54 protein-coding genes and 1 tRNA gene (1 of these 55 running past the window's edge) are annotated in these 56126 nt (G+C 71.2%); 40 read left to right on the forward strand and 15 right to left on the reverse strand.

Features of this window, described 5'->3' with window-relative positions:
- The 5 genes from ACFWPQ_RS07000 to ACFWPQ_RS07020 all read left to right on the forward strand — a co-directional run.
- The coding region (locus ACFWPQ_RS07000) for a hypothetical protein (protein ID WP_384030768.1) at positions 1-951 on the forward strand (951 nt) is incomplete at its 5' end.
- Between the two features lie 40 nt (positions 952-991).
- A complete protein-coding gene (locus ACFWPQ_RS07005) occupies positions 992-1642 on the forward strand; it encodes a hypothetical protein (protein WP_384030771.1) in 651 nt (216 codons plus the stop codon).
- A 65-nt stretch (positions 1643-1707) separates the two neighbouring features.
- Complete coding sequence (locus tag ACFWPQ_RS07010; protein ID WP_384030774.1) at positions 1708-2367, forward strand: hypothetical protein; 660 nt, start codon at positions 1708-1710, stop codon at positions 2365-2367.
- Positions 2355-3020 (forward strand): hypothetical protein, encoded by a 666-nt coding sequence (locus ACFWPQ_RS07015; protein WP_384030777.1) that lies wholly within the window; start codon positions 2355-2357, stop codon positions 3018-3020. Before ACFWPQ_RS07010 ends, ACFWPQ_RS07015 begins: the two co-directional genes overlap by 13 nt.
- Positions 3021-3163: 143 nt before the next feature.
- Complete coding sequence (locus ACFWPQ_RS07020) at positions 3164-3652, forward strand: hypothetical protein (protein WP_384030780.1); 489 nt, start codon at positions 3164-3166, stop codon at positions 3650-3652.
- A gap of 173 nt (positions 3653-3825) precedes the next feature.
- On the opposite strand, the gene ACFWPQ_RS07025 is transcribed toward ACFWPQ_RS07020, so the two are convergent.
- Both ACFWPQ_RS07025 and ACFWPQ_RS07030 read right to left on the reverse strand, forming a co-directional pair.
- The gene (locus ACFWPQ_RS07025) at positions 3826-4011 is read right to left on the reverse strand and encodes a DUF397 domain-containing protein (protein ID WP_384030782.1); all 186 of its coding nucleotides are present in this window, start codon (positions 4009-4011) and stop codon (positions 3826-3828) included.
- An 11-nt stretch (positions 4012-4022) separates the two neighbouring features.
- The gene (locus ACFWPQ_RS07030) at positions 4023-4874 is read right to left on the reverse strand and encodes a helix-turn-helix domain-containing protein (RefSeq protein ID WP_384030784.1); all 852 of its coding nucleotides are present in this window, start codon (positions 4872-4874) and stop codon (positions 4023-4025) included.
- A gap of 221 nt (positions 4875-5095) precedes the next feature.
- On the opposite strand from ACFWPQ_RS07030, the gene ACFWPQ_RS07035 reads away from it, so the two are divergent.
- The 6 genes from ACFWPQ_RS07035 to ACFWPQ_RS07060 all read left to right on the forward strand — a co-directional run bounded on the left by ACFWPQ_RS07035 (position 5096) and on the right by ACFWPQ_RS07060 (position 10714).
- Positions 5096-5545 carry an ATP-binding protein gene (locus ACFWPQ_RS07035; RefSeq protein WP_384030786.1) on the forward strand — a complete coding sequence of 150 codons (450 nt, stop codon included), beginning with the start codon at positions 5096-5098 and terminating at the stop codon, positions 5543-5545.
- A gap of 118 nt (positions 5546-5663) precedes the next feature.
- Entirely contained in the window at positions 5664-6623 is a 960-nt protein-coding gene (locus ACFWPQ_RS07040; RefSeq protein WP_384030788.1) for a hypothetical protein, read from the forward strand.
- 169 nt (positions 6624-6792) lie between these two features.
- Positions 6793-8160: a nitrate/nitrite transporter gene (locus ACFWPQ_RS07045; protein WP_384030790.1), complete on the forward strand. Its 1368-nt coding sequence runs from the start codon at positions 6793-6795 to the stop codon at positions 8158-8160.
- A gap of 94 nt (positions 8161-8254) precedes the next feature.
- Positions 8255-9415 (forward strand): uroporphyrinogen-III synthase, encoded by a 1161-nt coding sequence (locus ACFWPQ_RS07050; protein WP_384031357.1) that lies wholly within the window; start codon positions 8255-8257, stop codon positions 9413-9415.
- Positions 9416-9640: 225 nt separating this feature from the next.
- A complete protein-coding gene (locus ACFWPQ_RS07055; RefSeq protein ID WP_384030791.1) occupies positions 9641-9808 on the forward strand; it encodes a hypothetical protein in 168 nt (55 codons plus the stop codon).
- A gap of 342 nt (positions 9809-10150) precedes the next feature.
- Positions 10151-10714, forward strand: a complete 564-nt coding sequence (locus ACFWPQ_RS07060) for a helix-turn-helix domain-containing protein (RefSeq protein ID WP_384030793.1) — start codon at positions 10151-10153, stop codon at positions 10712-10714.
- On the opposite strand, the gene ACFWPQ_RS07065 is transcribed toward ACFWPQ_RS07060, so the two are convergent.
- Positions 10665-11201, reverse strand: coding sequence for a peptidoglycan-binding protein (locus tag ACFWPQ_RS07065; protein ID WP_384030795.1), 537 nt, complete (start codon positions 11199-11201; stop codon positions 10665-10667). The two genes, ACFWPQ_RS07060 and ACFWPQ_RS07065, sit on opposite strands and share 50 nt — an antisense overlap.
- A 376-nt stretch (positions 11202-11577) precedes the next feature.
- Between ACFWPQ_RS07065 and ACFWPQ_RS07070 the strand changes: the two genes are divergently transcribed.
- The 6 genes from ACFWPQ_RS07070 (at position 11578) to ACFWPQ_RS07095 (ending at position 18758) form a co-directional block, all read left to right on the forward strand.
- A complete protein-coding gene (locus ACFWPQ_RS07070; protein WP_384030797.1) occupies positions 11578-12174 on the forward strand; it encodes a CGNR zinc finger domain-containing protein in 597 nt (198 codons plus the stop codon).
- 405 nt (positions 12175-12579) lie between these two features.
- Positions 12580-13101: a sigma-70 family RNA polymerase sigma factor gene (locus ACFWPQ_RS07075; protein ID WP_010039908.1), complete on the forward strand. Its 522-nt coding sequence runs from the start codon at positions 12580-12582 to the stop codon at positions 13099-13101.
- Positions 13101-13922 (forward strand): anti-sigma factor family protein, encoded by an 822-nt coding sequence (locus ACFWPQ_RS07080; protein ID WP_384030798.1) that lies wholly within the window; start codon positions 13101-13103, stop codon positions 13920-13922. Before ACFWPQ_RS07075 ends, ACFWPQ_RS07080 begins: the two co-directional genes overlap by 1 nt.
- Before the next feature lie 60 nt (positions 13923-13982).
- Entirely contained in the window at positions 13983-16334 is a 2352-nt protein-coding gene (locus ACFWPQ_RS07085) for a HelD family protein (protein ID WP_384030800.1), read from the forward strand.
- Positions 16335-16752: 418 nt separating this feature from the next.
- Positions 16753-18156, forward strand: a complete 1404-nt coding sequence (locus ACFWPQ_RS07090; RefSeq protein ID WP_384030802.1) for an NAD-dependent malic enzyme — start codon at positions 16753-16755, stop codon at positions 18154-18156.
- Between the two features lie 320 nt (positions 18157-18476).
- Positions 18477-18758: an HU family DNA-binding protein gene (locus ACFWPQ_RS07095; RefSeq protein WP_121893988.1), complete on the forward strand. Its 282-nt coding sequence runs from the start codon at positions 18477-18479 to the stop codon at positions 18756-18758.
- A 97-nt stretch (positions 18759-18855) separates the two neighbouring features.
- Here the strand turns inward: ACFWPQ_RS07095 and murA are convergent, their stop codons facing one another.
- The gene (murA, locus tag ACFWPQ_RS07100; RefSeq protein WP_089106630.1) at positions 18856-20196 is read right to left on the reverse strand and encodes a UDP-N-acetylglucosamine 1-carboxyvinyltransferase; all 1341 of its coding nucleotides are present in this window, start codon (positions 20194-20196) and stop codon (positions 18856-18858) included.
- A gap of 307 nt (positions 20197-20503) precedes the next feature.
- Here murA and ACFWPQ_RS07105 point away from each other — a divergent pair, with 307 nt between their 5' ends.
- The 11 genes from ACFWPQ_RS07105 (at position 20504) to ACFWPQ_RS07155 (ending at position 33549) form a co-directional block, all read left to right on the forward strand.
- Positions 20504-21076, forward strand: a complete 573-nt coding sequence (locus tag ACFWPQ_RS07105; protein WP_217545775.1) for a YqgE/AlgH family protein — start codon at positions 20504-20506, stop codon at positions 21074-21076.
- A 52-nt stretch (positions 21077-21128) separates the two neighbouring features.
- Positions 21129-21407 carry a DUF3039 domain-containing protein gene (locus tag ACFWPQ_RS07110; RefSeq protein WP_351718250.1) on the forward strand — a complete coding sequence of 93 codons (279 nt, stop codon included), beginning with the start codon at positions 21129-21131 and terminating at the stop codon, positions 21405-21407.
- A 235-nt stretch (positions 21408-21642) separates the two neighbouring features.
- Entirely contained in the window at positions 21643-22935 is a 1293-nt protein-coding gene (locus ACFWPQ_RS07115; RefSeq protein WP_384030805.1) for an extracellular solute-binding protein, read from the forward strand.
- A complete protein-coding gene (locus tag ACFWPQ_RS07120) occupies positions 22932-23891 on the forward strand; it encodes a carbohydrate ABC transporter permease (protein WP_384030807.1) in 960 nt (319 codons plus the stop codon). The genes ACFWPQ_RS07115 and ACFWPQ_RS07120 overlap by 4 nt, the downstream gene beginning before the upstream one ends.
- A 5-nt stretch (positions 23892-23896) precedes the next feature.
- Entirely contained in the window at positions 23897-24742 is an 846-nt protein-coding gene (locus ACFWPQ_RS07125; RefSeq protein WP_384031359.1) for a carbohydrate ABC transporter permease, read from the forward strand.
- A 1-nt stretch (position 24743) separates the two neighbouring features.
- Positions 24744-26378 carry a beta-N-acetylhexosaminidase gene (locus tag ACFWPQ_RS07130; protein ID WP_384030809.1) on the forward strand — a complete coding sequence of 545 codons (1635 nt, stop codon included), beginning with the start codon at positions 24744-24746 and terminating at the stop codon, positions 26376-26378.
- Between the two features lie 421 nt (positions 26379-26799).
- The gene (locus ACFWPQ_RS07135; protein WP_383706587.1) at positions 26800-27693 is read left to right on the forward strand and encodes an FAD binding domain-containing protein; all 894 of its coding nucleotides are present in this window, start codon (positions 26800-26802) and stop codon (positions 27691-27693) included.
- Positions 27690-29342 carry a 2Fe-2S iron-sulfur cluster-binding protein gene (locus tag ACFWPQ_RS07140; RefSeq protein ID WP_384030811.1) on the forward strand — a complete coding sequence of 551 codons (1653 nt, stop codon included), beginning with the start codon at positions 27690-27692 and terminating at the stop codon, positions 29340-29342. Before ACFWPQ_RS07135 ends, ACFWPQ_RS07140 begins: the two co-directional genes overlap by 4 nt.
- Positions 29339-31651 carry a xanthine dehydrogenase family protein molybdopterin-binding subunit gene (locus ACFWPQ_RS07145; RefSeq protein WP_384030813.1) on the forward strand — a complete coding sequence of 771 codons (2313 nt, stop codon included), beginning with the start codon at positions 29339-29341 and terminating at the stop codon, positions 31649-31651. Before ACFWPQ_RS07140 ends, ACFWPQ_RS07145 begins: the two co-directional genes overlap by 4 nt.
- A 32-nt stretch (positions 31652-31683) precedes the next feature.
- Positions 31684-32184 carry an AAA family ATPase gene (locus ACFWPQ_RS07150; protein WP_384031361.1) on the forward strand — a complete coding sequence of 167 codons (501 nt, stop codon included), beginning with the start codon at positions 31684-31686 and terminating at the stop codon, positions 32182-32184.
- A 195-nt stretch (positions 32185-32379) separates the two neighbouring features.
- A complete protein-coding gene (locus ACFWPQ_RS07155) occupies positions 32380-33549 on the forward strand; it encodes an SUKH-4 family immunity protein (RefSeq protein WP_384030815.1) in 1170 nt (389 codons plus the stop codon).
- 16 nt (positions 33550-33565) lie between these two features.
- On the opposite strand, the gene ACFWPQ_RS07160 is transcribed toward ACFWPQ_RS07155, so the two are convergent.
- Genes ACFWPQ_RS07160 through ACFWPQ_RS07170 form a run of 3 tightly spaced genes read right to left on the reverse strand, consistent with a single transcriptional unit; the run spans position 33566 to position 36299 of the window.
- Positions 33566-34270: a response regulator gene (locus ACFWPQ_RS07160; RefSeq protein ID WP_384031363.1), complete on the reverse strand. Its 705-nt coding sequence runs from the start codon at positions 34268-34270 to the stop codon at positions 33566-33568.
- A gap of 14 nt (positions 34271-34284) precedes the next feature.
- Positions 34285-35463: a sensor histidine kinase gene (locus tag ACFWPQ_RS07165; RefSeq protein WP_384030816.1), complete on the reverse strand. Its 1179-nt coding sequence runs from the start codon at positions 35461-35463 to the stop codon at positions 34285-34287.
- On the reverse strand, positions 35460-36299 hold the full coding sequence (locus ACFWPQ_RS07170) for a CPBP family intramembrane glutamic endopeptidase (RefSeq protein WP_384030818.1): 840 nt from the start codon (positions 36297-36299) through the stop codon (positions 35460-35462). The genes ACFWPQ_RS07165 and ACFWPQ_RS07170 overlap by 4 nt, the downstream gene beginning before the upstream one ends.
- Positions 36300-36607: 308 nt before the next feature.
- Between ACFWPQ_RS07170 and ACFWPQ_RS07175 the strand changes: the two genes are divergently transcribed.
- Both ACFWPQ_RS07175 and ACFWPQ_RS07180 read left to right on the forward strand, forming a co-directional pair.
- Positions 36608-37294: a DUF3566 domain-containing protein gene (locus tag ACFWPQ_RS07175; protein ID WP_384030820.1), complete on the forward strand. Its 687-nt coding sequence runs from the start codon at positions 36608-36610 to the stop codon at positions 37292-37294.
- A 321-nt stretch (positions 37295-37615) separates the two neighbouring features.
- Positions 37616-37939 carry a hypothetical protein gene (locus ACFWPQ_RS07180; RefSeq protein WP_384030822.1) on the forward strand — a complete coding sequence of 108 codons (324 nt, stop codon included), beginning with the start codon at positions 37616-37618 and terminating at the stop codon, positions 37937-37939.
- A gap of 1084 nt (positions 37940-39023) precedes the next feature.
- Here the strand turns inward: ACFWPQ_RS07180 and ACFWPQ_RS07185 are convergent.
- The 3 genes from ACFWPQ_RS07185 to ACFWPQ_RS07195 form a co-directional block, all read right to left on the reverse strand.
- Complete coding sequence (locus tag ACFWPQ_RS07185) at positions 39024-39197, reverse strand: hypothetical protein (protein WP_384030824.1); 174 nt, start codon at positions 39195-39197, stop codon at positions 39024-39026.
- 197 nt (positions 39198-39394) lie between these two features.
- Complete coding sequence (locus ACFWPQ_RS07190) at positions 39395-39700, reverse strand: three-helix bundle dimerization domain-containing protein (protein ID WP_384030826.1); 306 nt, start codon at positions 39698-39700, stop codon at positions 39395-39397.
- Positions 39701-39842: 142 nt separating this feature from the next.
- Positions 39843-39914: transfer RNA gene (locus ACFWPQ_RS07195), tRNA-Cys, on the reverse strand.
- Between the two features lie 210 nt (positions 39915-40124).
- On the opposite strand from ACFWPQ_RS07195, the gene ACFWPQ_RS07200 reads away from it, so the two are divergent.
- The 6 genes from ACFWPQ_RS07200 (at position 40125) to dapE (ending at position 47711) form a co-directional block, all read left to right on the forward strand.
- Positions 40125-41570 (forward strand): MFS transporter, encoded by a 1446-nt coding sequence (locus ACFWPQ_RS07200; protein WP_384030828.1) that lies wholly within the window; start codon positions 40125-40127, stop codon positions 41568-41570.
- Positions 41571-41605: 35 nt separating this feature from the next.
- Positions 41606-41887, forward strand: a complete 282-nt coding sequence (locus tag ACFWPQ_RS07205) for a hypothetical protein (protein WP_384030830.1) — start codon at positions 41606-41608, stop codon at positions 41885-41887.
- A gap of 123 nt (positions 41888-42010) precedes the next feature.
- Positions 42011-43813: a DEAD/DEAH box helicase gene (locus ACFWPQ_RS07210; protein WP_384030832.1), complete on the forward strand. Its 1803-nt coding sequence runs from the start codon at positions 42011-42013 to the stop codon at positions 43811-43813.
- A 361-nt stretch (positions 43814-44174) separates the two neighbouring features.
- The gene (locus tag ACFWPQ_RS07215; RefSeq protein WP_384030834.1) at positions 44175-44816 is read left to right on the forward strand and encodes an IclR family transcriptional regulator; all 642 of its coding nucleotides are present in this window, start codon (positions 44175-44177) and stop codon (positions 44814-44816) included.
- A 382-nt stretch (positions 44817-45198) separates the two neighbouring features.
- On the forward strand, positions 45199-46647 hold the full coding sequence (locus tag ACFWPQ_RS07220; protein ID WP_384030836.1) for an amino acid permease: 1449 nt from the start codon (positions 45199-45201) through the stop codon (positions 46645-46647).
- On the forward strand, positions 46644-47711 hold the full coding sequence (gene dapE / locus ACFWPQ_RS07225; RefSeq protein ID WP_384030838.1) for a succinyl-diaminopimelate desuccinylase: 1068 nt from the start codon (positions 46644-46646) through the stop codon (positions 47709-47711). The genes ACFWPQ_RS07220 and dapE overlap by 4 nt, the downstream gene beginning before the upstream one ends.
- Here the strand turns inward: dapE and ACFWPQ_RS07230 are convergent.
- Complete coding sequence (locus tag ACFWPQ_RS07230; protein ID WP_384030840.1) at positions 47689-49236, reverse strand: PucR family transcriptional regulator; 1548 nt, start codon at positions 49234-49236, stop codon at positions 47689-47691. The genes dapE and ACFWPQ_RS07230 overlap by 23 nt on opposite strands.
- 148 nt (positions 49237-49384) lie before the next feature.
- Between ACFWPQ_RS07230 and ACFWPQ_RS07235 the strand changes: the two genes are divergently transcribed.
- From ACFWPQ_RS07235 to ACFWPQ_RS07245, 3 genes are all read left to right on the forward strand, one after another.
- Complete coding sequence (locus tag ACFWPQ_RS07235; protein WP_384030841.1) at positions 49385-50164, forward strand: chorismate synthase; 780 nt, start codon at positions 49385-49387, stop codon at positions 50162-50164.
- Positions 50161-51270 (forward strand): o-succinylbenzoate synthase, encoded by a 1110-nt coding sequence (gene menC / locus ACFWPQ_RS07240; RefSeq protein WP_384030843.1) that lies wholly within the window; start codon positions 50161-50163, stop codon positions 51268-51270. The genes ACFWPQ_RS07235 and menC overlap by 4 nt, the downstream gene beginning before the upstream one ends.
- Before the next feature lie 116 nt (positions 51271-51386).
- Positions 51387-52175: a S16 family serine protease gene (locus ACFWPQ_RS07245; protein ID WP_384030845.1), complete on the forward strand. Its 789-nt coding sequence runs from the start codon at positions 51387-51389 to the stop codon at positions 52173-52175.
- Positions 52176-52264: 89 nt separating this feature from the next.
- Here the strand turns inward: ACFWPQ_RS07245 and ACFWPQ_RS07250 are convergent, their stop codons facing one another.
- The 3 genes from ACFWPQ_RS07250 to ACFWPQ_RS07260 form a co-directional block, all read right to left on the reverse strand.
- Positions 52265-52441 (reverse strand): hypothetical protein, encoded by a 177-nt coding sequence (locus ACFWPQ_RS07250; RefSeq protein WP_384030847.1) that lies wholly within the window; start codon positions 52439-52441, stop codon positions 52265-52267.
- A gap of 10 nt (positions 52442-52451) precedes the next feature.
- A complete protein-coding gene (locus ACFWPQ_RS07255; protein WP_384030849.1) occupies positions 52452-53036 on the reverse strand; it encodes an ArsR/SmtB family transcription factor in 585 nt (194 codons plus the stop codon).
- Between the two features lie 76 nt (positions 53037-53112).
- Positions 53113-53595, reverse strand: a complete 483-nt coding sequence (locus ACFWPQ_RS07260) for an Lrp/AsnC family transcriptional regulator (RefSeq protein ID WP_384030851.1) — start codon at positions 53593-53595, stop codon at positions 53113-53115.
- 123 nt (positions 53596-53718) lie between these two features.
- On the opposite strand from ACFWPQ_RS07260, the gene hppD reads away from it, so the two are divergent.
- Positions 53719-54867: a 4-hydroxyphenylpyruvate dioxygenase gene (hppD, locus tag ACFWPQ_RS07265; RefSeq protein WP_384030852.1), complete on the forward strand. Its 1149-nt coding sequence runs from the start codon at positions 53719-53721 to the stop codon at positions 54865-54867.
- A gap of 33 nt (positions 54868-54900) precedes the next feature.
- On the opposite strand, the gene ACFWPQ_RS07270 is transcribed toward hppD, so the two are convergent.
- Positions 54901-56126, reverse strand: the 3' portion of a protein-coding gene (locus ACFWPQ_RS07270) for a tetratricopeptide repeat protein (protein WP_384030854.1). 271 nt of this gene lie beyond the right edge of the window; 1226 of the gene's 1497 nt are visible here — the last part of the coding sequence; the start codon falls outside the window, past its right edge; the stop codon is at positions 54901-54903.

Genomic DNA, 56126 nt, shown 5'->3' on the forward strand with positions numbered 1-56126 from the left:
CGAGGGGATGACGGGACCGCGACCACCGAGACGCAGGAGCATGGAAACTCCTCCGGTAACGGCTCCCTTTCCTCGACCGTCGGTGTGATCCGGTACGACCGTTCCAAGAACGGCTCAGGTGATTCTGTCGGGTCCGTCACCTCAACCACGTCCTGGACCCCGCCGGCGTGCTGGTACGCCCCCAAGTACAGCCCCGCCGCGCTGCAGGCATATCTGGAGCCGATCTGGGAGGCCGGTTCGACCGGTGACGCGTGGGACGCGACCCAGCGCGACCGGTACGTCAACGGTCACCCCTACAAGGACTTCAACAAGGACGAGACCGGCAAGGGTTACTGGTGGGACTCGTACGTCAACGAGTCCTTCCCGCCCGGCTGGGACAAGTGCGACGAGCCCTATTTCTGGGTGGCCACGGGCGACGCACCGCCGGCCAACATCAAGAACGCCGTCACGCCACAGATCCTCGCCGAACTCGCCTACAACGAGATCCGGGTGCCCTCCAAGGACGTGAGCCTGGCCCCGGCGGACAAGACGAAGGTCAACCTTCCCACGTGGGTATGGCTGGACAAGACGACGTTCAAGCCGGTCTCGGTCACCGCGCGCATCGATGTCCTGGGCATGTGGGCGACGACCACTGCCACACCCGTCTCCCTCAAGATCGAACCGGGCACATCCGACGCGGTCACCTACCCGGCCTCGGGGGTCTGTGAGTTCAACAAAGGCAGTGCCGGAGTCGGGGAGGAGTACGCCGCGGGCGACGCCGGTAAGACGCCACCCTGTGGGGTGAAGTACCTCCGGTCGTCCGGCAACGGCTCGTATCAGCTCAAGGCCACCATCACCTGGCGGATCACCTGGTCCGGCAGTGACGGCACCAATGACCGCCGTCTGCCCGACGGCTCCTTCGGTCGGTCGCAGGACGTCACCGTGCAGGAGATCCAGTCCGTCAACAGGTGAGGCATCCGTCCCGACCACACCACCCAGCAGGAGTTTCAAGGTGAGCCGCCGGCCCCGTCTGTTCGCACGCACACTCACGGGGGCCGCGATCGTGCTGCTCGTCGGTGGTTGTGGCCGGAGCGGCGGCTCCAGCGGTGACGACAACGCGGCCGGTAGGGGAGGGGGCGGCAGCACATCCGCATCGCCGAGTGCGGTGGCCGCCGCGGACCGTCCCCAGGTCGCGTTGCCGTCGGACGTGAAGGACGAATACGCAGGCTGGAAGACGGGCGATGCCGCGCAGGACGCCGTACTCGCAGACGTCGCCGCACGCATCGACTCTACGAACGACGCCATCCTGCGTGGCGACACGAGCGCACCCGGCCTGTCCTTCTACTACCGGGACAAGGCGTTGAGCGGTGCCGTCGCCTGGATCCAGGCGTATCTGGACGCTGACCTCTCCTTCACGGGCACTACCCGCTACTACAGCCCCAAGGTCACCCTGGCCTCCGGAAAGACCACGGCGACGGTCCTCTACTGCTCCGACGAGAGCGAAGGTTTCAACAAGAACCGCAAGACAGGCAAAGTCGACCGGACGCCTTCGGAACAGAGTCCGTACGTGTTGTACAACACGCGCGTCCAGAAGAACGCCTCAGGAGTCTGGCAGACCACGGCCCTGACCTCGCATCGTGGCGACAGGGCCTGTGCCGGTTAGCCGACGCGCGTGTGTGTTCTCCGCACCTCATGCCCCTATTCCAGTTGCCTTACCAGGAGTCATTCGTGAACCCCCGTTCTCGCCTGCCCATGGCAGCCGCAGCCGGTCTGACCGCCGTACTTCTCCTCGCGGGATGCGGCGAGGGCGCCGGGGACGACGGGGGATCGAAGCCGAACGACACGGCGAACAAGGTGTCGGCCACGCAGGCATCGGCCGCGCCGAGCGCATCGGTGACCGCGTCGAGGCGCCCGACGATCACGTTGCCCTCGGACCTCACCTACGCCTTCGACTGGCCCAGCACTGGGGATGCGGTCAAGGACGCCGTATTGGCGGACAGCGAGCAGAACATCAAGGCGGTCGACCTCGCCATCGCGAATCAGGATCCGTCGGACAAGGCCTATCGGTTTTATTTCGAGGGTGAAGCCGCCGCCCAGATACAGCGGTACGTCCAGGCCTATGTGACGGCGAAAGCGCGGACCACCGGTCACTACCGCTATTACGACCCGGTGGTGAACGTCAGCGCTCCGGATGTGGCGTCGCTGGTCTACTGCGAGGACCAGGGCAAGGCTTACGACTTCTATCTGGAAACCAAGAAGGTCGACAGGACCGCTGTCAGCAAGAACAGCTACGTCCTCTACAGCACGCAACTACACAAGAACGACAAGGGAGTCTGGGTGACAGAGAAGCTTTCGTCGCAGCGGGGGAGCGCCAAGTGTCAGCCCTGACCCACCTCGCGAAGGCCGCCGCCGGAATGATCGCGGTTTCCCTTCTCGCCGGATGCGGTGGGAACAGCGGCGACGGAGCGGATGCCGCGGACAACGCCTCGGCCATGCCCACGAGGACCGGCGCGTCGGCTACGGCCTCGCCGAGTGCTTCTGCTTCGACATCGGCCGACGGCCGCCCGAAGATCGCGTTGCCGTCGGATGTGACGTTGACCTTCGAGGGCGGCCGGACCGGGGATGCGGTCAAGGACGCGGTACTCGCGGACGGTGCGGAAAGGGCGCGGGCGGAGGACGCCGCCATCACCGGGACGGATCCCAAGGGGGAGGGGCTCGCCTACTACAACACGGGTAAGGCTCTTGAGGCCACGCTGTCCTGGGTCGCCCAGTTCAAGAAGGCCGACGTCACGATCACGGGCGTCGTTCGGTACTACGACCGCAAGGTGACGCTCGAGAGCAAGACGTCGGCCGTCCTCACGTACTGCGGCGACGAGAGCAAGGGCTTCAGTAAGAACAAGAAGACCGGAAAGATCAACAAAACGCCTGTCACCAAGGACAGCTACGTCACGTACAACACCAGGCTCGACAAGAACTCCGACGGCGTCTGGCAGACATCACAGATCATTTCCAGCAGGGGGGCGGCTCAGTGCCAGCCGTAGCGAGGGCAGTCGGCGTCGGCGTTGTGGGTGTGCTGGTTCTTGGCGGATGCGGCGTCGAAGAGTCGAAGTCCGACGACAGGTCGGCAAAGTCGACTGAGACCGCTCCGAAGTCCTCGGCTCCGGCTCGCGCTTCGGCGGCAAGCGTGGCTGAGCGGCCGGAAATCAAGCTGCCGTCCGACTTGTCGTACGCCTTCGAGTGGTCGAAGACGGGCGACGAGAAGAAGGACGCGGTCCTCAGCGACACCGAGCAGTTCATCAAGGCGGTCGACATGGCGATCGCCGACCAGGACCCGCTCGACAAGGCGTACCGCTTCTACTCCGAGGGCGAAGCGGCGGCGGGGAGCCAGAAGTTCATCCAGGAGTTCGTGGACTACAAGGACCGGATCACCGGCACGAAGCGGTTCTTCGACGCCAAGGTGAAGACCAACGCGGACGGAACTGCCGGTCTCGTCTACTGCGAGGATCAGACCAAGGCGTACAACAAGAGCCTGAAGACCGGGAAGACCGACGTCACCACACCGTCCAACGACGACTACGTCCTCTACAGCAGCTTGCTTCGGATCGGCAAGCAAGGTGTCTGGATCACAGAGAAGCTGACGTCCCGGAGGGGGAGCGCCGAGTGCCGGCCCTGAGTTCACCTGCCCCTCGCCCGTTCATCATGGCCACCGGCAGACGAAGCCGTCGTAGTCCCGCCGCATCCGCAGCATCGACAGGCTGATGCCGGCGACCACGCCGTCTCGTCGTTGGGCGGTCTTCCCGCCAGGTGCGGCACTCGATCCAGCCGTGGATGTCCGTTCCCACGCGGTCACTGTGGCCGGGGCCGTGCCACGCGGGAGACGAAGCGGCTCCAGGCGGAGGATACGACGGTCAGGTGGGGGCCGGTGGTGTGCTTCGAGTCGCGGATGTGGATGGTTGAGCAGGCGGTGGCTATCTCGACGCAGTTGGAAGCGTCACCGCTGTAGGTGGACTTCTGCCAGATGAGTTCGGGCATGGCGGGTTTCCTCAGAGCTCCTGGGCGATGCGGTGGATGAGGTCTCGGGAGGCTTGGGGGGTGAGTGCGCTCGCCTCCATGTGGTCGACCACTGATCGGTACTTGCGCAACTGCGCTTCACCGTCCAGGAATTCGCAGCCGTGGTGGGTGTCCAGCTGCACCGTGTCGAGTTGGGGCACCGCCCCCGCGACGTAGTCGATGCCCTGGCCTGTGCCGTGGAAACTCGCTTTGCCGAAGGGGATGACCCGGACAGTGACGTGGGGCAGTTCGCTCGTGGCGACGAGGTGCTTGAGCTGAGCGGCGGCCATGTCTCGGCCACCGAACCCCATTCTGAGCGCTGCCTCGTGAATGGCGGCCGTGTAGGGGGTGGGATCGGCTCCGTGAAGGATGCCCTGGCGCTTGATGCGGTGGGTGAGGCGGTGTTCGATCTCGTACTGCTGGAGCGGCGGGTGAACCGCACGGAAGAGTGCGCGGGCGTGGTCCGTCGTCTGCAGCAGCGCGGGGATGTGGATGACCAGGGCCACGCGCAACTCGGTCGCGTGGTGCTCGAGTTCGGCCAGGTCGATCAACCCGGCGGGCAGATGATCCCGGTACTCGTCCCACCAACCGCGTGTGCGTCCGCCGGTCATCGTGGCGAGGGCTTCGACCAGTGCTGTGTCGGCGCAACTGTACGTACGGGCCATGCTGCGTACGCGGTCGGCGCTCACGGCGTAGCGGCCCGACTCGATGTTGCTGATCTGCGCCTGCTTGAGGCCGAGCAGCCCTGCGGCGGAGGTCGACGTGAGCCCGGAGTGCTCCCTGAGCTTGCGCAACTCGGCGCCGAGACGTTGCTGGCGCAAGGTGGGGATGGTGCTGGGCGGCACTGAGCCCTCTCTCGTCATCGCATTACCCGTGAGTCACCCACAGGAGGTAATTGTCAAGCATTTCCTCTGGGTGGTGTCAATTATTACATCGCGGCGCTCTATGGTGGTTCCGCGTCGCCCAACTCCCCGCCCGTAAGCCGGAAGCGCACCTCCCCAGGCAGAGCCACCGCCCGGCGCGGTCGTTGAGCGAACCCGAGTCCCGTCTCTCGTCGGAGGTCCTCGTGGACACCGTATTCCTGCCCGACACCTGGACGTACGCCCTTCGCCTGCCCCGTGATCCCCGCGCGGCACGCGTCGCACGTATGACCGTACGAGCGGTGCTCAGCGGTCACGGCAGAGGCAAGGCCCTCGACGCCGTCGAGCTGTTGACCTCCGAGCTGGTCACCAACGCCTACCGGCACACACGCGGCCCGGCCTCCCTCCGGCTCACCGCTCTCGCGGACGGACGGCTGCGGGTCGGGGTCTGGGACAGTCACCCGCGTATCCCCGCCCCCTTCGGGGAGCCTCCCTGGGACCGTGTGCCGTACGTCCCGGCGGAAGCCGAGCAGGGGCGCGGCCTGCGGCTCGTGGAGGAGTACGCGGACTCGTGGGGCGGCCTGTCCGTCGGGGACGGCGGTCTGCTCGACCGCGGTGCGGGGAAGCTGTTGTGGTTCGAGGTCGGCGATTGCTGACGGCAGGTCAAGCTCCAGTCAATCCGTTCGGCGGCCGTTCTCTCGATGCATGCCGCATGGAAGACTTCCCAGGTTGCGTAAGTGAAAAGAGTGGCTCGATCAACGGGGAGCGGATGCGATGAGCGCGCGGCAAGTGCGGAAGATGTTCCAGTTGATGGCCAGTGGCGAGCCCGTCGAGCTCACCAACGCCTGGGCCTCCGTGAAGAAGCTCGCCCGGCTCGCCTTCGTCGCCCAGCAGTTCGGGTACGAGTACGCCGACGCCCGTCACACCGGCTCCCGCAACAACGTGCTCAAACTCCTCATCGTGCCCGACCACAGCCCGCAGGGGCGGGCGCGCGCCGCGCAGAACTGGGCGCAGTACCCGAACGCCGCCGACGGTGTCTCGCTGCCGCCCCTCGTGCCCGACGCCGTCGAACTCCTCAAGGCCCGCATCCAGTTCGACCTCACCGGGAAGAACGCCGAGAAGCGCATGCTGCTCGGGGCCGGTGGCATCACCCTCGGGCTGGTGCTGGCCGCGGCGCGCGCCGGCGGGAGTGCGGGGGCCTTCGTCGTCTCCGGTGTGGTGTGGGTCCTCCTCATGGCGGTCATGGGGCTCGGGTTCTTCGTCACGCGCGGGCGCAACGCCAAGTTCGCGCAGCGACTCCAGGCCGCCGGGTTCATACCGGTGACGGGGGAGGGCGGGCGGGTGCGGTATCTGCCGCCCGGCACTCCGATGCCGATGCCGATGCCGATGCCCATGTCCATGCCTGTGCCCATGTCTGCGCCCATGCCCATGCCCATGCAACCGGGGCCGGTGCAGCAGTCCCAGCAGTCGTGGCAACAGCCCTCGCCGCAGGCCGGTCCCTACGGCCCGTACGGCGGCCAGGGGGGTCAGGGTCCCTACGGCGGCCAACCCCCCGCCGCCCCCGCCCCCGCCCCCGGTTACGGTCAGCAGCCCCCCGCCCCCCACACCCCCGGCCCCTACGCCCCGCCCCCGCAGCCCGCCGGGCCGTACGCCGCTCCTCAGCAGCCCCCGGGGCCGTACGCCCCCGGCCCCTACCACCAGCAGCCCCAGCAGCCTCCGTACCCGTCCCGCTGACCCGTCCCCGCCCTCCGACGCCCGCCGACCTCTCACCGGGCCTCCCCGCAGGGTGAGAGCAACGTTCCCTTCCGGTCACCCACAGCCACAGCGCGGAAACGACGCCTCCCTACCTTCGTGGCCTAGTCACTCGTAGCAGCCCGAGCACGCGGAGCACCGTGGAGGCGTCATGACAGCCCCAGCCCCTACCTCACACAGTCACTGGATCCAGGAGTGGGATCCGGAGGACGAGACGTTCTGGAACGCGACCGGAGAGAAGGTCGCCCGGCGGAACCTGATCTTTTCCGTCCTCTCCGAGCACATCGGGTTCTCGATCTGGACCATGTGGTCGGTTCTGGTGCTGTTCATGGGGCCGGAGTACGGGCTCACCCCGGCCGACAAGTTCCTGCTGACCTCGATGGTCACGCTCGTCGGCGCGGTCGTCCGGGTGCCGTACACCTTCGCCGTCGCGGTCTTCGGCGGCCGGAACTGGACGATCATCAGCGCCGGGCTGCTGCTCGTCCCGACCGTCGCCGCGTTCGCGGTGATGAAGCCGGGGACGTCCTTCGACACGTTCCTGCTGGTGGGGCTGCTGGCCGGGATCGGCGGCGGTAACTTCGCCAGCAGCATGACCAACATCAACGCCTTCTTCCCGTTGAAGAAGAAGGGGTGGGCGCTCGGGCTCAACGCCGGCGGTGGAAACATCGGCGTGCCGGTCATCCAGCTGGTCGCCCTCGCGATCATCGGGGCGAGTGGGGGGCCGCGGGTGCTGCTCGGCATCTACATCCCGCTGATCGTCGTCGCCGCCGTCCTCGCCGCGCTCTTCATGGACAACCTCGCCACTGTGAAGAACGACACCGGCGCCGCGATCGACGCCGCCAAGGACGGCCACACCTGGATCATGTCCTTCCTCTACGTCGGGACGTTCGGGTCGTTCATCGGGTACGCGTTCGCCTTCGGGCAGGTGCTCCAGGTCCAGTTCGGCCGGACGCCGCTCCAGTCCGCCTACCTCACCTTCATCGGTCCGCTGCTCGGCTCCCTGATCCGGCCCGTCGGCGGCTGGCTCGCCGACCGGTACGGCGGGGCGCGGATCACGCTCTGGAACTACGTCGGCATGGCCGCCGCCACCGCCCTCCTCGTCGTCGCCAGCATGCAGAAGTCGCTGCCGATGTTCGTGACCGTCTTCGTCGTGCTGTTCGTGCTCAGCGGGCTCGGCAACGGCTCGACGTACAAGATGATCCCCGGCATCTTCCAGGCCAAGGCTCTCGCCAAGGGGTTGGAAGGCGAGGAAGCGGCGGCCTACGGGCGGCGGCTGTCCGGGGCCTCCATGGGGCTCATCGGCGCGGTCGGCGCGCTCGGCGGCGTCGGCATCAACCTCGCCTTCCGGCAGTCGTACCTCTCCTACGGCAGCGGCACCGGCGCCTTCGTCGCCTTCCTGGCCTTCTACGGCCTGTGCTTCGCGGTCACCTGGGCCGTATACCTTCGCCGGCCGGCCGTGCGGGAGCAGGCCGCGGCCGCCACCGAGGCAAAGGCGCAGCTCAGCTACGCCGAAGTGTGACGTAACACCGGTGACATCAACCCGAACCGAGCCTGTCACGCACCGTTGACAGGCTCGTTCGGCATGCGGGCCAGCTAGGAGAGCAGCCATGGCGATGGACGAGGAACAGCAGCGGCCGGACCCCGGTCCGCACGGACCTCTCGCGGGGTTCACCGTGGGGGTCACGGCCGCGCGCCGCGCCGACGAGCTCGGGGCACTGCTGCAGCGGCGTGGTGCCGCCGTGCTGCACGCCCCCGCCCTGCGCATCGTGCCGCTCGCCGACGACGGGGAGCTGCTCGCCGCCACCAAGGAGATCATCGACCAGGCGCCGGACGTGGTCGTCGCGACCACCGCGATCGGGTTCCGCGGGTGGGTCGAGGCCGCCGACGGCTGGGGCTTCGGCGAGCAGCTGCTCGGGCGGCTGCGGGACGTGGAGCTGCTGGCCCGCGGGCCCAAGGTCAAGGGGGCCATCCGGGCCGCCGGGCTGACCGAGGAGTGGTCGCCGTCCTCCGAGTCCATGGCCGAGGTGCTCGACCGGCTCCTGGAGGAGGGCGTCGACGGCCGCCGGGTCGCCGTACAGCTGCACGGGGAGCCGTTGCCCGGGTTCGTGGAGTCGCTGCGGGCGGCGGGCGCGGAGGTGGTGCCGGTGCCGGTGTACCGGTGGATGCCGCCGGAGGACCTCGGGCCTGTGGACCGGCTCCTCGACACCGTCGTCTCCCGTTCGGTCGACGCGATCACCTTCACCAGCGCCCCCGCCGCGGCCTCCCTCGTCTCCCGCGCCGAGCACCGCGGGCTGCTCGGCGACCTGCTCGCCGCCCTCGGCCACGACGTCGTCCCCGCCTGCGTCGGACCGGTGACGGCCCTGCCGCTCCAGGCCCTCGGCATCGACACCATCCAGCCGGAACGCTTCAGGCTCGGCCCCCTCGTACAGCTGCTCTGCCAGGAACTGCCCTCGCGGGCCCGGGCGTTGCCGATTGCGGGGCATCGGGTGGAGATCCGGGGGCACGCCGTCCTCGTCGACGGCGCGCTGAAGCCGGTGCCACCGGCCGGGATGTCCCTGCTGCGGGCGCTCTCGCGGCGGCCGGGCTGGGTGGTGGCCCGCGCCGAGCTGCTGCGCGCGCTGCCGGGCGCCGGGCGCGACGAGCACGCCGTGGAGACGGCGATGGCCCGCCTGCGTACGGCCCTGGGCGCGCCGAAGCTGATCCAGACCGTCGTCAAGCGGGGGTACCGGCTCGCCCTGGACCCGGCGGCGGACACGAAGTACGCGGACGTCTGAGCCGGACGGCCGGGCATCCGGGCCTCCGGGCAGCCGGACAATCGGACGGCCGGTCCGCTGCCGGTCCCGCTCGCTGGAGGTTCGCCGCCGCTTCGCCGTCCTGGCCCCGCGGCTGGACGTGGCGGACGCGGCTCTGGCCCTGGACCACGGCGTGGCCAGGGCCGCGCCTGGCGCTCGGGACAGCAGTCGGAGGTCGGCGGCAACGGCTCCAACAGCGGCGGCAGCATGATCACCGTGTCCGGCCTGGACTTCGAGAACGACTGGTCGGCCCTCTCCCAGGCGGCCCAGCGGTCCACGCAGAACGGCACCGCGCCCAACGTCCGGGTCGGTTCCGGAAGCCTGACCACGATGTCCGCCATCGACGCCCAACTCGCCCTCGCCCTGGGCAGCTGAGCCGTGTGCGGCTGAGCCACGTGCGGTTGAGCCACGTGCGGTTGAGCCACGTGCGGTTGAGCCGTGTGCGGCTGAACTGTGAGGGCGGTTCTCCGCCATGGGGATGAGCGGACCGGCCGGCCGTCGTACGACGTTCTGGGGAGCGCCGCCGGGCAACGGGCCGTAGCGGGCGGCGTCCTGCTCGCCACTCCGGTCCGTCGCTTCCCGGGCGCGCCGGGCCGTCCCGTGCGGCCGCGCACGGGCGACGGTCCGTGCCCCGGGTCCACGGCCGTGCGCTCTGCCGGATCTCTCCGGCCGGGCGGCACGCTGACGCCGGACCACGGCACACGGGGGAGACGGAACATGACACGCTGGCAGCCCTTGCCGGCCACGCTGCCGCGCGAGGCCCGGCATCTGGTCGAGCAACTGCGGGTCCTGAAGGGCCGTAGCGGACTCAGCCTCGCCGGACTGGCCCGGCGCACCGCGTACAGCAAGTCGTCCTGGCAGCGCTATCTGAGCGGCGACAGACTGCCCCCGCGGGGCGCGACACAGGTGCTGTGCCGGCTGGCCGGCGGGGACCAGGCGCGGCTGCTCGCGCTGTGGGAGCTGGCCGAACAGGCCTGGCCGCAGGGCGCGCCGGAGCCGGCGGCGGAAGCGGCACCCGGGCCTGCCGGACGTGCCGGGCGTGCCGGGCCTGCCGTGCCCGCCCGGCTCCCCGAGCCCGCCGAGCCCGCCGAGCCCTCCATAGGACAGCGGCGGTGGCGGATCGCCGCCCTCGCCGCGTCCGCGCTCGCCGCGCTGCTGGCCGCCGGGCTGTGGTGGGCGCTGCCCCGCAGGGCGGGCGACGACACCGGCGTCGCCCGCCCCCGCGCTGTGCTCAGCCGAGCTGGTCGTAGTACGCGATCTTCCAGGAACCGGTGCCCTTGATGCGCACCCGGTACTTGTTGCTGATCCGCTTGAGGGTGGCGTTGTGCGCGGTGCCGTGGAACGTGACGGCGCTGCCTGCGGCCGGGCCGGTGAGCCGTTGTTGGGCGAAGGTCCAGCTCTGCTCGGTGACCACGCCGTCGTTGTCCGAGAGGCCGAAGTGCTCCTGCCACCACTGGGTGGCCGACTCGGTCTCGGGGCCGAACGAGCCGTCGATCTTGCTCTTCTCGAACGGGTGCGAGTCGCCGTCGTCGTCCTGGTACTGGGCGCCGTCCGCCCACAGCACGGTCTCCCACAGGGCCGTGGCGTTGCTCTGGGCGTAGTCGTCGACGCCGAGGTTCTCCTCGTCCTGCCAGTCGTCGGTGACGGCGCCGCCGCCGTCGATGCCGTGGTACGGCGCGGCGGCGCTCGCCGCCGGTGCCAGGGCCAGGCCGCCGGCGCCCAGCAGTACGGCCGTCGCCATCGCGACGAACCGGGTGCGCTTGCTCATGGATGTGTCCCTTCTGAACCGCCGTCCCTCACGGGTCCCCCCTGGGGCGGCTCGCTGTGCGTTCTCGCAGGACACAGGGTCACGGCCGGAGGGTGGGGGCCGCGAGGCCTGCCGGGGTATCCGGACCGAACGGGGACGGCCCGCGTCCCGGGCACCGGCGTCCCCGCCCGGAGCGGGGACGCGCGGGAACCCCGCGGAACGACGGGACGCCGGAACACCGGACCACGGGAACACCGGAACACCGGACCACGGGAACACCGGAACACCGGACCACGGGAACGGCGGAACACCGGTACGAGGACTTCCGGCCGCCCGCCGCACCGGGCACTGTGAACAGAACGGTTCCCCTGTCCTAGGCGTAGGCGGTGACAGGCACATGGCACTGGGTACGGCCGCGGCCCCGTACGAGCTGCGCTTCGACGCCGGGCGGATCTGTCTCGATCTGCTCGCGACCACGCATCCCGGCGAACGGCTCGACGGGCTGGAACCGTTGCGGGCCTGGATCACCGGATCCGGACTCGTCCCGCCGGGCACCCCGCTGGCCCACGCCGACTCCGGCTGGCTCGTCGGGTTCCGTGAACTGCGGGTACACGTGGGCCAGTTGGTGCGCGGTCGGCACACGCCGAGGGTCCGGCCGTACGACCTCGCGCTCGCCCGCGTCAACGACCTCGCGCGCGCCGCCGCACCCCCGGCGCCGCGCGCCGTACCCGACGAAGACGGACTTCTGGTGCGGGAGTTGGCCGGCCCGCCGGAGTGCGCCGCGCTGCTCGCCGCCGTCGCCCGGGACACCGTGGAGCTGCTCACCGACCCCGTCGCCCGGGCGGCGATCAGGGAGTGCGAGGGCGACAACTGCCCCCTCGTGTACCTGGACACCTCCCGGGGGCGCAGGCGCCGCTGGTGCTCCAGCGAGGTCTGCGGGAACCGCGAGCGGGTGGCCCGGCACCGGCGCCGAGCCGCGCTCGCCCGCGCGTGAAGCACGAGGGAACACGCGTGAACACATGTGAACACGCCCGAGCGCGCGTGATCGCCGTCACTCCACATCCCAACTCCCGCCCCATTCGCGGCTTCTGCCGGATCTTCATCGAAGCTCCGCGAAAGTGATTTCGACAACACTCCGTTTGGTGACCGGCGAGTACGGGCAACCCGGCCGCCCTCGACGTTGTGTCGGAAATGTAAAGATCACGCGGTGGGAATGTGGGGTCATGTCCCGCTCGTCATGTCACCTCGCAGAAAAATGTGGGGTCTTGTTGAACACGCCGCGAGCCACTTCCGTACCGGTGGGGGAGCGACCGACTGGGGGAACCCCCGGACACCGGAGGTGGGCGTGCGCAAGGATGCGGCCGTGGCCAATGAACGTGGATCGAGGGCCCGACATCGCATGTCCCAGCCCTCGGAGCCTGATGAGGAGCTGATGCGTGCTCTCTACCGGGAGCATGCCGGACCTCTCCTTGCGTATGTCCTTCGGCTGGTCGCCGGTGATCGGCAACGCGCCGAGGACGTCGTGCAAGAGACACTCATCCGTGCCTGGAAGAACGCCGGACAGCTCAATCGAGCGACCGGATCGGTACGCCCCTGGCTGGTGACGGTCGCTCGCCGCATCGTCATCGACGGTCACCGCAGCCGGCAGGCCCGGCCGCAGGAGGTCGATCCGTCGCCGCTGGAGGTCATCCCCGCGGAGGACGAGATCGACAAGGCGCTGTGGCTGATGACGCTGTCTGACGCGCTCGACGACCTGACCCCGGCCCACCGGGAGGTGCTCGTCGAGACGTACTTCAAGGGGCGTACCGTCAACGAGGCGGCCGAAACGCTGGGTATACCCAGCGGCACCGTCCGTTCGCGGGTGTTCTATGCCCTCAGGTCGATGAAGCTGGCTCTGGAGGAGCGGGGGGTGACGGCGTGATGAGTGTGTACGGGGGGCACGGCGGGTTCGGCACAGGTGGTTCGGGTATGTCTGGTGCCATGCAGGAATCTCCGGTGCCCAATGAGCACGAGACCGTCGGCGCGTATGCGCTGGGGATTCTCGACGACGCCGAGGCAACCGCTTTCGAGGCCCATCTGGCCGGGTGCGAATGGTGCGCCCAGCAGCTCGACGAGCTGGCCGGGATGGAGCCCATGCTCGCGGCCCTGGCGGATCTGCCGGGTTCCGGAAGTACCCCGTCCATCGGCGAGTCGCTGTCCGCGAAGCCCAGTCCGCGGATGGCCGAGAAACTCGTCGTCGAGGTCTCCGAGAAGCGGAAGGTCCGCAGCCGGCGCAACATCTTCGCGCTGGCGGCCTCGGTCGTGCTGATCGCCGGCGGCTCGGCGGCCGGCGTGGCGCTCGGCAGCGGCTCGAGCGACAACAGCGGCGACATGGCGATGGGCCCCGCCCAGGCGGCCTTCCAGACCATGACCGACAAGAAGTCGGCCACGGACCCGACGACCCACGTCAGCGCCACCGTCGCCGTCGAGAAGAAGGACTGGGGCACCCACGCGGTCCTCCAGCTCGAGAACGTCACCGGCCCGAAGAAGTGCTCGCTGATCGCCGTCGGCAAGAACGGCGAGCGCGAGACGGTGACCTCCTGGTCCGTTCCGACCTGGGGATACGGCATCACCGACGCCAAGTCGGCGAAGGCCAAGGAGCCCCTCTACGTGCACGGCGGGGCCGCCTTCACCCCCAACCAGATCGACCACTTCGAGGTCATGACCTTCGACGGCAAGAAGCTCGTCTCGGTCAGCGCGTAGCTTCAGCGGGCCCCCTTCGCGTACGGTTGACGGCTGCCCAGCACGTCAGAAGGGGGCCCGGTGGCCGCTCAGGCTCAGCAATCCGCGGTCGGCTCTCACGGCTCGGATCAGGATTCCGCACAGGACTCCGTCCAGGACTCGCTCCGGGACGCGGTCCAGGATTCCGTTCGAGACCGTGAGATCAGCGTCGAACAGGTACATCTCGACCGGGTGTACCGCCGTCTCGAGGAGAAGATCCACGAGGCGGAGTTCCTCATGAACGACGCGGCCAAGCGCGGTCAGGTAGGCACCCCCGGCGCACTCGCCGAGCGGGACGCCCAGGTCTTCCGGGCGGGTGTCCACCTGAACCGGCTCAACAACGAGTTCGAGGACTTCCTCTTCGGCCGGATCGACCTGCTCCTCGGGAAGGACGGCAAGAAGGGGCCCGACGGCGCCTACACCGCCGTGGAACCCGCCGAGGGCGCGGTCCGGACCGACAACACCGCCGACATCGCCGAGACCCTGCACATCGGCCGTATCGGCGTCCTCGACCAGGACTACGCCCCGCTGGTCATCGACTGGCGGGCGCCGGCCGCCGCGCCCTTCTACAGGTCCACTCCGGTGGATCCCGGGCGTGTCGTACGACGCCGGGTCATCCGCTCCAAGGGCCGCCGGGTCCTCGGTGTCGAGGACGACCTGATGCGCCCCGAGCTGACCGCCTTCCTGGACGGCGACACGCTGCCCGTCATCGGCGACGGCGCCCTGATGGCCGCCCTCGGCCAGGCCCGCAGCCACACCATGCGGGACATCGTCGCCTCCATCCAGGCCGAGCAGGACCTGGTCATCCGCGCCCCCGCCGCCTCCGTGACCTACGTCGAGGGCGGCCCGGGGACCGGCAAGACGGCCGTCGCCCTGCACCGCGCCGCCTACCTGCTCTACCAGGACCGGCGCCGGTACGCGGGCGGCATCCTGATCGTCTCCCCGACCCCGCTGCTGGTCGCGTACACCGAGGGGGTCCTGCCCTCCCTCGGCGAGGAGGGCCAGGTCGCCATCCGGGCCATCGGCTCCCTCGTCGACGGCACCGAGGCCACCCTGTACGACACGCCGGCCACCGCCCGCGCCAAGGGCTCCTCCCGGATGCTCCGGGTGCTGCGCAAGGCCGCCCGCGGAGCCCTGGAGCTGAACGACTCACCGACCCGGCTCAGGGTCGTCGCGTTCAACCGCCGCCTGGAGCTGGAGGCCGCGGACCTGGACCGCGTCCGGCACAACGCGCTGGGCGGCACGGCCCCGGTCAACCTGCTGCGCCCCCGCGCCCGCAAGCTGCTCCTGGACGCCCTGTGGAACCGCTCCGGCGCGGCCGGCCGCCACACCGACCCGGAACTCGCCGCCGAGCTGCGCGCCTCCTTCGACGAGGACATCCTCACCGAGGACTCCTTCATCGAGTTCCTGGACGCCTGGTGGCCCGAGCTCACCCCGCAGACCGTCCTCGCGGCCATGGCCGACGAGAGACGCCTCGGCCGCTGGGCCCGCCGCATCCTCAACCCCGGCGAGGTCCGCCGGGTGGCCCGCTCCCTGAGGCGGGACGGCCACACCGTCCACGACATCGCCATGCTCGACGAACTCCAGGCCGTCCTCGGCGCCCCCGCCCGCCCCAGGCGCAAGCGCGAGGCGGACCCGCTGGACCAGCTCACCGGCCTGGAGGAGCTGATGCCGGTGCGCGAGGAGTCGCAGCGCGAGCGCGCCGAGCGGCTCGCCCAGGAGCGGGTCGAGTACGCCCACGTCATCGTCGACGAGGCGCAGGACCTCACCCCGATGCAGTGGCGGATGGTCGGCCGCCGCGGCCGGCACGCCACCTGGACGGTCGTCGGCGACCCGGCCCAGTCCTCCTGGTCCGACCCGGACGAGGCGGCCGAGGCCCGCGACGAGGCCCTGGGCACCCGCCCGCGCCGCCGCTTCGAGCTCACGGTCAACTACCGCAACCCGTCCGAGATCGCCGAACTGGCGGCCAAGGTCCTGGCCCTCGCCATGCCCGGTTCCAAGTCCCCCTCGGCCGTCCGTTCCACCGGCGTCGAGCCCCGCTTCTCCGTCGTGCGCGACTCGCTCGAGAAGAGCGTGCGCGCGGAGGCCGAGCGGCTGCTGGACCTGGTCGACGGCACGGTCGGCGTGGTCGTCGCCATGGACCGGCGCGCCGAGGCCGCCCGCTGGCTGGCCGGGCTCGGCGACCGGGTGGTGGCCCTCGGCAGCCTGGAGGCCAAGGGCCTGGAGTACGACGCCACGGTCGTCGTCTCGCCCGCGGAGATCGCCGACGAGTCCCCGGCCGGGCTGCGCGTGCTGTACGTGGCCCTCACCCGGGCGACGCAACAGCTGACGGTGGTTTCCGGCGAGCGGGACGAACCGGACGCGGCGGGGGTCCCGGACCTGCTCAGGGACTGACGGCGGGGTCGGCGACTGGGCTGACGGCGGGGTCGGCGACTGGGCTGACGGCAGTGCTGCCGCGGGCCCGATGCCAGCCGAACGGGCCCGATGTCAGGCCCGTTCGGCTGGAGGTTTCCTGTGAAGTCCCCGGACGGGAATGGCCGCGCGGGATCTGTTTGTTAGCCTTGTCGTGACACCGGCTCGATCCAAGCCCCCGGGCCCAACCTTCGTCGCTGCGAGCGACCACTTGCCGCGAGGCGAGCATGGCGGGTCGGTGTCATAAACGTCGAAGAGGCCCACGTCACTGTGTGACGTGGGCCTCTTTTTTGCGCGAACAATACGCACGTAATCAGGCCCGGCTAACGCCTACCCGGCGGTAGGTGCGACGATCGGACGGCAAAACGAGCGACACGGTGAACAACGAAGGAAGTCGGCCATGGCAACGGCGCCCAGCGTCTCCTACTCGATGACCATCCGGTTGGAGGTGCCCGCGAGCGGAACCGCCGTCTCGCAGCTCACCACCGCCGTGGAGTCCTCCGGAGGCTCGGTCACCGGCCTCGACGTCACCGCGTCCGGCCACGAGAAGCTCCGTATCGACGTCACCATCGCGGCCAGCTCGACCGCCCACGCCGACCAGATCGTCGGGCAGCTCCGCGAGATCGAGGGCGTCACCCTCGGCAAGGTCTCGGACCGTACGTTCCTCATGCACCTCGGCGGCAAGATCGAGATGCAGTCCAAGCACCCCATCCGCAACCGTGACGACCTCTCCATGATCTACACCCCGGGCGTGGCCCGCGTGTGCATGGCGATCGCGGAGAACCCCGAGGACGCGCGCCGCCTCACCATCAAGCGCAACTCCGTTGCGGTCGTGACGGACGGCTCCGCGGTCCTGGGCCTCGGCAACATCGGCCCGAAGGCCGCCCTCCCGGTCATGGAGGGCAAGGCGGCCCTCTTCAAGCGATTCGCCGGCATCGACGCCTGGCCGCTGTGCCTCGACACCCAGGACACCGACGCGATCGTCGAGATCGTCAAGGCGATCGCCCCCGGGTTCGCCGGCATCAACCTCGAGGACATCTCGGCCCCCCGCTGCTTCGAGATCGAGGCCCGGCTGCGCGAGGCCCTCGACATCCCCGTCTTCCACGACGACCAGCACGGCACCGCGATCGTCGTCCTCGCCGCCCTGACGAACGCACTTCGCGTCGCCGGCAAGGCAATTGAGAACATCCGGGTCGTCATGTCCGGCGCCGGCGCGGCCGGTACCGCCATCCTCAAGCTGCTGCTCGCGGCCGGCGTGAAGAACGCCGTGGTCGCCGACATCCACGGTGTCGTGCACTCCGCCCGCGAGGACCTCGTGGACGCGTCGGCCGACTCGCCGCTGCGCTGGATCGCCGACAACACCAACCACGAGAACCTGACCGGCACCCTCAAGGAGGCCGTGCGCGGCGCCGACGTCTTCATCGGCGTCTCCGCCCCGAACGTCATCGACGGCGACGACGTGGCCGCCATGGCCGAGGACGCGATCGTGTTCGCACTCGCGAACCCCGACCCCGAGGTGGACCCGGCGATCGCCCGCCAGACGGCCGCCGTGGTGGCCACCGGCCGCTCCGACTTCCCGAACCAGATCAACAACGTGCTGGTCTTCCCGGGTGTTTTCCGCGGCCTCCTGGACGCCCAGTCCCGTACGGTGAACACCGACATGATGCTCGCGGCCGCGAAGGCCCTCGCCGACGTGGTCACGGAGGACGAGCTGAACCCGAACTACATCATCCCCAGCGTCTTCAACGAGAAGGTCGCGGGAGCGGTGGCGGGCGCGGTGCGGGAAGCCGCGAAGGGCGCCTGACCAGCGCCCTCGCCGGGAGCGCCCCGTCCGGGGCGCGGGGAACTGCGCGACCGGCCCCCACCGGGCCGGCACCCGAAACACGACGCGCACCCGCATGATGCGGGGGTCTGGGGGCAGCAGCCCCCAGGCAAACGTTTGTGAAACTTGCCACGCCATCCGATCGGCGCGTCGTGAAACCCCCCCTTCGGCCCACCCGTAGGGTATTTGCGGCACCCGGATTGGCGTTCCCGCCGCAGGTGGGGGCAGGATGCGTCCCGGCCCAACATGCGGCTTCGCCGCGTGGCACGCCTCAATGGCAAGAAGAACACGGGAGTAACAACATGAACCGCAGTGAGCTGGTGGCCGCGCTGGCCGACCGTGCCGAGGTGACTCGCAAGGACGCCGACGCCGTGCTGGCCGCGTTCGCCGAGGTCGTCGGCGACATCGTCTCCAAGGGCGACGAGAAGGTCACCATCCCCGGCTTCCTGACCTTCGAGCGCACCCACCGTGCCGCTCGCACCGCGCGCAACCCCCAGACCGGCGAGCCGATCAACATCCCCGCCGGCTACAGCGTGAAGGTCTCCGCGGGCTCGAAGCTCAAGGAATCCGCCAAGGGCAAGTGACCTTGCCGTCCGTAGGCCACGGGACGGCATACGGTGCTTAGCACGACGATGGGGCGGCCCCTCCACCAGGGGCCGCCCCATCGTCGTACGGGAAGGGTTATCCGAGCGCCTTGCCCGGCAGTTCCACCTTCGCGCCCAGCTCTACCAACTTCTCCATGAAGTTCTCGTAGCCGCGGTTGATGAGGTCGATGCCGTGGACGCGGGAGGTGCCCTGGGCCGCGAGGGCGGCGATCAGGTAGGAGAAGCCGCCGCGGAGGTCGGGGATGACCAGGTCGGCGCCCTGGAGCTTCGTCGGGCCGGACACGACCGCGGAGTGCAGGAAGTTGCGCTGGCCGAAGCGGCAGGCCGAGCCGCCCAGGCACTCGCGGTAGAGCTGGATGTGAGCACCCATCTGGTTCAGCGCGGAGGTGAAGCCGAGGCGGGACTCGTAGACCGTCTCGTGGACGATCGAGAGGCCCGTGGCCTGGGTCAGGGCCACGACGAGCGGCTGCTGCCAGTCGGTCTGGAAGCCCGGGTGCACGTCCGTCTCCAGGGCGATGGACTTCAGCTGGCCGCCGGGGTGCCAGAAGCGGATGCCCTCGTCGTCGATCTCGAAGGCACCGCCCACCTTCCGGTAGGTGTTCAGGAACGTCATCATCGAGCGCTGCTGGGCGCCCCGGACGTAGATGTTGCCCTCGGTCGCCAGCGCCGCCGACGCCCAGGACGCGGCCTCCAGCCGGTCCGACAGGGCCCGGTGGGTGTAGCCGCCGAGCTTGTCCACGCCGGTGATGCGGATCGTGCGGTCGGTGTCGATCGCGATGATCGCGCCCATCTTCTGCAGCACGCAGATGAGGTCCTCGATCTCCGGCTCCACGGCCGCGTTCGACAACTCCGTGACGCCCTCGGCGAGTACCGCCGTCAGCAGCACCTGCTCGGTCGCGCCGACGGACGGGTACGGCAGCTGGATCTTCGTGCCGCGCAGCCCCTTCGGCGCCTCCAGGTACTGGCCGTCCGCACGCTTCTCGATGGTCGCGCCGAACTGCCGCAGCACGTCGAAGTGGAAGTCGATGGGACGGCCGCCGATGTCACAGCCGCCCAGACCGGGGATGAAGGCGTGGCCGAGGCGGTGCAGCAGCGGGCCGCAGAAGAGGATCGGGATCCGGCTGGACCCGGCGTGGGCATCGATGTCGGCGACGTTCGCGCTCTCCACGTACGTCGGATCGAGCACCAGCTCACCGGGCTCCTCGCCCGGACGCACCGTCACCCCGTGCAGCTGCAGCAGGCCGCGCACCACCCGCACGTCGCGGATGTCCGGAACGTTGCGCAGCCGACTGGGTGCACTGCCCAGCAGGGCGGCGACCATGGCCTTCGGTACGAGGTTCTTCGCACCGCGGACCCGGATCTCGCCCTCCAGCGGGGTTCCGCCGTGGACAAGCAGGACATCGTCGTTGACGGTCATGAATCTCGCGTTCCATGGAGTTGGGCAGGGCCGGAGAGACAGAGTAATCGCCCATCGGCCCACTCCCGTAAGCCCAAGGACCACCCAGCTACGTCATAGCTGTGTCACAACACGAACGGTGCCTAATCGGGCACATGGGGTCACCGCCCGTGACCGTGCGCCGGGGGCGCTCCCTTCCGCCCTCCCGTCTCCCACCACCACCCTCAAACGAGGCCTTGCCAGGCCGCTCCTTTAAATCATGGCTGCATTCACCCATGGACCCGGATTGGCTCCCCACGCGACGGGAAGATGCGGGATCATGTCAGGCATGACCGAGGTGTCCTCGCTCACAGGGCGGCTGCTCGTGGCCACGCCCGCCCTGGCGGACCCGAACTTCGACCGTGCGGTGGTGCTCCTTCTCGACCACGACGAGGAGGGCTCCCTCGGTGTCGTCCTCAACCGCCCCACCCCGGTGGACGTCGGCGACATCCTGGAGGGCTGGGCCTCCCTCGCCGGCGAGCCGGGGGTCGTCTTCCAGGGCGGCCCGGTCTCCCTGGACTCCGCGCTCGGCGTGGCGGTCATCCCCGGCGGGGCGAACGGCGACCGCGCCCCGCTCGGCTGGCGCCGGGTGCACGGCGCGATCGGCCTGGTCGACCTGGAGGCCCCGCCGGAACTGCTCGCCTCGGCCCTCGGCTCCCTGAGAATCTTCGCCGGTTACGCCGGCTGGGGCCCCGGCCAGCTGGAGGACGAACTGGTCGAGGGCGCCTGGTACGTCGTCGAGTCCGAACCCGGCGACGTCTCCTCGCCGTCCCCCGAAAGGCTCTGGCGCGAGGTCCTGCGCCGCCAGCGCAACGAGCTCGCCATGGTCGCCACCTACCCGGACGACCCCTCGCTCAACTGACGCCGGGCCTCCTCTCAACCGTTGTCCGGGCGCTTCAGTACCCTTGGCACTCATGAGCACTCTTGAGCCCGAGCGCGGGACTGGTACGGGGACCCTCGTAGAGCCGACGCCGCAGGTGTCCCACGGTGACGGCGACCACGAGCGCTTCGCCCACTACGTCCAGAAGGACAAGATCATGGCGAGCGCCCTCGACGGCACCCCCGTCGTGGCGCTGTGCGGCAAGGTGTGGGTGCCCGGCCGCGACCCGAAGAAGTACCCCGTGTGTCCCATGTGCAAGGAGATCTACGAGTCCATGGGCGCCGGCGGCGACGGCGAGGGCCAGGACAAGTAACCCGCCCGTCCGACAGCTCGGCTCTCCGAGGCCCCGGGCACGCTTTGGCGTGCTCCGGGGCCTTTGTCGTGCCCGCGCGTTGCACGGAGTGCGTCCCGCGGTCACAGAGTGGTTGAGACCTCTTGTCGACGTGTTCATGTAGTCCCTAGCCTCCGTGGTGTTGTGCAGAGCGAAACAGCCGTTGCATACCTTGCAACGCCCCCCATGCTTGAGCGCGCTCCCGGAGGGTCACTCCATGAAGCTCCCCGTCCCCGCACTCCTCGCCGGCGCCCTGTTCCTGGCCGCCGCCTGCGCCCCGCAGACCTCCTCCAATTCCGCCTCCGACAAGGACGACAAGAGCGGCACCCTGCGGGTGTGGCTCTTCCAGGAGGTCGGCAACGACCCGAAGCAGAAGGTCGTCGACTCGGTCGTCGCCGCCTTCGAGAAGGCACACGACGGCACCAAGGTCGACGTGGAGTACATCCCGGTCGACACGCGCGCACAGCGCGTCAAGGCCGCCTTCAACGACCCGGCCTCGGCCCCCGACGTCATGGAGTACGGCAACACCGACACCGCCGGTTACGTCCACGACGGCGGGCTCCTCGACGTCACCAAGGACTTCGGTGCCTGGAGCGAGGCGAAGGACACCGACCCGACGGCCCGGCAGTCGGTCACGGTCGCCAGCAAGGTCTACGGCGCCCCCTTCTACGTCGGCGTCCGCGCCCTCTACTACCGCACGGACGTCTTCAAGGACCTCGGCCTGAAGCCGCCGACGACCATGGCCGAGCTGGCCTCCACCGCCCGCGCCGTCCGCAAGGCCAGGCCCGACCTCTACGGCCTCGTCGTCGGCGGCGCCTACACCTACGGCGCCATGCCCTTCATCTGGGCCGACGGCGGCGAACTGGCCGCGGCCGACGGCGGGTCGTACACCTCGGCGATCGACAGTGCGGCCGCGCAGAAGGGCATCAAGGCGTACACGTCCCTCTTCGGCGACGACAACTGCCCGGCCGCCAAGTGCGCGGGCTTCGGCGGCAACGACACGGTCACCGCGTTCGCCGCGGGCAAGGCGGGCATGGCGATCGGGGGCGACTTCAGCCATGCGGCCGTGGAGGCGGGGAGCGTCAAGGGCAAGTACGCGGTGGTGCCGCTGCCGGGGGCCACGGCCGGTTCGATCGCGCCGGCCTTCGCGGGCGGCAACAACATCGGGGTCCTGAAGAGCACGACGCACCGCACGCTGGCCGTGCAGCTGATGGAGGAGCTGACCTCCAAGAAGACGCAGGCGGCGATGTTCGACGCGATGGGTTTTCTGCCGACGTTCAAGGACGTCCGTGACCAGGCGGCGGCGAAGGAGCCGTTCGTGAAGCCGTTCGTGGCGACCCTGGCCGCCGGGACGAAGTTCGTGCCGGCGTCGGCGGGGTGGTCGCAGATCGACTCGTCGCTGGTGCTGCCGACGATGTTCCAGGAGGTCATCAGCGGCAAGAAGAGCGTGGCGGCGGCTTCGGGGGAGGCGGCGAAGAAGATGGACTCGGCGTTCGGCTCCGCCGGATGACGCCCAATGGGTCGGGGGTCGCGGTTCGTGCGCGGCTGCGGGTGCGTGGGGGCTTGTCGCGCAGTTCCCCGCGCCCCTGTCGGGGCGCTCAGGCGAGCCCTTGGCTGTATCTGGCGCCCGCTCTCGTGGTCCTCGGGGGCCTGCTCGTCTACCCCATCTATCAGCTCGGGCTGATCTCCGTCTTCCGGTACACCCAGGCTCAGGTCAGTGGTGGTGAACCCACCGCCTTCGTGGGGCTGGGCAACTACTCGGACGTCTTCTCCGACGACCAGTTCTGGTCGGTGCTGCTGGCCACCGTCTGCTTCGCCGCCGCCTGTGTGGTGTCGACGCTCGCCGTCGGGTGTGCGCTCGCCGTGCTGCTGACGCGGGTGCGGGCGGTGCCGCGGCTCGCGCTGATGCTGGCGGCGCTGGGGGCGTGGGCGACCCCGGCCGTCACCGGGTCCACGGTCTGGCTGTTCCTCTTCGACGCGGACTTCGGGCCGGTCAACAGGGTGCTCGGGCTCGGCGACCACTCCTGGACCTACGGGCGGTACTCCGCCTTCTTCCTGGTCCTGCTCGAAGTGGTCTGGTGCTCCTTCCCGTTCGTCATGGTCACCGTGTACGCCGGGATCCGCGCCGTACCGTCCGAGGTGCTGGAGGCGGCCGCGCTGGACGGGGCCTCGCAGTGGCGGATCTGGCGGTCGGTGCTGGCGCCGATGCTCCGGCCGATCCTGACGGTCGTCACCATCCAGTCGGTGATCTGGGACTTCAAGATCTTCACGCAGATCTACGTGATGACCGGCGGGGGCGGGATCGCCGGGCAGAACCTGGTGCTCAACGTGTACGCCTACCAGCAGGCCTTCGCCTCCTCGCAGTACGGGCTGGGCGCCGCCATCGGTGTCGTCACGCTGCTGGTCCTGCTCGCCGTGACCCTGGTCTACCTGCGGCTGCTGCGCCGGCAGGGGGAGGAGCTGTGACCGTGGTGAATCTTGTGCGCGGGTTCGTGCGGCGGCCGGGCCGGCTGGCCGCCGAGGGGGCGGCGCTGGCGATCGCCGTACTCGTCGCCTTTCCGCTCTACTGGATGGTGCTGGGCGCCTTCAAACCGGCCGGGGAGATCGAGTCGGACCGGCCCAGGCCGTGGACCCTCTCGCCCTCTCTGGACTCCTTCCGGCGGGTGTTCGGGCAGCAGGAATTCGGTCGTTACTTCGTCAACAGTCTGGTCGTCGCGAGCAGCGTCGTGATCGTCTCGGCGCTCGTCGCCTTTCTCGCCGCGACCGCCGTGACCCGATTCCGGTTCCGCTTCCGGACCACCTTGTTGATCATGTTTCTGGTGGCCCAGATGGTGCCCGTGGAGGCCCTCAGCATCCCCCTCTTCTTCCAGATGCGGGACTTCGGTCTGCTGAACACGCTGGGCTCGCTGATCCTGCCCCACATCGCCTTCTCGCTGCCCTTCGCGATCTGGATGCTGCGGGGGTTCGTGAAAGGGGTGCCTCAGGCGCTGGAGGAGGCCGCGTACATCGACGGGGCGAGCCGGTCGCGCTTTCTCTGGCAGATCCTTTTCCCGCTCGTCCTGCCGGGCCTGGTGGCCACGAGCGTGTTTTCCTTCATCTCCGCCTGGAACGACTTCCTCTTCGCCAAGTCCTTCATCATCAGCGACACTTCGCAGTCGACCCTGCCGATGGCGCTGCTGGTGTTCTTCAAGCCCGACGACCCCGACTGGGGCGGGGTGATGGCGGCGTCCACGGTGATGACGATTCCGGTGCTGGTGTTCTTCGTACTCGTACAGCGACGCCTGGTCTCGGGACTGGGCGGAGCGGTTAAGGACTGACATGACTTCAGGGACGGATCTGATTCCGGCGCCGCGCAATGTCGTCGCCGGTTCGGGCGAGGTGCGGTTGACGGCGCACTCGCAGCTCTATGCCGGTCCGGGGGCGGAGGGGGTCGGCCGCTGGCTGCGCGCGGTCCTCGGGGCGGCCACCGGTCTGCCGCTGCGCGAGGGGAGGGAGCTCGACGACACCGAGGGCGACGGCATCGGGCTCCTCCTCGACCCCCACCTGGGCCCCGAGGAGTACCGCCTCGTCAGCGACCCGGCCGGCGTCCTCGTCGAGGGCGGCAGCGCGGCGGGCGTCTTCTGGGGTGCCCAGACGCTGCGGCAGCTCCTCGGCCCCGCCGCGTACCGCAGGGCTGCCGTGGAACCCGACCGCACCTGGGCCGTGCCGCATCTCACGATCGAGGACTCCCCCCGATTCCCCTGGCGCGGCCTCATGCTCGACGTCGCCCGGCACTTCATGCCCAAGGAAGGCGTCCTGCGCCACCTCGATCTCATGGCGGCGCACAAACTCAACGTCTTCCACTTCCACCTGACGGACGACCAGGGCTGGCGCCTGCGGATCGAGCGCTACCCCCGGCTCACCGAGGTCGGCTCCTGGCGGACCCGCACGAAATTCGGTCACCGGGCCTCACCGCTGTGGGACGAGAAGCCGCACGGCGGCTTCTACACCCAGGACGACATCCGGGAGATCGTCGCCTACGCGGCCGAACGGCATATCACCGTCGTCCCCGAAATCGACGTACCGGGACACTCGCAGGCCGCCATCGCCGCGTATCCGGAACTCGGCAACACCGACGTCATCGACACCGCCTCCCTCTCCGTCTGGGACTCCTGGGGGATCTCTCCGAACGTACTCGCCCCCACTGACAACACCCTGCGCTTCTACGAGGGGGTGTTCGAGGAAGTGCTCGGGCTCTTCCCCTCGGAGTTCGTGCACATCGGCGGCGACGAATGCCGCAAGGACCAGTGGCGGGCCTCGCCGGCCGCGCAGGCGCGCATCAAGGAACTCGGGCTCGCCGACGAGGACGAGTTGCAGTCGTGGTTCATCGGGCACTTCGCGAAGTGGCTTTCCGCGCGCGGGCGTCGGCTGATCGGCTGGGACGAGATCCTGGAGGGCGGGATCGCCGAGGGCGCGGCCGTGTCGTCGTGGCGCGGTTACGGCGGCGGGATCGCGGCCGCGCGGGCCGGACACGACGTCGTCATGTGCCCCGAGCAGCACGTGTACCTGGACCACCGGCAGGCCGACGGCGCCGACGAGCCGGTGCCGATCGGATTCGTCCGCACCCTGGAGGACGTGTACCGGTTCGAGCCCGTTCCGGCCGGGCTGGACGAATCCGAGGCGCGGCGGATCCTCGGCACCCAGGCCAACGTCTGGACCGAGGTGATGGAGGACCAGGCGCGCGTGGACTACCAGGCCTTCCCCCGGCTCGCGGCCTTCGCCGAGGTCGCCTGGAGCGCGCTCCCGGCCCCGGGGGAGCGGGACTTCGCCGATTTCGAGCGCCGGATGGCCGAGCACTACCGGCGGCTCGACGCCCTGGGGGTCGCCTACCGCCCGCCGACCGGCCCCCTGCCGTGGCAGCAGCGACCCGGCGTCCTGGGCCGCCCGATCGACGGCCCGCCCCCGAACCGCTGAGCGCTCCGCCGGAAGCGCCGCGATGTGCCGTCGGCCGTCTGCCGTCTGCCGTCTGCGGCGCCGTCGTGGCTGGTCGCGCAGTTCCCCGCGCCCCTTTCGGGGCGCTGCCGAGCCGCAGCGGACTTCGCCGGACCCGCTTGGCCCCGCCCCTGGCCCCTCACCGCTCCCGCTTCCCGCCCTCGCCCCGAACGCGTAATGGAAAAAGACCCCAAGGATCACCGAAGAGTGTCAATAAGTGCGCACCGGCGATGAAGGTAGAAAACGGACCAAGTCGCCGATGAGGTGGGCGAATGCCTCCTAGCGGACCCGTGCGTTCGAGGCTTGCGAAGATGTGCCAGAGTTGCCACGTCCGCCCTGTGAGCACGTACCGTACGGCCACACAGGTGGGACCAGGTGGGGCAGCGGGAAGGGGCAGCCGGTTTTGACCACGCACGCACCGCAGGCGGCGCAGTCCGTCACGCTGCCCACGACGCTGAACGAGGCAGTGGCGGCCCTCACCGCCATGCCCGCCGCCGTCCCCGTCGCGGGCGGCACCGACCTCATGGCCGCCGTCAACTCCGGACAGCTCAGGCCCGCCGCCCTGGTCGGCCTCGGCCGGATCAGCGAGATCCGCGGCTGGCAGTACCAGGACGGCAACGCACTGCTCGGCGCCGGCCTCACGCATGCGCGCATGGGCCGACCCGACTTCGCGGCCCTGATCCCGGCGCTCGCCGCCGCCGCGCGGGCCGCCGGCCCGCCGCACATCCGCAACGCCGGCACCCTGGGCGGCAACATCGCCACGGCCGCGCCCACCGGCGACGCGCTGCCGGTGCTCGCCGCCCTGGAGGCGACGCTCGTCATCGCGGGACCGGGCGGCTCCCGCCGGGAGATCCCGGTGTCGCACCTGCTGGCCGGCGTGGAGATGCTCCGCGCGGGCGAGCTGATCGGCTTCGTGCGGGTGCCGCTGCTGCACGCCCCGCAGGTCTTCCTGAAGGCGACCGGCCGCACCGGACCGGGCCGCTCGGTGGCCTCCGTGGCGCTCGTCCTCGACCCCGCGCGGCGCGGCGTCAGATGCGCCGTCGGCGCCATAGCGCCGATGCCGCTCCGGCCCCTGGACGCCGAGCAGTGGGTGGCCCGGCTGATCGACTGGGACAACGACCGCGCGCTCGTCCCGGAGGCGCTGGCCGCCTTCGGTGAGTACGTCGCGGCCGCCTGCATCCCGGACCCGGCCCCCGAGCCCGACGGCTCGGTGCCGGCGCTTCCGCCCGCCGTACTGCACCTGCGGCGCACCGTCGCCGCGCTGGCCCGACGAGCACTGGGGAGGGCGCTGTCATGACCGACGACCAGCATGGAGAGGGCGCGCCCTCCGGCGGCGGCCGCTGGAACCCGTTGCCCCAGGGGGACTACGACGACGGCGCGACCGCCTTCGTGAAGCTCCCCGAAGGCGGCATCGAGGCCCTGCTGTCCGCCGACAGTCCCCTGGCCGCGCCCGGGCACGGCTATGTGCCGCCGCAGATAGCGGCCGCGCCCGGCACCGAGACCTGGGGCGCGCCGACCGACGGCACCCGGTGGCCCGACCCGAACGCGGTCCCCCAGGAGCAGCCCGCCGACGACCGGTTCACGTACAACCCGGCCTCGACCCAGCAGTGGACGTACGAGGAACCGCCGCCCGCGCCCGGTCACGATGTGACCGGCCAGTGGTCGATCCCGGTCGCGACCGGCGACGCTCCGGACGAATCGGGCGAGTTCACCACATCCGCGCTCATGGAGCAGTGGGGCGGCACGCCGCCGGCCACCCTGCCGGGCGGCGCGTCCGCGCCTTGGGCGACGGAGCCCCCGGCGTGGGAACACCCCGTGGAGGCCCCTGGATCGCCCGCTGGGCCCCGTGCGGGCCGCGGCGACACACGGGCCCCCGGTCTCGCCTCCGGGGCCGCCGGTGCGCCACCTGTGGCCGACGCGTCGGCGAGGGGCGAAGAGGGCGAAGCGGGTGATACCGGCGAACTGCGGGCAATCCGCGAATCGCCTGATGCCGACGGAGCCGACGCGCCCCACGCCGCCGGCGGACACCCCGCCCACGACCCGCAGGCCGCCGACGGCGAGTCCGCCCCACCGGGGCGACCCGCAGCCGACGACGAGAGCGTCACGGGCGGTGCGGCCGGGGAAGAACACGCCGAAGGCGAAGCCGAGGCGGTCGACGACCACCCCCTCGCCTCCTACGTCCTGCGCGTCAACGGCGCCGACCGCCCTGTCACCGACGCCTGGATCGGCGAGTCCCTGCTCTACGTCCTCCGCGAACGCCTCGGCCTCGCCGGCGCCAAGGACGGCTGCTCGCAGGGCGAGTGCGGCGCCTGCAACGTCCAGGTCGACGGCCGCCTGGTCGCCTCCTGCCTGGTCCCCGCGGTCACCGCGGCCGGCAGCGAGGTCCGCACGGTCGAGGGCCTGGCCCAGGACGGCCGCCCCTCGGACGTGCAACGCGCCCTCGCCCGCTGCGGAGCCGTCCAGTGCGGATTCTGCGTCCCCGGCATGGCGATGACCGTCCACGACCTGCTGGAGGGCAACCCGGCCCCCACCGAGCTGGAGACCCGCCAGGCCCTGTGCGGCAACCTCTGCCGCTGCTCCGGCTACCGGGGCGTCCTGGACGCCGTCAACGAGGTCGTCGCCGAACGCGAGGCACACGCCGCCGCCGACGCTGAGACGGATGGCGACGAGGCCCGTATTCCGCATCAGGCGGGACCGGGCGCCGGCGGCGTCAACGCGTCGGCGTTCGACTCCCCGGGCACCTTCGGGGCCGGAATCCAGGTCCCGCACGAGCAGTCGTACGACCAGTCGTACGGTGGCAACCAGTCGTTCGGCGGCGACCAGACGTTCGGCGGGAACCGGACGTTCGGCGGCAACCAGTCGTTCGACGACCAGAGCCAGACCTACGACGATCAGAGCCAGAGCTACGACGACCAGCCCTACGGCCCGGACGGAGGCCAGGCGTGACCAACGAGACCGTCACCACGACCACGGCCGCGGAGACCCCCGTCCCCGCTCCCGAGCCGCTGCCGCACGGCCTCGGCGTGTCGCTGCCGCCCGCCGACGCGGGCGCGAAGACCGAGGGCACCTTCCCGTACGCGGCCGACCTGTGGGCCGAGGGCCTGCTCTGGGCGGCCGTGCTGCGCTCCCCGCACCCGCACGCGCGCATCGTGTCGATCGACACCAGCCACGCGCGCGAGATGCCCGGCGTACGGGCCGTCATCACCCACGAGGACGTCCCCGGCACCCCCCGCCACGGCCGCGGCACCCCGGACCGCCCGGTCTTCGCCTCCGAGGTCGTACGCCACCACGGCGAGCCCATCGCGGCCGTCGCCGCCGACCACCCGGACACGGCCCGGATGGCCGCCGCCGCCGTCATCGTCGAGTACGAGATGCTCGACCCGGTCATCGACCCCGAGCAGTCCTTCGAGGCCGAGCCGCTGCACCCCGACGGCAACCTGATCCGGCACATCCCGCTCCAGCACGGCGACCCGGACGCGACCGGCGAGATCGTGGTCGAGGGCCAGTACCGCATCGGCCGCGCCGACCCCGCCCCCATCGGCGCCGAGGCCGGACTCGCCGTGCCCCGCCCCGACGGCGGGGTCGAGCTGTACCTGGCCTCCACCGACCCGCACACCGACCGCAACACGGCCGCCGCCTGCTACGGCCTGTCCCTCGAACAGGTGAAGATCGTCGTCACCGGCGTGCCGGGCGCGACCGCCGACCGCGAGGACCAGGGCTTCCAGCTCCCGCTCGGCCTGCTCGCCCTGAAGACCGGCTGCCCGGTCAAGCTCACGGCGACCCGCGAGGAGTCCTTCCTCGGCCACGCCCACCGCCACCCCACCCTGCTCCGCTACCGGCACCACGCCGACGCCGAGGGCAGGCTGGTCAAGGTCGAGGCGCAGATCCTGCTCGACGCGGGCGCCTACGCCGACACCTCCGCCGAGTCCCTGGCCGCGGCCGTCTCCTTCGCCTGCGGCCCCTACGTCGTCCCGAACGCCTTCATCGAGGGCTGGGCCGTCCGCACCAACAACCCGCCCTCCGGCCACGTCCGCGGCGAGGGCGCCATGCAGGTGTGCGCCGCCTACGAGGCGCAGATGGACAAGCTGGCGAAGAAGCTCGGCCTCGACCCGGCCGAGATCCGCCTGCGCAACGCCCTCGCGACCGGCGACGTCCTGCCCATCGGCCAGACGGTGACCTGCCCGGCACCGGTCGCCGAACTCCTCCAGGCGGTACAGGACTTCCCGCTCCCCGCGCTGCCCAAGGACACCCCCGAGGACGAGTGGCTGCTGCCCGGCGGCCCCGAGGGCGCGGGCGAGCCGGGCGCGGTGCGCCGGGGCGTCGGCTACGGCCTCGGCATGGTGCACATGCTCGGCGCGGAGGGCGCCGACGAGGTCTCGACGGCCACCGTCAAGGTCCACGACGGCATCGCGACCGTGCTCTGCGCGGCCGTGGAGACCGGCCAGGGCTTCACCACGCTGGCCCGCCAGATCGTCCAGGACACCCTCGGCATCGACGAGGTCCACGTGGCCCCCGTCGACACCGACCAGCCCCCGGCGGGCCCGGGCTGCCGGGGCCGCCACACCTGGGTCTCCGGCGGCGCCGTCGAACGCGCGGCCAAGATGGTCCGCACCCAGCTTCTGCAGCCCCTCGCCCACAAGTTCGGCATGTCCACCGAGCTGCTCCAGATCACCGACGGCAAGATCACGTCGTACGACGGCGTCCTGTCGACCACCGTGACCGAGGCGCTGGACGGCAAGGAGCTGTGGGCCACCGCCCAGTGCCGCCCGCATCCGACCGAGCCGCTGAACGCCGAAGGCCAGGGCGACGCCTTCGTCGGCCTCGCCTTCTGCGCGATCCGCGCGGTCGTCGACGTCGACATCGAGCTGGGCTCGGTGCGGGTCGTGGAACTCGCCGTCGCCCAGGACGTCGGCCGGATCCTCAACCCCGCGCAGCTCAACGCCCGTATCGAGGCCGGTGTCACGCAGGGCGTGGGCATCGCCCTGACGGAGAACCTGCGCACCCCGCGCGGGCTGATCCGCCACCCCGACCTCACCGGATACGCCCTGCCGACCGCCCTCGACGCCCCCGACATCCGGATCGTCAAGCTCGTGGAGGAGCGCGACGTGGTCGCCCCCTTCGGCGCCAAGTCGGTCAGCGCGGTGCCGGTGGTGACGTCCCCGGCGGCCATCGCCTCGGCCGTCCGCGCGGCGACCGGCCGCCCGGTCAACCGCCTCCCGATCCGCCCGCAGGCGGCGGTGGTCACGGGTCTGTGAGCCTCTCCGGGGTCGTGGTGATCGCGGGGGTGATGGCGTCCGGCAAGTCGACGGTGGCCCAGGCGCTCGCCGAGCGGTTGCCGCGCGCCGCGCACGTCCGCGGCGACGTCTTCCGCCGGATGATCGTCTCGGGGCGGCAGGACTACACCCCCGACGCCGCCGAGGAGGCCACGGCCCAGCTGCACCTCCGGTACCGCCTGTCGGCGGCGACGGCGGACGCGTACGCCGAGGCCGGGTTCACCGCGATCGTCCAGGACGTGCTGCTGGGCCCGGAGCTGACGTCGTACGTCGGCCGGATCCGCACCCGCCCGCTGCACGTCGTCGTCCTGGCCCCGAGCCCCGAGGCGGTGGCGGCGAGGGACGCGGCACGGCCGAAGACCGGATACGGGCCCGCGTGGACGGTCGCCGATCTGGACGCGGAACTGCGCCTGCGCACCGAGCCGTTGGGGCTGTGGCTGGACACATCGGAGCTGACCGTGGAACAGACGGTGGAAGCGATTCTCACCGGGACGGAACGGGCGAGGGTCCTCTGACGTCTCTTCTGCGGGGCGTTGTCAGTGCCGCGGCGTAGTGTTCTGGGCAGTGGGGACGACCGTTCCGGAGGGGAAGCCCGGACGGCCCGCCATACCCCACTGACTTCGACGCAGGACGCACCACGCACCACTCGACTCGACCTTCTTGCTACTTGCTATTTGCACGACTTGAACACATTGATCGCGGGGGCAGCGATGAGCACGATCAGCACGACCGGCAGCGGTGCGACGGCGATCACGCTGACCGAGGCAGAACTGGACCGGTACATCACGCACGAACCGACCCGCAGCCGGCTCGCCGGCCCCGGACTGCCCGACAGCGGCGGCCTGCTGACGTTCGAGCCGCTGCGCACGGTCGGCCTGCGCACGCTGGCGGACGTCACGGACGGCCCGTCCCGGCTCGCGGAGGAGCTCCGGGACCGCCTGGTGATAGGGGAACTGCTGGCCCCGGCCGGCCTGGACCCGGAGTCGATCCTCCTCGACGGCGGCACCGGCGAGATCTCCACGGCCTACCTGGTCGACCCCACCGACCCGCGCCCGCTGGCGCCCTCGCTGGAGACGCTGCTGCGCTTCGCGGCGGTCACCGAGGAACTGACGGGCCTGCGCGGCCGTTTCGCCTCCCTCGCCGGGACGTACGGCACGAAGGCGGCGACCGAGGCCTCCCGCAAGCTCCTGGAGCTCTTCGAGGAGGGCACCGCCGGCCGCGTCCCGCCGTACTGGAAGGCGACGGCCCTGATCCGCCCCCTCAGCCTGATCGCGGGCCCCGGCACCGACTCCGGGCTGGCCGTCGACCTGCCGGCCCGGCTCCTCGACCAGGAGTTCGGACAGGGCCGGGTGGCCCGCTTCGAGGAGGTCGACTTCCCGCCCACGCTCACCCACGAGCCGACCCGCCGCTTCCTGCGCGAGACCGGCATCCCCGAGGACGCGGTCCTCTTCCACCTCGACCCGGACGGCCCGCTCCCCACCCTCTGGGAGTACTTCACCGACATCCACCCGGGCGGCTTCCCCCTGGACGACCTCCCGCCCCACGCCGACCGGCTCATACGCCTCGGCCACCTGGTCGAGGACAACAGCCTCGTCGTGGACGGCACCACGGGCGCGATCCTCAACTTCTCCGAACCCGAGGCGACCCTCTACCCCCTCAACACGGACATCTCCACGCTCGCCTACACCCTCTGGCTCCTGCACCACGAGCGCACCATCGACGAGCACCTGAACCACGAACTCACCACGGAGGCCTACGACCAGCTCGCCGCGACCATGCTCCACACCCTCGCGGCCATCGACCCCACCCCCGTCACGACGGACGCCAACTGGCACTACTGGACGGAGCTGTTCCAGGACGAGGCCGGCGGGGTGCTGTAGCGGCGGCCGGGGCGGGTCAGGTCACGAGGCCCTGGCGGTAGGCGTAGACGACGGCCTGGACGCGGTCGCGCAGCCCCAGCTTGGCGAGGATGCGGGACACGAAGGTCTTGACGGTCTCCGGGCTGAGCACGAGGGCCGCGGCGATCTCACCGTTGGAGAGGCCCTCCGCGATCAGCCGCAGCACCTCCAGCTCGCGCGGGGTCAGCGGAACGCCGTGCGGGGTACCGCCGTCCGCGGGGCGGATGCGGGCGGCGTAGCGGCCCACGAGCTGCCGGGTCACCTCGGGGTCCAGCAGGGCCGCGCCCGTGGCCACGGTCCGGATGCCGTGCAGCAGCCGGTCCGGCGGCGCGTCCTTGAGCAGGAAGCCGCTGGCGCCCGCGCGCAGGGCCTCGTAGACGTACTCGTCCAGGTTGAACGTCGTCACCACGAGCACCTTCACCGGATGCGGCACCCCGGCACCGGCGAGCAGCCGGGTGGCCTCGATGCCGTCGAGGACCGGCATCCGGACGTCCATCACGACGACGTCCGGGCGCAGCCGGGCGGCGAGGTCGACCGCGGCCCGCCCGTCCCCGCACTCGCCCGCCACCTCCAGGTCGGGCTGGGCGTCGATGATCGTCGCGAGGCCGGTGCGGATCAGCACCTGGTCGTCGCAGACCAGGACCCGGACCGGTGCCTCGCCGCCGCCGGCGGTCACGCCGTTCGTGCCGTTCGTGCCTGTCATGCCGTTCACGCCTGTCATGCCGGGCTCCCCGCGGGTATCCGGGCCCGGACGACGAAGCGGCCGTCGTCCGCGGGCCCGGCGCTGAACTCGCCGCCCAGCACGGCCACGCGCTCCCGGAGACCGGCCAGGCCCCGCCCGCTCCCGCCCAGGGACGCCGGGGCCGGGCCGGACCCGTCCGTGCCGACCTCCACGGTGATCTCCTTCCCGCCGTGCCGCACCCGGACCGAAGTGCGGCTGCCATGGGCGTACTTGAGGGCGTTCGTCAGAGCCTCCTGCACCACCCGGTAGGCCACCAGGTCGGCGCTGCCGGCCGGCTCCGTCGGCGTGCCCTCCTCGGTGAACTCCACCGGCTGCCCGGCCCGCCGCGTCTGCTCCACGAGCGTGAGCAGCCGCCCGGTCGGCGGTGTCCTGCCCCCCGTACCACCGGTGCCGGTGTCCGTGCCGTGGTCGGGATTGAGCAGGTCGAGCAGGTGGCGCAGGTCGGAGATGGCCCGCCGTCCGGTGTCGGTGACGGCGGTCAGCGTCTGGTCGAGGCGGTCCGGCGCGGCGGTCAGATACCGGGCCGCCTCCGCCTGCACGACCATCGCCGTCACATGGTGGGTCACCACGTCGTGCAGCTCACGGGCGATTCGGGTGCGCTCGGCGGTGCGGGTGTCCTCGGCGACCCGCCGCCGGCGGTCGGCCTCCGCGGCCCGGGTGGAGCGCAGCCACGCACCGATGCCCCACGCGAGGACCAGCGCCAGATAGAACGTCACGAACCCGCTCACCGTCTCGCCCCCCGACCCCAGCCGGTACAGCGCCACGGCCAACGGCACGTAGGCCGCGGAGAACAGGAGCGCGGCGGGCCGCCGGTGCCGTTCCAGATGGGCGCCGGTGCTGATCAGGGCGAGCGGCAGCGCGGTGCCCGCGACCGAGTGGTAGCCGCGCAGCTGGTCGACGGCGAAGCCGAGGGACACCAGGGCGAGGGAGACGGCCGGCCAGCGCCGGCGCGCGGCCAGCGGCAGGCACTCCAGGCCGAGCACCGCGATGGTCAGCGCGTCGAAGGGCCGGGTCGGCAGCTCCCCGACCTGGGTCCCCTTGCCGTGCAGGGCCGGCAGGAACGACCCGGCCAGGAGCAGCAGTCCGAGCGGGAGATCCCGGACCACGACGTCGAGCCGGTGCCACCAGCCGGGCGCCCGCCGAGGACTGATCACCGGGGCAGTGTAGCGACGGAGCCGGCCGGGACGTCCCGGCGCCGACGCGGCACCACATGCCCCCGCCGCTTGGCGAGCCACAGGAACGCGACCGTCACCAGCACCCCGAACACCACCGAGTACACACTCGCCTCCGGCCCGAACTGCCCGCCGGTGACCAGCTGCGAGCCCGAGGTGGTGGCGTCCAGCAGCCCCTTCTGCGCTCCGCCGCTGCCGGAGACCTCGGTGCCGAAGATGCCGGACTCGGCGAAGTTCCAGCCGAAGTGCAGGCCGATCGGCAGCCAGAGGGTGCGGGTGGCGGCGTACGCGGCGCCGAGCATGCCGCCGGCCTCGATCGCGATGGCGAGGGCGCCCCACACGGTCGCGTCCTTGTTGAGCAGATGCATCATCCCGAACAGCGCCCCGGTCGACACCAGCGCGATCCAGGTCCCGGTGCGCTCCTCGACGATCCGGAACAGCACGCCCCGGAACAGCAGTTCCTCCGTCACGGCGGCAGCAGCCATGTACCCGACGACTCCCACCGCACCCCCCACCGAGCCCACCCCGTGGACGGAGTAGTCCCCGAGGAAGGCGATGTTCCCGATGACGCACGCGAACGTCACCACGCCTATGGCCACCCCACGCCCGAACGCCGCCCGGGCACCGACCTGCCCCACCTCGCCGCTCGGCCGGTGCTCGGTCCGCCGTACCACCCACCCGTAGACGAGCACCGCGACCACGGCCGTCAGCAGGCCGAGGACCAGGGTGAGGAACCAGTTCTCCTGCACCGCGGCGACAACCTGCCCTCCGACGAAGGCGACCGCCGCGACCGCCAGGAGCTGCCAGACCAGCCTCATGATGACTCCCTCACAGGATCCGCAGCCCAGGCGCTGCGACTGGCCCGAACGCTACGGATCGGCCGCCCCGAGATCGTCACCACTCGGTGGACACCTGCCCGTAGCTCGCGCGGGGGACAAGCGGGGGCCACGGCCGGATCCTCTGACTGGCCGGACCCTCTGACCGACCGGACCCTCTGACTGGATCGGCCGTCACCGTGCCTCTCGCGGCCGGCGACGCTTCCCTGCTCACTCACCGTCACCGCCGGGGATGCGGGGGTGCACGCCGCCACCTAACGTCGCAGGTGAGGACCAGCCAGGGAGCGGACATGAGCCGAACCAAGCGCAGCAGGACCCGCGGCACGACCCGTAAGCCGGTGCCGAGGATCTCGTCCCACAGGGTGACGTCACCGACGGCGCCCACTCCGACGGCACCCGAACGCGGGTCGTCCCAGCCGGCGCCGCCCCGTGAGCAGGCCTTCCCGCACGGCCCACCGCGCCGCCCCACCCGCATGCGCATATCCGGGACCAACCCGTGGTCGGTCACGGTCATGAGCTTCTTCTTCCTGACGGGCCTGGGCGTGTGCGTCCTGGGCGCCGCGCTCGCCACGTCGGTGCTGCTGGACATCGTGGCCCCGGGCGATTGGCCGACGCCGTGGGAGACGCTGGTCGTCGCCACCGGTGTAGTCGCGCTGGAGATCCTCCTGGGCACCGTTCTGGCCTGCCTGTGCGGCTTCATGTACAACTACACCGCCCGGTTCAGCGGCGGTGTCGAAGTGGCCCTGACCGGCGACCTCACCGATCCACCACCGGCCGCCCAGGCCCTCCGACTCCTGACACGGCTGCACGCGCACGCCCGACGGCACCTGGACGCCTGGCTGCCGGCCAACCCCTTTGCCGCCGGGCGCCTTTCCCGCCGACGCGACAGCGCCCCATCCCCACCCGACGCCGAAGCCGCAGCCGACCCCGAAGCCTCAGCCGCAGCCGACGCCGACCCCCGCCCCCGGCAGTCGTAGCCACCCGGACAACGACGAGGGCGGCACCCCTTCCGGGACGCCGCTCTTTCGTTGCGAGATCCAAATCGCTTTGAAAGGTGTGTGGCCGAGGTCGGCTGTCGAGCAGTTCGCGCGCAACTGCGGAGAAGTCGCCGGCTGCCTTCTTGGCGGGCTTCCTGAGGGGTTGTCTTGGAATGGACACGCGATGAGGAGGTTCACTTCTCCGACGTCTGGCCATTTAAGCTTTGGCCGTCACACAGCGTGAGAGATGACGTGAGAAGGACAAACGAAATGCTGCGTACGCGTATGCGTAGGCTCCCGCGCCCCCTTGTGCTCCGTGCGTTGCTTATCACCACCATCGTCGTGCAGTCGATTGTGCTCCTCGTCCAGGACGCGCAGATCGACAGTCTGCGGGTACAGCACGTCGACCTCCAGGCACAAGGCGTCGCACCCGGCCCCTCCGGCCCGCCAGGCCCCTCGGGTCCGCCGGGCGTTACCGGCCCGGCAGGAAGGAACGGGCAGGATGGGAGGAACGGTGCGAATGGGAGGCCCGGACAGAATGGGAGGCGCGGCAAGAACGGCAAGAACGGCAAGAACGGCAAGGATGGCAAGGACGTTTTTGCCACTCCGAGGCCTACCGTCACCGTCACCCTGAGCCGCAACTGAGCCCCACGTTCGCCATGGGTACGTCAAGGACGGGGTTCTCTCGGACATTTCCTCCGTCGCCTGGATGTTCAACCGGCGTGCAACCGGGCGGAGGGACGTGTGGTTTCGGCCGGCAGTACATGGCGAACCGCGGAACCGGCACCGGTACCCCGCAGACGAGCGCGTATGCCGCGTGGCGCGTTGGGGCCGCACTCGCCCTCGCTCGGGCTTCGCCTTGATGACGTCGCTTTGAAGGTGTGTGGCCGAGGTCGGCTGTCGAGCAGTTCGCGCGCAACTGCGGAGAAGTCGCCGGCTGCCTTCTTGGCGGGCTTCCTGAGGGGTTGTCTTGGAATGGACACGCGATGAGGAGGTTCACTTCTCCGACGTCTGGCCATTTAAGCTTTGGCCGTCACACAGCGTGAGAGATGACGTGAGAAGGACAAACGAAATGCTGCGTACGCGTATGCGTAGGCTCCCGCGCCCCCTTGTGCTCCGTGCGTTGCTTATCACCACCCTCGTCGCGCAGTCGATTGTGCTCCTCGCCCAGGCCGCGGAGATCGACAGTCTGCGGGTACAGCACGTCGACCTCCAGGCGCATGGCGGCGCAGTCGGTCCCTCCGGCCCGCCAGGCCCGTCGGGTCCCGCCGGCCCTGCCGGCCCTCAAGGCAGGAACGGGCAGGACGGCAGGAACGGGCAGGAGGGGAGGAACGGGCGGGAGGGCCAACAGGGCAGGGACGGCCAGGACGGCGAGGACGGCCAGGACGGCAAGGACGCTGTTGCCACTCCAAGGCCTGCCGTCACTGTCACCAAGATCCAGAACTGAGCCCCGTGCCGCGTGCCCCCGTGCCCTCTGCCCCGTGTCGCGAACGCGTCCGCGAGTCTCCTGGTCCCTGCCGTTCCACCGTTTCCCCGCGGGATCTGGTGCGCCAGTAGTACGAGTCGCCCTTCCTCCGTCAACTTCCGCAGGACGGCCCTCTGGTCGAGCGGTCTCCAGTGCCGCCTCGGGGGGGGCACTCACCCTCGCTCGCGCTTCGCCGCGATGACGGGCTTCAGTGCCTCCGTGCGGTGATCGACAACATCCTTTCTTGCTGTTTACATCCATCCATCACCCAGCGTGAGGGACAATGTGACCAACGTAAAAGAGAAACTGCTCAAGCGGCGCCCCCTCGTGCTGGGTGCCGCCCTGATCGTCGCGCTTGTCGCGCAGTGGGGCGCGCTCGTCGCCCATCAAATGCAGATCGACGATATGTGGGCAGGGGACGTCGAACTCCAGACGCACGGCCTTGAGGTGGGCCCTTCCGGTCCGCCGGGCCGCACCGGTCCCCCCGGTCCGCCCGGCCCCACCGGCCCGCAGGGCAGAAGAGGAGCGGACGGGCGGCCCGGGAGAGACGGGGACGATGGGGAGGACGGGGACGATGGGAGGAGAGGACATCACGGAAGAAACGGGAGAAACGGCGTAGTGGTGCTGCTGCACAACTAGTGCCCCGACAGGCAACGTTCGCTCCGCCGTGACGCCCGGCAGTCGGGTGTGACGCCCGTCGGGCGCTCGACCAGTACAGGAATGAACTCGCGCACCGGCCGATCCGTGGATGACGCGTAAGCCTTGGCGACGGCTGCTTTGACCTCGGCCTGACTGCGCGTCGCGCCGAACGCGTCCTTCAGGCGTTTGCCCAGGAGAGTGCTTCTCGGCCGCTGCTGAGATTCTCGGGCAGTAGTGCCCCGCGCCGTGAGGTGCAGGTCAACGTCCCGGTCGTCATGGAAGTCGGCATTCTTGACGCGCACTGAGGCACGTGCCCGACCAATGCCGCAGCTCGGTTCCGCCTCCGCGAGGTCGGGCCAGGTGGCCAGTTACGTGACGGGCGGTCAAAAGGGTGACACCCCGGGAGGGGTGCCACCCTTTCGTTCTGCCTGGTCAGGCAGTCAGAGGCCGTGGCGGGAATCGAACCCACGTAACTCGCTTTGCAGGCGAGTCCCTAAACCACTCGGGCACACGGCCGTGTCGGTGATCTGAAGGTACGGGGGCGCGGGGGAGGGGCTCAAGGGGGCGGGCGGGCCTGCAACGGGACTGCCATACGGCGTTCATGAACCGGGGGATCGGGGGATCGGGGGAGCGGGGGGCCGGGGCCGGGGTGTACGACCAAGGTCGGAGGCGGGGTGGGGCTTGCGACAGGGGTCAGAGTGGGGATTGAGCCTTACCGTGGTCGGTATGACCGCCCTTGAGCCGAGCGACGCCGTCGTCGCAGACGAGACCGCCGACAGTGTCGATGACGCGCAGGGCGTGCTGGGGCGGTCGTACCGGGCACTGAGTGTCGGGATCGTGTCCGTCGTGCTGCTGATCGCCTTCGAGGCGACGGCCGTCGGGACGGCGATGCCCGTCGCGGCGCGGGAGCTGGACGGGGTGTCGCTGTACGCGTTCGCCTTCTCCGGGTACTTCACGACCAGCCTGTTCGGGATGGTGCTGGCCGGGCAGTGGTCGGACCGGAGGGGACCGCTCGGGGCGCTGACGACGGGGATCGGGGCCTTCGCCGCCGGGCTGGTGGTGGCCGGGACCGCGCAGAGCATGTGGGTGTTCATCGCGGGGCGGGCCGTGCAGGGGTTCGGTGGCGGGCTGGTCATCGTCGCGTTGTACGTCGTCGTGGGGCGGGCCTACCCGGAGCGGTTGCGGCCCGCGATCATGGCCGCGTTCGCCGCGGGGTGGGTGGTGCCGTCCGTCGTCGGGCCGCTGGCCGCCGGTGCGGTTACCGAGCAGCTCGGGTGGCGGTGGGTGTTCCTCGGGATTCCGGTGCTCGTGGTCTTTCCGGTGGCGCTCGCCCTGCCGCAGATACGGCGTCGGGCCGGAGGGCCCGTGGCGGACGGGGGGCCCGGAGCCGGAGCCTTCGACCGGCGGCGGATCCGGCTCGCCTTCGGCATCTCGCTCGGTGCGGGGCTGCTGCAGTACGCGGCCCAGGATCTGCGGTGGCTGTCGGCGATACCCGGACTGCTCGGTGCTGCGCTGCTGGTGCCCGCCGTGCTCGGGCTGCTGCCCCGCGGTACGTATCGGGCGGCGCGAGGCCTGCCCTCCGTCGTCCTGCTGCGCGGGGTCGCGGCCGGCGCCTTCATCTCCGCCGAGTCCTTCGTGCCGCTGATGCTGGTGACCCAACGGGGCCTGTCCCCCACCCTCGCCGGATTCTCGCTGGCCGCGGGCGGGGTGACCTGGGCGGTGGGCTCCTGGGTGCAGGCGCGGCCGCGCATGGAGCCGTACCGGGAGCGGCTGATGACGCTGGGGATGGTGCTGGTGGCGGCGGCGATCGCCACGGCGCCGACGGTGCTCGTGCCCGGCGTGCCGGTGTGGACCGTCGCCGTCGCCTGGGGCTTCGGCTGCTTCGGGATGGGCCTGGTGATCGCCTCGGCCAGCGTGCTGATGCTGCGGCTCTCCGCCCCGCAGGAGGCCGGCGCCAACTCCGCCGCCCTGCAGATCTCCGACGCCCTCTCGAACGTCGTCCTGCTCGCCGCGACCGGCGCGGCCTTCGCGTCCCTGGGCGGCGGCAGCATGACGGGGGCGGCCGGCTCCGGTTCGCATCCTGCGGCCTTCGCCGTGGTCTTCCTGCCGATGGCGGGGGTGGCCCTCGTCGGCGCCTGGGTGGCGACGCGGCTGCGGGAGCGGGCGTCGTAACTCGATCGTCGGCCGTGCACCGGCCGCGGGCCAGGATGGACGACGGCCTACCCGGACCGGTCCGGTACGAGCAGGCGGCCGCGCTGTTGCACGGTCTCGCCGGCAACACCCCCTGGTCGACGGCAACAGCCGGCAACCACCCCCTGGTCGACGGCAACAAGCGCACCGTGTGGCCGGCCACGGCGACCTTCCTCGCCGTCAGCGGCGTCGATCGCGCCGACGTGGCGCAGGACACCGCATACGACCTGGTCGTCGATGTGGCCTCCGGCGCGGAGAGCGGCGTCGGCGTCATCGCGCGGCGGCTTCGTGATCTGTGACGTGAGTCCCACCCGGGGGTGACCCGGCCTTGTCCGCGCGTTGACCGCCGTGGCGCGCCGGTAGGGTGGCCCGGTTGTCATACGTAGCCGCCCAACCCCCTTACCCCCCTTACTACGGAGACCGTGACTACCACCGCCGCCTCTGCTTCCTCGTCCTCCCATCACCTCTCGCCGGCCTTCCCGGGCCGGGCGCCCTGGGGTACCGCCAGCAGGCTGCGTGCCTGGCAGCAGGGGGCCATGGAGAAGTACGTCCAGGAGCAGCCGCGCGACTTCCTGGCCGTGGCCACGCCCGGCGCCGGGAAGACGACGTTCGCGCTGACGCTCGCCTCCTGGCTGCTGCACCACCATGTCGTGCAGCAGGTCACCGTCGTCGCCCCCACCGAGCACCTGAAGAAGCAGTGGGCGGAGGCCGCGGCGCGGATAGGGATCAAGCTCGATCCCGAGTACAGCGCCGGACCGCTCAGCCGGGAGTACGACGGGGTCGCCGTGACGTACGCCGGTGTCGGTGTGCGGCCGATGCTGCACCGCAACCGGTCCGAGCAGCGCAAGACCCTCGTCATCCTCGACGAGATCCACCACGCCGGTGACTCCAAGTCCTGGGGCGAGGCCTGCCTGGAGGCGTTCGAGCCGGCGACCCGGCGCCTCGCCCTGACCGGTACGCCGTTCCGGTCCGACACCAATCCCATTCCTTTTGTGACCTATGAGGAAGGGCAGGACGGGATCCGGCGGTCCGCCGCCGACTACACCTACGGGTACGGCAACGCGCTCGCCGACCACGTCGTGCGCCCCGTCATCTTCCTCTCCTACAGCGGCAACATGCGCTGGCGGACGAAGGCCGGTGACGAGATCGCCGCGCGGCTCGGCGAGCCGATGACCAAGGACGCCGTCAGCCAGGCCTGGCGAACGGCGCTCGATCCGCGCGGCGAGTGGATGCCGGCGGTGCTGCGCGCGGCCGACCAGCGGCTGACCGAGGTGCGGAAGGGGATTCCGGACGCGGGGGCCCTCGTCATCGCCTCCGACCAGGAATCGGCGCGCGCCTACGCCAAGCTGATCCGTGAGATCACGGGGACCAAGGCGACCCTGGTCCTCTCCGACGACACCGGCGCCTCCAAGCGGATCGACGACTTCAGCGCGAGTGACGACCGGTGGATGGTCGCGGTGCGGATGGTGTCCGAGGGCGTCGACGTGCCCCGGCTCGCGGTCGGGGTCTACGCGACGACCATCTCCACCCCTCTCTTCTTCGCCCAGGCCGTCGGCCGTTTCGTGCGGTCCCGGCGGCGCGGCGAGACCGCCTCCGTGTTCCTGCCGACCGTCCCGGATCTGCTGACCTTCGCCAACGAGATGGAGGTCGAGCGCGACCACGCCCTCGACAAGCCGAAGAAGGACGGCGAGGAGGACCCGTACGCCGAGTCCGAGAAGGAGATGGAGGAGGCGAACAAGGAGCAGGACGAGGACACCGGCGAGCAGGAGCAGTTCGCCTTCGAGGCGCTGGAGTCCGAGGCCGTCTTCGACCGGGTGCTCTACGACGGCGCCGAGTTCGGCATGCAGGCCCACCCGGGGAGCGAGGAGGAGCAGGACTACCTCGGCATCCCGGGGCTCCTCGAACCCGACCAGGTGCAGCTGCTGCTGCAGAAGCGGCAGGCCCGGCAGATCGCGCACAGCCGCAAGAAGCCGGACACCGAGGCCGACCTGCTGGAACTGCCCGCGGAGCGGCGGCCCGTGGTCTCCCACAAGGAGATGATGGAGCTGCGGAAGCAGCTGAACACGATGGTCAGCGCTTATGTGCATCAGAGCGGGAAGCCGCACGGGGTGATTCACACCGAGCTGCGGCGGGTCTGTGGCGGGCCGCCGAGTGCGGAGGCCACGGCGGGGCAGTTGCGGCAGCGGATTGCGAAAGTGCAGGAGTGGGCTACGCGGATGAGGTAGTCGGCCGGGTGCGGGCCGGTGGGGGTTGTTCGCGCAGTTCCCCGCGCCCCTTAGGGGGCGCTGTTGCGAGGGCGCTGCGTACTTCGCTTTGCACATACCGGTGCATTCCGCAGTAGTCCATACCGGTACGTGACCGGATTCTGGACGGAGGCTTCCGCTCAGCGAACCCGCTTCGCTACTGTCCGCCTACGCACACGCCCCGTGGCAGCGCCGCCGCGGAGCGCAGCCGTGAAGCGACTGGGCCCGGAGCCGCCGGGCCGTCCTGCCGATCGGCGGCCTCTGAAGCGCGTCGCTGACGGGACTCGGCGACGCATCCGCCGCGTCGGAGGTTGCCGACCTCACCACTTAAGGAGTGGGCGTCGTGACCGCGGAGACCTCTCAGACGCTCGACCGGGGACTGCGCGTCCTCAAACTGCTGGCCGACACGGACCACGGGCTGACCGTCACCGAGCTTTCCAACAAACTGGGCGTGAACCGGACCGTGGTGTACCGGTTGCTCGCCACGCTTGAGCAGCATGCGCTGGTACGGCGTGACCTGGGCGGGCGAGCCCGGGTCGGGCTGGGCGTGCTGCGTCTCGGTCGGCAGGTGCATCCCCTCGTACGGGAAGCGGCTCTGCCGGCGCTGCGTTCGCTCGCCGAGGACATAGGGGCGACGGCGCATCTGACCCTGGTCGACGGGACCGAGGCGCTCGCCGTCGCGGTCGTCGAGCCGACCTGGACCGACTATCACGTGGCCTACCGGGCCGGGTTCCGGCATCCGCTGGACCGCGGGGCCGCCGGCAGGGCGATCCTGGCCGCACGGCACAAGCCGCGCGACGACCCCGGCTACACGCTGACCCACGGCGAACTGGAGGCCGGGGCGAGCGGTGCCGCCGCACCGCTGCTCGGGGTCACCGGCGTCGAGGGCAGCGTCGGGGTCGTGATGCTGGCCGACGCCGTGCCGGAGAGGGTGGGGGCGCGAGTGATGGACGCGGCGCGGGAGGTCGCGGAGGCGCTGCGGTAGGGGGGCTGGGGCTGGGGCCGGGGTGGGGGACGCTTACCGGCGCTGGCAGGGTGCCTCCCCAGAGGTGGGACCCCCAGCGCCCACCCGTGCCGCCCTGCGGCACGCCTGCCCGCAGCTGGGTATGTGTGAAGCGCCCCGTAGGGGCGCTGGGGGTACCCCCGGCCGAAGGCTGGGGGAGGAACTGCGCGACCAGCCCCCACTCACCCGCAGCCGGAGCGCCATCGCACTGCCCCCTTTGTTTCACCCGCCCATCCACATTGGCCGATCCGCCAATCCCGCCCCCCGACCTCTGACCGATCCTCCCAGCCGCCCATGGCCGTTCCCTCCGCATCATCAGGGCCAGACAAGAGCCCACGGCGGAGGGAACGGCACAGTGGAGACAGTGGAGACACGGCCCCGGCGGCAAGTCGGCACCGCAGGCCGGCTCACCCGGCGGCAGTCCGTCGGCGCCCTGGTCGGCGAGGCGGACGCGAGTCCGTTGAAGCGGACCATGGGGGTCACGCAGCTCACCCTGCTGAGCGTCGGTGCGACCCTCGGCACCGGCATCTTCGTCGTGCTCGGGCAGGCCGTGCCCGAGGCCGGCCCGGCGATCGTCGTCTCCTTCGTGCTGGCCGGCGTCACCGCCCTGTTCTCGGCCCTGTCGTACGCCGAGCTGGCCGGCATGATCCCCGGTTCGGGGTCGTCGTACAGCTACGCCTACGCCACCCTCGGCGAACTCGTCGCCTGGGTGTGCGGGTGGTGTCTGATCCTGGAGTACGGCGTGTCGGTGGCCGCCGTCGCCGTCGGCTGGGGGCAGTACGTCAACGAACTGCTCGACCTCGTCTTCGGCGTCACCCTGCCGGACTCGCTCAGCGCCCCGCCCGGCGCCGGCGGCACGCTCAACGTCCCGGCCGCGCTCATCGTCGTCCTCGCGATGGTCGTCCTGCTGCGCGGGGCCAAGGAGAGCGCCGTCGCCAACGTCGTCATGGTCGGCGTGAAGATCGCGGCCCTCGTGATGTTCTGCGCGGTCGCCTTCACCGCCTTCCACGCCGGCAACTTCCAGCCGCTCTTCCCGCTCGGCGCCGCCGGGATGAGCGCGGGGGCCGCCTCGCTCTTCTTCTCCTACATCGGGTTCGACGCCGCGAGCACCGCGGGGGAGGAGGCCCGCAATCCGCAGCGCGACCTGCCGCGGGCGATCATCCTCTCCCTCGTCCTCGTCACGGCCCTGTACGTCCTGGTGGCCGTCGCCGCGCTCGGCGCGATGCCGTGGAAGCAGTTCGCGGGGACCGAGGCGACGCTCAGCGAGGTGCTCGTACGGGCGGTCGGCGGCGGCGACCTGTGGCCGATCCTGCTCTCCGTCGGTGCCGTGGTCGCCACCACCAGCGTCGTCCTCACCGTGCAGTACGGACAGATCCGGATCCTGTACGCGATGTCCCGCGACGGGCTCGTGCCGCCGCTGTTCGCCAAGGTCCACCCGCGCACCGGGGTGCCCCGCGCCAACACCGTGATCGTCTCCTCCTTCATCGCCGTCCTCGCCGCCCTGGTGCCGCTCGGCAGCCTCGCCGACGCCACCAGCATCGGCACCCTCTTCGCGTTCATGCTGGTCAACCTGGCCGTGGTGATCCTGCGACGGCGCAGCCCGGAGACGCCCCGCTCCTTCCGGGTGCCGTTCTCCCCGGTCGTCCCCGTCCTCGGCATCGGCTTCTGCGGCTACCTGCTGTTCAGCCTCGGCGCCGACACCTGGATCGCCTTCGGGGTCTGGATGGCCGTCGGCCTCGTCATCTACGGCTGCTACGGCATCCGCCACTCCCGGCTCGCCCGGGCCACCGCCCCGCAGGACAGCCCCGCATGACCGCCCTCGACCTCACCGCCGACGCCCTCGACCTCACCGCCGACGTCGTCGACCTCACCCGGGCCCTCGTCGACCTCCCCTCCGAGAGCGGGGCGGAGGCCCGGATCGCGGACGCGGTGGAGCACGCCCTGCGCGGCCTCGGGCACCTCAAGGTCGAACGGGTCGGCAACACCGTGGTCGCCCGCACCGCCCTCGGCCGGGACCGGCGGGTCCTGATCGCCGGTCACCTGGACACCGTCCCGGCCGCCGGCAACCTGCCCGCCCGGCTCGCCGACGAATGCGTGCACGGCCTCGGCGCCTGTGACATGAAGGGCGGGGTGGCCGTCGCCCTGCGGCTGGCCGCCACCGTTCCGGAACCGGCCGTCGACCTCACCTTCGTCCTCTACGAGTGCGAGGAGGTCGGGGGCGAGCGCAACGGACTCGGTCTCCTCGGCCCCGACCTCCTCGCCGCCGACCTCGCCGTCCTCATGGAGCCCTCCGACGCCGGGGTGGAGGCCGGCTGCCAGGGGTTCCTGAGCGCCGACGTCGTCGTGCGCGGGCGGCGGGCGCACACCGCCCGCGCCTGGCAGGGCGTCAACGCCGCCCACCGGGCCGCCCGGGTGCTCCAGCGGCTCGACGACCACACCGCGGAGCGGATCGTGATCGACGGGCTGGAGTACCGGGAGGGGCTGAGCGCGGTCGCCGTGCGGGCCGGGGTCGCCGGGAACGTCGTACCGGACGAGTGCGTCGTCAGCGTCAACTACCGCTTTGCGCCCAGCCGTTCGACGGCGGACGCGGAGGCGTACGTACGAGGGCTGTTCCCGGAGTACGAGGTCCGGGTCACCGAGGTCGTCGCCGGCGCGCCGCCCCGGCTCGACCGGGTCGCCGGGCTCGTCGAGGCGCTCGGGGCCGCGCCCCGGCCCAAGTTGGGCTGGACCGACGTGGCCCGGTTCGCGGCCCTCGACGTGCCCGCCCTCAACTACGGCCCCGGGGACCCTTCCCTCGCGCACACGGCGGGGGAGTACGTGCCGGTCGGGCAACTGCGCGCCTGCGAGCGGAACCTCAGGGCGTGGCTGCTGCGCTGAGCCCGGCCAGCACCCGCAACTGCAGCCACAGCACCAGCCGTTCGTCGGGATCGTCCAGGTCGATCCCGACGTGCTGCCGGACCTGGCGCAGCCGGTAGCGGCAGGTGTTGGGGTGGACGGCCAGCAGCTCGGCCGCGCCCGCCATGTCGCAGCCCGCGTCGAACCAGCAGACCAGGGTGCGGGCGTACTCGGTGCCGTGACCGGCGTCGTACGCCAGCACCCGCTGCCAGGCCCCCGCAGTCAACTCCCGCCGCTCGCCGAGCACTTCGGCCAGCCGGAGCAGGGTGACCCGGGGGCGCACCTCGTCCACCGTGGCCACCGGCGACCGCGCGTCCAGCACCCGCAGCACCAGGTCCGCGTCCGCCCGGGAGGCGGCCACCCCGCCCACGTCCGGGATCAGCTCGCCCAGCCCCGCCCGCACCGGTACCCGCAGCGCCTGCCCGGCCCGTCGCACGATGTCCTCGGCCAGCGGCCGGTGCCGGGCCCCCGGGCCGGGCAGCAGCGCGTACACCACCCCGTCGGCCAGCACACACGCCTGCCGCCCGTAGCGCGCCTCGCACTGCAGCCGTACGACGTCCAGCAGGCGCAGCGCGGTGCGTTCGGCGTCCGGCACGTTCGTGGCGGTGTCGAGCGCGAACGCGGCCACCCGTACCTCGCCCTCCACCCCCAGGCGGGCCGCGGCGGCCGGGGCGTCCGCCGTGCCGTCGAGGAGCCGGCGCAGCAGGTCGCCGCTCTGGTGACGGGCCAGTTCCTGCGCCGCGCGGGCGCGCAGCAGGAGCAGGGCGGCGGTGGCGGCGCCCTGCGCGAGGGTCTCCTCGGCGTCCGGCGCCAGCGCACCGCCGTCGACCACCCAGACCGAGCCGAGCGTCTCGCCGCCGGCCCGCACCGCCATCGCCAGCCGGGGCAGGTCGGCGTCCCGCAACGCCGGGAGCCTGACCGGCCGTTCGGCCGCGAACAGGGTCCGGTACTGCTCGGTGTTCTCGGCGCTGGGCGGCACCTGGAGGCCCAGGATGCCCTGCCGGCGGTCCTCGTCGACCGGCTGGCCGGCGACGGTGGAGTAGGCGAGGATCCGCTGCCGGGGGTCCTCGATGGCGGTGGCCCCGCCGACGCCCGCCGCGATCGCGTCCGCCAGCGCGAACAGGTCGCCGAGGCCGCTCCCGGGGGCCGCCGGGCGGGCGCCGATCGCCGAGGCCAGCAGCAGGTGCACGTGGTGCCAGGCGGCGTCCTCGTCGACCGACAGCAGCGCGACCCCGTGCGTCTCCGCCTCCCCGACCGGCCCGTCCGCACCCCGCACCACGACCCCGGTCAGCCCCGCCTCGGCCGCCGCCCGCACCAGCGGCCCGGCCGCCGCCGCGCGCACCCCGACCGCCAGCAGCAGCGCCCCGGGCCGCCGGGGCAGCGGGGCGTGGGCGTCGTACAGCAGCGCCTCGGTCACCGGCACGGTCAGCCCGGCGGGGGCCGTGTGCAGCCGGACGGAGGGACCGCCGACGACGTCGAGCAGGTCGCCGAGGGTGCAGGCGTCCATGGGAGTCCTCAGGGAAGCAGGGAAGCGGGGAAGCAGGGAAGCGGGGAAGCGGGTGCTTGGCCGATCTTGGCCGATCTCCTCATCAAGATATGCATTCCTTGTCCGTCCGCACAACGCACGGGAAGGGGCCGGCTCCGAGACTCGGATCATGACCCTGACCGTGACCGGAGTCAGCATCCGAACCGTCCACGACGTCGCCGGGCTCGCGGCCGTCACCGGCTACTTCAGCGACGTCTGGCAGACGCCCCGCACCGCCCCGCCCTACCCGGCCGAGGTCCTGCACAGCCTGGTCCACGCGGGCGGCGCCGTGCACGCCGCCTACGACGGCACGCGGCTGGCCGGGGCGGCCGTCGCCGTGTTCGGCCCGGACCGTGACACCTACTCCCTCGTCGCCGCCGCCGACCAGGGCCTCGGACACGCCGTGAAGCGGGCCCAGCGCGACTGGGCCCTGAGCCTCGGCGCCCGCACCATGCGCTGGACCTTCGACCCGCTGGTCGGCCGCAACGCGCGCTTCAACCTGGTCAAGCTGGGCGCCACCGGCACCGAGTACCTCGTCGACTTCTACGGCCCGATGGCCGACGGCGTGAACGACGGCGACGAGAGCGACCGGCTGACGGTGACCTGGGACCTGACGGCGGACCCCACCGTGCCGCCCGCCACCGGGTACGACCGCCACGACGCCCCGGCCAGCCACCGCGGCCCCGACGGCGAGGTCCTCGCCCGCCGCGACCCCGGCGACCGGGCCGTGTGGTGCCGGGTGCCGGAGGACGTCGTACGGCTGCGGGCCGCGGACCCGGCGCTCGCCCTGCGCTGGCGGTACGCCGTCCGCGAGGTGTTCACGGCGGCCTTCGCCGAGGGTTTCCGGGCCGTGGGGATGTCCCGCGACGGCTGGTACACGCTCGCCCGCACGACGGGGGCGACGGCGTGAAGCTGGAGCGCGTCGAACTCGTACAGGTGGCGATCCCGCTGGTCACGCCCTTCCGTACGTCCTTCGGGACCATGACGACGAAGGACACCTTCCTGCTCCACGTCGTCACCGACACCGCCGAGGGCTGGTCGGAGTTCGCCGCCGATCCCGAGCCGCTGTACTGCTCGGAGTTCGTGGCCGGCGCGGAGATCGTGCTGCGCGACTTCCTGGTGCCGCGGGTGGCGGCGCTGCGGGACCTCACCGCCGCCGCGGTCGGCCCGGCGACGGCGAAGGTCAAGGGGCACGAGCTGGCGAAGGCCACGCTGGAGACGGCGGTGCTGGACGCGGAGCTGCGGACCTACGGGATGCCGCTGTCCGTGTTCCTGGGTTCGGTGCGGGACCGGGTGCCGGCGGGTGTCTCGGTCGGCATCAAGGACTCGGTCGGCGAGCTGCTGGACGACGTCGAGCGGTACCTGGCCGAGGGGTACGTCCGGATCAAGCTGAAGATCGAGCCCGGCTGGGACGTCGAACCGGTACGGGCGGTGCGCGAGCGGTTCGGGGACGCGCTGCCGCTCCAGGTCGACGCGAACACGGCGTACGGCCTCGCCGACGCGGAGCACCTGCGGCGGCTCGACGAGTTCGGGCTGCTGCTGATCGAGGAGCCGCTGGAGGAGGACAACCTGCACGGCCACGCCCAGCTGCAGCGCCGGATCGCGACACCGGTCTGTCTCGACGAGTCCCTGCACGGCGCGCGGGACACGGCTGCCGCGATCGCCATGGACGCGTGCCGGGTGGTGAACGTCAAGCCCGCACGGGTCGGCGGCTATCTGGAGGCCCGCCGGATCCACGACGTGGCCCGCGCCCACGGGGTGCCGGTGTGGTGCGGCGGCATGCTGGAGACCGGGATCGGGCGGGCGCCCAACCTGGCGCTCGCGGCGCTGCCGGGGTTCACGCTGCCGGGCGACACCTCGGCGTCGGGCCGGTACTTCGCGGAGGACATCACCGAACCGTTCGTGCTGGAGGACGGGCACCTCCCGGTGCCCACGGGCCCCGGGATCGGGATCGAGCCGCTGCCGGACGCGCTGCGCCGGTTCACCCGCGGGCGCCGCGAGCTGCTCGGGCGCTGACCGGGCGGCGGTCGCGTGACGGCCGGGCGGCCGGTGGTCGGGCGGCCGATGGTCGGGTGGCGGTCGGGTGGTGGTCGGGCGGTGGCCTGAACAGGTCGCCGCGTTAGATTGACTCCGTGCTCTCACGTCTCACGCGTCTCCAGGCCATCGCCGTCTGTGCGGTTCCCGTCGTGGCCCTGATCGGTACGGCCGTCTTCGCGCCGCTGCCGTTCTCGGTGGCCCAGCCCGGGATGACGGCGAACGTCCTCGGTGACAACAAGGGCACCCCGGTGATCACCGTCTCCGGGGCGCCCGTCCGCACGACCAGCGGCCAGTTGCGGATGACGACGATCGAGGCGACCGGGCCGGACGCGCGGGTCTCGCTCGGTGACGTGATCGGCAGCTGGTTCCGGACGGACCGGGCGGTCATGCCGCGCGACTCGGTCTACCCGAGCGGCAACAGCGTCAAGGAGATCGAGCAGCACAACACCGAGCAGATGGAGCAGTCGCAGGACGCCGCGGCCCAGGCGGCGCTGAAGTACCTCGACCTGAGCGCGAGCAAGGTCAAGGTAACCCTGAAGCTGGCGGATGTGGGCGGGCCGAGCGCGGGGTTGCTGTTCTCGCTCGGGATCATCGACAAGCTGGACGGGAACGGCAGCGGGGGAGACCTCACCGGGGGGAAGAAGATCGCCGGTACGGGGACCATCGCCGCGGACGGCACGGTGGGCGCCGTGGGCGGGGTCGGGCTGAAGACGCAGGCCGCGCGCAGGGACGGGGCGACCGTCTTCCTCGTGCCGAAGGACGAGTGCGCCGATGCCAAGGGGGAGCTGCCGAAGGGGTTGCGGCTGGTGCCGGTCACGACACTGAAGGGGGCCGTGTCCGACCTGGTCGCGTTGGAGAAGGGGGAGAAGGTCCCCAGCTGTTGAGTTTCGGGTGCGGGTGCGTGGGGGTTGCTCGCGCAGTTCCCCGCGCCCCTAAAGGGGCGCTGAGCTTGCGGGGCGCTGAGTGGTGTCCCTTACCGGGCGATTGCCGGGGCGGGCGATGCCAGGCGCAGGCCGACTTCCACCAGCGTCCAGCCGATGCGCTCGCGGAGTTCCCGCTCCGGCTTGGTCTTCTTCGCCAGCCGGTGGTTCTCCGCCTGGGCGTGCAGTTCCGTCATGTGGTGCCGGGCGAGCTGGGCCTGCGTGTACATGGTGTGCCTCTCAGTCCGTCTCGATGGGGAAGAGGTGCGTGTGGACGCGCACTTGCTGTGACTCCGGGGTGTCCTTGTCGGGGACCCGGTCCCGGTAGTCGTCGACCAGGGCGTGCATCTTCTCGATCAGTTCGAAGGCCAGGTCGGGGGTGAGCCGCAGACCCATGTCGCTCATGTCCGAGGAGCGGGTCCAGGCCGGGGACCACCGGTCACGGGTGCCGAGCCAGGCGGCCAGCTCGCGGCTGTGACGCGCGGCGGCCTCCTGCAGGAACACCTCCGTCAGTCCCCGTATCTCGGGACTCGCGTCCTCGAAGTCCGCGCTGTCGTAGGTGATGCCCTGGTCCGCGGCCTGCCACCAGCGCTCGCGGCCCTTGCCGCGCTCCGGGGCGTCCTCGACGAAGCCGTGTTCGGCGAGCTGGCGCAGGTGGTAGCTGGTCGCGCCGCTGGACTCGCCCAGCCGCTCGGCCAGTTGGGACGCGGTGGCGGGACCGTACTGCCGCAGGGCGTCCAGCAGCTGCATCCGCAGCGGATGGGCGAGCCCCCGCAGGGAGCGGGCGTCCAGCCGGCGCGGTTTGCGTTCCTCGTGCTCCGTCATGTGTACAAAGATAGCTATGCAAAGGCTCCTTTGCAACACCTCTTTTGCATCGACTTCTTTGGAACTCGCGTGCCGGTCAGGTCGTCCCTTCGCTGTCCGCCGCGGCCTGTTCCACCAGCGGGATGATCCGCAGCGGAACGGGGTTCTCCATGACGATCGCCGTGGAGGCCCGGACGATGCCCTCGAATCCGACCACCCGGTCGATCACCCGCTGGAGGTCGGCGTTGGAGCGGGCCACCAGGCGGCACTGCATGTCGCCGGTGCCGGTGGTGGTGTGCAGTTCCAGCACCTCCGGCACGGTCGCCAGGTGCGCCCGCACGTCCGGACCCTGGCCCTGCCGGATCTGCAGGGTGGCGAACGCGGTGACCGGGTAGCCGAGGGCCGCCGGATCGACCTGGGGGCCGAATCCCTGGATCACCCCGCTCGACCGGAGCCGGTCCAGCCGCGCCTGCACGGTCCCCCGGGCCACCCCCAGCCGACGGGACATCTCCAGGACCCCGATGCGCGGCTCCCGGGCCAGCAGCACCAGGATCCGCCCGTCCAGACGATCGATCGTCATGCCCGCCTCCATGGGTGGTCACCCTGTACAGAAAGTCGGCCGCTACGGCCGTACTGCTGAACATATTGCCCAGGAGAAACGCTATCTATTGCGCACCTTGCGGGCCCGGTTCACCCTTCGGACATGACGCAGACCACACACCACACTCCCGCTGCGACCGCCCGGCAGGACGACCCCTTCCCGGTCAGGGGGATGGACGCGGTCGTCTTCGCCGTGGGCAACGCCAAGCAGGCGGCGCACTACTACTCCACCGCCTTCGGCATGCGGCTGGTCGCGTACTCCGGACCGGAGAACGGCAGCCGCGAGACCGCGAGCTACGTCCTGGAGAACGGCTCGGCCCGGTTCGTCCTCACCTCCGTCATCCGCCCGGACACCGAGTGGGGCCACTTCCTCTCCCGCCATGTGGCCGAGCACGGCGACGGGGTCGTCGACCTCTCCATCGAGGTCCCGGACGCCCGCGCCGCGTACGCCTACGCCGTCGAGCACGGCGCGCGGTCGGTGGCCGAGCCGTACGAGCTGAAGGACGAGTACGGCACGGTGGTGCTGGCGGCGATCGCCACGTACGGCGAGACCCGGCACACCCTCGTGGAGCGGACCGGCTACGACGGCCCGTACCTCCCGGGGTTCGTCGCCGCGAACCCGATCGTCGAACCCCCCGCCCGGCGCACCTTCCAGGCCGTCGACCACTGCGTCGGCAACGTCGAACTCGGCCGGATGAACGACTGGGTCGAGTTCTACCACCAGGTCATGGGCTTCACGAACATGAAGGAGTTCGTGGGCGACGACATCGCCACCGAGTACAGCGCGCTGATGTCGAAGGTGGTCGCCGACGGCACCCTCAAGGTCAAGTTCCCGATCAACGAGCCCGCGATCGCCAAGAAGAAGTCCCAGATCGACGAGTACCTGGAGTTCTACGGCGGGGCCGGCGTCCAGCACATCGCGCTCAACACGAACGACATCGTCGAGACGGTACGGACCATGCGCGCGGCCGGCGTCGAGTTCCTGAACACCCCGGACACCTACTACGACACCCTCGGCGAGTGGGTCGGCGACACCCGGGTGCCGCTGGACACCCTGCGCGAGCTGAGGATCCTCGCCGACCGGGACGAGGACGGCTACCTGCTCCAGATCTTCACCAAGCCGGTCCAGGACCGGCCGACGGTCTTCTTCGAGATCATCGAACGCCACGGCTCGATGGGCTTCGGCAAGGGCAACTTCAAGGCCCTGTTCGAGGCGATCGAGCGGGAACAGGACCGCCGCGGCAACCTGTGACCCACCCCCACCCCCACCCCCACCTGCGCCGCCCTACTGCGGCAGCTCCTCGTTGGGTGGCTGGTCGCCGAGGGCGGTGAGGGTGGCGCGGGCCGCCGGGGTCTGGAGCGGGGAGAAGTACGGGTTGGTCCGCAGGGCGTCCTGGAGGTGGCGGCGGGCCGGGGCCTCCAGGTCCAGGTCGCGCTCGATCATGCCCCGGTGGAAGGCGTACAGCGCGCTGCGGACCCCGCCGCCCTTCGTCGAGTCCGTCGCGACCGAGGCGTACCGCAGCGCCTCCTTGTCGTCGCCGGCCCGGTGCAGTGCCCAGCCGAGGGCGTCGGCGACCTCGATGCCCGGCTGGCGCTCCCACTCGGCCGTCAGCCGCTGCACCGCCTCCTGGACGTCCCCGTGGTCCGCCTCGTACTGCCCGATCACCAGATCGTCGTCGACCCCGGCCGCCAGCTCCTGCTGCACCTGCTTCCGCAGCAGCGTGTACTGCGACTCCGCCTGCCGGCCCATGCCCAGCGACTCGTACAACTCGCCCAGTTCCAGGGCGACCTGGGGAGTCGGCCGGTGCGCCAGCGACCCCTGGTACGCGGTCAGCGCCTCCTGCGCCCGGCCCAGCGCGGCCAGCGCCCGCCCCTGCCCGGCGCGCGCGGCCGACTGGTCGGGGTCCAGGCGTACGGCCGCGGTGAAGTGCCGCAGCGCGTCCTCCCGGTCACCCCGCTCCCAGGCCAGCTGCCCGGCCTGGCAGAGATACGCGGCCTGCTCGGCGGGGGTCCGGGCGGCCGCCGCCGCGTCGGTCACCTGGGCCGCCGCGTCCTCGCGCCAGCCCCGGTCCCGGTACACCGCCGAGGCCCGCGCCATCACCGCCGGCCTCACGTCCGCCCCGGCCTTCAGCGCCATCAGCTTGTCCAGCGTGGACCGGGCCGCCTTGTAGTCGCCGAGCCCGTTGTACGCGTCGATCAGCACCGGGTACGCCGACCACCGCTTCGGCGCCGTCTTCAGCGCCTCCTCGCCGAACTGCTTGGCCTGCGGGAAGTCCCGGCGCGCCACGGCCAGGACCGCCAGTCCGCTCAGCGCCTCGGTGTTGCTCTTCCCGGCCACCTTGAGGGAGGTCTGCAGCGCGCGCTCGGCCCGGGGGTAGTCGCCCGTGTCGGCGCTCCGGCGCGCCCGCTCGATGTACGCGGCCCCGAGCACGGCCCAGGCCTGCGCGTCCCTCGGCTGCTCCTTCACGCGTGCTTCGCGGGCGCCGATGAGCGTCGTGAGGTCGGGCAGCG

It is taken from the genome of Streptomyces sp. NPDC058464 (assembly GCF_042721035.1).
Taxonomy (GTDB): domain Bacteria; phylum Actinomycetota; class Actinomycetes; order Streptomycetales; family Streptomycetaceae; genus Streptomyces.

Excerpts from the sequence above, each read along its gene's own strand:
- ACFWPQ_RS07175 (WP_384030820.1), top strand. The coding sequence starts at position 36,608 with ATGAGCCGAACCAAGCGCAGCAGGACCCGCGGCACGACCCGTAAGCCG.
- ACFWPQ_RS07070 (WP_384030797.1), top strand. The coding sequence starts at position 11,578 with ATGGCACTGGGTACGGCCGCGGCCCCGTACGAGCTGCGCTTCGACGCC.
- ACFWPQ_RS07255 (WP_384030849.1), bottom strand. The coding sequence starts at position 53,036 with ATGACGGAGCACGAGGAACGCAAACCGCGCCGGCTGGACGCCCGCTCC.
- dapE (WP_384030838.1), top strand. The coding sequence starts at position 46,644 with ATGACCGCCCTCGACCTCACCGCCGACGCCCTCGACCTCACCGCCGAC.
- ACFWPQ_RS07060 (WP_384030793.1), top strand. The coding sequence starts at position 10,151 with ATGACACGCTGGCAGCCCTTGCCGGCCACGCTGCCGCGCGAGGCCCGG.
- ACFWPQ_RS07090 (WP_384030802.1), top strand. The coding sequence starts at position 16,753 with ATGGCAACGGCGCCCAGCGTCTCCTACTCGATGACCATCCGGTTGGAG.
- ACFWPQ_RS07170 (WP_384030818.1), bottom strand. The coding sequence starts at position 36,299 with ATGAGGCTGGTCTGGCAGCTCCTGGCGGTCGCGGCGGTCGCCTTCGTC.
- ACFWPQ_RS07160 (WP_384031363.1), bottom strand. The coding sequence starts at position 34,270 with ATGACAGGCACGAACGGCACGAACGGCGTGACCGCCGGCGGCGGCGAG.
- ACFWPQ_RS07065 (WP_384030795.1), bottom strand. The coding sequence starts at position 11,201 with ATGAGCAAGCGCACCCGGTTCGTCGCGATGGCGACGGCCGTACTGCTG.
- ACFWPQ_RS07050 (WP_384031357.1), top strand. The coding sequence starts at position 8,255 with ATGGACGAGGAACAGCAGCGGCCGGACCCCGGTCCGCACGGACCTCTC.
- ACFWPQ_RS07110 (WP_351718250.1), top strand. The coding sequence starts at position 21,129 with ATGAGCACTCTTGAGCCCGAGCGCGGGACTGGTACGGGGACCCTCGTA.
- ACFWPQ_RS07235 (WP_384030841.1), top strand. The coding sequence starts at position 49,385 with ATGACCCTGACCGTGACCGGAGTCAGCATCCGAACCGTCCACGACGTC.
- ACFWPQ_RS07200 (WP_384030828.1), top strand. The coding sequence starts at position 40,125 with ATGACCGCCCTTGAGCCGAGCGACGCCGTCGTCGCAGACGAGACCGCC.
- ACFWPQ_RS07250 (WP_384030847.1), bottom strand. The coding sequence starts at position 52,441 with ATGTACACGCAGGCCCAGCTCGCCCGGCACCACATGACGGAACTGCAC.
- hppD (WP_384030852.1), top strand. The coding sequence starts at position 53,719 with ATGACGCAGACCACACACCACACTCCCGCTGCGACCGCCCGGCAGGAC.
- ACFWPQ_RS07025 (WP_384030782.1), bottom strand. The coding sequence starts at position 4,011 with ATGCCCGAACTCATCTGGCAGAAGTCCACCTACAGCGGTGACGCTTCC.
- ACFWPQ_RS07045 (WP_384030790.1), top strand. The coding sequence starts at position 6,793 with ATGACAGCCCCAGCCCCTACCTCACACAGTCACTGGATCCAGGAGTGG.
- ACFWPQ_RS07095 (WP_121893988.1), top strand. The coding sequence starts at position 18,477 with ATGAACCGCAGTGAGCTGGTGGCCGCGCTGGCCGACCGTGCCGAGGTG.
- ACFWPQ_RS07115 (WP_384030805.1), top strand. The coding sequence starts at position 21,643 with ATGAAGCTCCCCGTCCCCGCACTCCTCGCCGGCGCCCTGTTCCTGGCC.
- ACFWPQ_RS07120 (WP_384030807.1), top strand. The coding sequence starts at position 22,932 with ATGACGCCCAATGGGTCGGGGGTCGCGGTTCGTGCGCGGCTGCGGGTG.
- ACFWPQ_RS07260 (WP_384030851.1), bottom strand. The coding sequence starts at position 53,595 with ATGACGATCGATCGTCTGGACGGGCGGATCCTGGTGCTGCTGGCCCGG.
- ACFWPQ_RS07150 (WP_384031361.1), top strand. The coding sequence starts at position 31,684 with ATGGCGTCCGGCAAGTCGACGGTGGCCCAGGCGCTCGCCGAGCGGTTG.
- ACFWPQ_RS07140 (WP_384030811.1), top strand. The coding sequence starts at position 27,690 with ATGACCGACGACCAGCATGGAGAGGGCGCGCCCTCCGGCGGCGGCCGC.
- ACFWPQ_RS07075 (WP_010039908.1), top strand. The coding sequence starts at position 12,580 with ATGTCCCAGCCCTCGGAGCCTGATGAGGAGCTGATGCGTGCTCTCTAC.
- ACFWPQ_RS07040 (WP_384030788.1), top strand. The coding sequence starts at position 5,664 with ATGAGCGCGCGGCAAGTGCGGAAGATGTTCCAGTTGATGGCCAGTGGC.
- ACFWPQ_RS07230 (WP_384030840.1), bottom strand. The coding sequence starts at position 49,236 with ATGGACGCCTGCACCCTCGGCGACCTGCTCGACGTCGTCGGCGGTCCC.
- ACFWPQ_RS07205 (WP_384030830.1), top strand. The coding sequence starts at position 41,606 with ATGGACGACGGCCTACCCGGACCGGTCCGGTACGAGCAGGCGGCCGCG.
- ACFWPQ_RS07055 (WP_384030791.1), top strand. The coding sequence starts at position 9,641 with ATGATCACCGTGTCCGGCCTGGACTTCGAGAACGACTGGTCGGCCCTC.
- ACFWPQ_RS07080 (WP_384030798.1), top strand. The coding sequence starts at position 13,101 with ATGAGTGTGTACGGGGGGCACGGCGGGTTCGGCACAGGTGGTTCGGGT.
- ACFWPQ_RS07130 (WP_384030809.1), top strand. The coding sequence starts at position 24,744 with ATGACTTCAGGGACGGATCTGATTCCGGCGCCGCGCAATGTCGTCGCC.
- ACFWPQ_RS07155 (WP_384030815.1), top strand. The coding sequence starts at position 32,380 with ATGAGCACGATCAGCACGACCGGCAGCGGTGCGACGGCGATCACGCTG.
- murA (WP_089106630.1), bottom strand. The coding sequence starts at position 20,196 with ATGACCGTCAACGACGATGTCCTGCTTGTCCACGGCGGAACCCCGCTG.
- ACFWPQ_RS07105 (WP_217545775.1), top strand. The coding sequence starts at position 20,504 with ATGACCGAGGTGTCCTCGCTCACAGGGCGGCTGCTCGTGGCCACGCCC.